Genomic DNA, 45,528 nt, shown 5'->3' with positions numbered 1-45,528 from the left:
CTCAAGTGGCCGGTGATCCTGCTGCTCGTGATCTTGGTGATCGCCATCCTCTACTACGCCACCCCGAACGTACAGCAGCCCAGGTTCCGCTGGATGAGCCTGGGATCCACCATCGCCCTGGTGATCTTCCTGCTCGCGTCCCTGGCCTTCGCCTTCTACGTGGCCAACTTCAACAGCTATGAGAAGACCTATGGGGCGATCGGCGGCGTCATCATCTCGCTGCTGTGGCTCTGGATCCTGAACATGTCGCTGCTCTTTGGTGCCGAGTTCGACGCCGAGATGGAGCGTGGACGGCAGCTTCAGGCCGGCATCGCGGCCGAAGAGACCATCCAGCTACCACCACGGGACACGAAACAGAGCGACAAGCTCCAGGCCCGCGAGGAAGAGGACATCCGCCGCGGACGGCAATTGCGGAAACGGCACGGCAGCCCCGACGAGGGCCAGCCGGATCACAGGGACAGGAACGCTCCAACCGGCGGCGCCAGAAGAATGGATCGCAGCTGATATCGAAACCCGGCCGGACGGAGTCAATGGCTATTCTCCGGCGCGCACCAACCCAATCAAGTGACACGGCCGGGATGGGCGGCTCCGATTTCCACGGATGACACTGCGGCGCCGCCTGCTCTGGCCCCTGCGTCCGTGATGGTGTGCGAGAACCCTCAGCCGAACACAACATGCCCATCCGAGCATCAGCATGATGGTTCGTCTTGTCCGAGCGCCTAGTCGTCCCGGTGAGCGATCGTGCAGCGGGCGGTCAGTCCGGGTTAGCTGCAGAATTCGAGGAATGGACGTCCTTGCGGATTGCCCAACGGCCGATGCTCGGTCGTCCCGGGAGCCCCGGCGCCCGGGACCGGCGTGGGAGCCGGACGTCTAGTGAGGCGTCGGCGTCGCTTCCTCGCGCAGTCTGAAGCGGGCACCGGGAACGCCTATCAGCGTGGCGCGCGTCCCGTCGTCTGCCTCCAGATCGAGATGGACCAGCCGGTGTCGGCGGTGTTGGGCCACGACGGCGAAGCTGGCGTCGGCCAGCCGCAGGATCTGTCCTTCCAGGACCTCACGGAGTTTGTGCTCGACGAAGGACTGCGGGAATGCGGGTTCGGTCATGGTGTTCAATTCCCTCCAAGGGGCGCGTTTCGGTGCGGCCGGCATCAGAATTTAATCAGCATGCTTAGCAGTATGCAAGGACCCGGCACCCCTGGCGCGATCGTGTGTGGATGCCCATCAGTCGCCGACTTCGGCGGGCCCGCGGAGGGAAGAGCAGCCACTTGATGGCCTTCGTCCCCACGCGAGTGCCTGTGGGTGCCGCCGTTCGTGGGTTTAGGGCTGGGTGCCGTAGATGAATTCCTTCGCGTGGCTGACGGCTTTTCTGAAGGCATCGTTGCGCAGGGTGATCTGTTCTTCGGTGCCCGTCGGGCTTGACTCGATGTAGGTTGTGTGTCCGGGGTGCAGCACCCAGATGTCCCCGGCGGGCGGTAGGTAGAAGACGCCGAAGGTGCGGTGCCGGGGGTCTTCGGCCCAGATGGGGACCACGGCGACCGCGGCGCCGGTGTCCGGGTTGATCCACTGGGCCCGGGGCCGGGGTTGTTCGTGGACTTCGGGGTCCAGGAACGGGGCCGTTCCCTTGCCCCAGCGTTGTTCAAAGCGTTCGTAAAACGCCGGCATCAGATGGGCATCGTATGGGCGCCAGGCGCTCATGGCGGTTTCCTTTCCCGAATCGGGTGGTCGGCGGACGGGAGCGGTCTCGGGCTTTTTCACAGAGATATCCACCACAGGTCCTGCGGTCCCGGGGCCGGTGGGATGGGGGTTTCCCATCGCAGCGGGCCGATGATCAGGTCAGGCCCGAATGGTCCGGGGTCCCGGTGCGGTGGCGCAGGCTCCGGCGGGGGCGTCTTCGACCGTTGCCGGTCGTATGCGGCCCGCTTGGCAGGGTCCCCGAGAATGGCGTAGGCATCCATAACCTCCTGCAGTTCCTGCCGCTCGTGCGCCGTGGCGTTCGGATCTGCGTGCCCGGCGTCGGCGGGGCGGGTATCGGGATGACGGGTGCGCACCAGGGCCCGGTAGGCGCGGGTGACCTCGGGGGCCGTCGCAGCGCGGCCCAGGTGGAGAACCTCGTATGGATCCGGCCTGTGCTCTCTCATCGTCCGAACTCCCGTCGGCTGTTCTGTTCCGGCCCGCGCGCGGAGCCCCGGAGGGCGGGGGCGCGGGGGTGTGCGGATGGTCCCCGGCCGGTTGGCCGGGGACCATCGGTGCGGGAGGCGCCGTCGGGGGCCGCTTTTTTGTTGCGCGACTGGGGCGGTGGCGTGACTGCTCTGCATCGCCCTCGACTCTCCCGGCGGCCCGTCCGGTGCTCCTGGCCCCGCGGGAATGACCTCCCGGAGGGGTGGATCAGGCGGCGTTGATTGCCTGTTGCTCGTTCTTCTCGGAGGTGATCTCGATGCGGCGCGGTTTTGCCTTCTCGGCCACGGGGATCCGCAGCGTCAGGACGCCTGCGTCGTAGCTGGCCTTCACCGCCTCGGTATCGAGCGCGTCGCCCAGGATGAGCTGGCGGCTGAAGACACCCCGGGGACGTTCGGCGGCGATCAGCTCCGTATTTTCACCCGTCGGTTCCTTGCGCTCCGCCTTGACCGTGAGGACATTGCGTTCGACGTCGATGTCCACCGAATCCACGGCGACTCCGGGCAGGTCGAGCGCGACGACGAATTCGTCCCCCTCCTGCCACGCGTCCATGGGCATGGCCGCTGGCCGGGCCGTGGTGCCAAGGACCTGCTGGGCGAGCCGGTCGAGCTCGCGGAACGGGTCGGTACGCATCAGCATGGTCTTCTCACTCCTTGAAGTCGATTCTGTCATTCCGTCCAGCCGCATATCTGTTGCGGCTGGTATAGATTTTTTATAGCACTGGTGTGAAACTGGGGCAAGGGGTTTTTGGGATTGTTGAGGAGGATCTGATGGAGCGCAACACGGGGAGAAACGTGGCGGTGTATGCCATTTCCGTGGCAGCGGAGCTGGTGGGGACCGGGCAGCAGAACCTTCGGCTGTATGAGCGAAAAGGCCTGCTGGAACCGGGCAGGACGGTCGGCGGAACCCGCCGGTACAGCGAACAGGACCTGGAGACCCTGCGCAGGATCGGCGCCCTGCTCGAGGACGGTCTGAATCTGGCCGGCATCCGTCTCGTCCTTGAACTTGAAGCGGCCAACAGGCGTCTGGAACGGGAACTCGCCGCCGCCCGGATCCGGCCCTGAGCGGCTACGTGCCTTGCCACCCCAGACGGGCGCTGCGGGACGCTGCCGGCAGACCAACCCCCGGATCCACCCATTGTCCGCCGCCGCTGCAGGCACCTTGGCCGGCTGCATATCTACCGAGCAGTACATGTGGGGACTCCGCAAAGTGCTCGACGGCATCATTGCGGGACTCAGTTCAGAGGAAAACACCCTCACGGCATTTGCCGGCTAGCGCCCTGGAGCGTTGAGCTCTGGGCCCGGGCGGCTCACAGCATTCTCTTAGCCCAGCAGGCCCGCAGATTGCGTCGAGTCTCACTGATTGAGCCGCGGGGGAGTTGAGCTTGAGCATGTTATCGCACCGGGAGGACCCGTCGGAGCTGTATGCCTCGCACCGCGCAGGTCTGTCCGATCTGTTTGTCGACAACGACCGTTGCCGCACCAGCGCTCCGCGACGTTCCGCGAGCGGAACGCGGATGGCGGCCCCCGGGGCTCCCTAAAGAGGCCGCGTCGTTCCTTCAGGGGTCCGTGCCGCCTGCCCTCAGCGCCAGCCGGACCGGGGAGCGGAAGGCCAGAGCCGATGCGTCCCGTTAGTCGTCAGAAGATTTTTCCGCTGCCGGGTGCTGTTCGACGGCCGGGTGGCGTGCCTCCTTGAGATGGCGTGCGAGCTTCTCTTCAGCGTCCGCGCGCCRTTGCCCGATGGTGCGCATCTGGTGTGTGGTCAGGTCTAGGCAGCCGGGGCAGATACCGGGCCGCTTTGTTCGGCGGGTTTCCGGGCGATTGGGGTGGTTCCGTCGTCGGCGACTGTCGTTTGGATCTCCTGGGGGAGCGATGCGAGGGGGAGCTCCCGATGGAGGATGTAGTCGCAGGCAGCGGGGCCGGTCATCGCCAGCCCGGTGCACAGGCCGCCGCGGTGGTCTGGCTGGATGTTTACCGCGCGCAGCCCGGCTCTGAAAGTTCTGGCTGGCGCGGGCGGAATTCCCCGGAGGGAGCACCAGCTGAGGTAGAGACCGTACAGCTCTTCCTGGGTGAGCCCGTCGGCGTCCTGACTCCGGGCGATGCATTCATTGACGAATTCGTATAGCGGTGACTTCAACATCTTGGCCTCCTGCGTCCGGCGGCGTTGCCGCTCAACTGGCACGGCTATCAAGGGGTGAAGCAAAACCATCCCGGCTTTGCCGGGCACATAGAAAATTTAAGATGCCCGGCTGCGCCTGTCAACGCACATACGCCTTACCCCTAGCGCGCACCATGGACCGGCCGACCAGTATCTACAGGACCTCGAGGGCGGTTCACCCTGGTGGCATCGAGCAATGCCTGGGCAATATCGTCCGCTGCTTCAAGGCCTTATCTACGCACCTGATCATGGCGCCGTCCGCTTCACCGTTCCCGGCATGTCAGGCTTCATCAGCCGCCCGTTCGAAGAGTAACCAGAGGGACGTCACACCCGCCTAATCTCGATTCAGAGGACCCTCGGAAACGTTCGTTTGCGAGAACGCCATCGTCACGGTCTCGGGACCTACGCCTCTGTCGTTCCTGTTCCGACGATCAAAACTGGAGGTGGGGGACCGAGTCCCTCAAGCTGCCTGAGCAGTTTTCGGGCACGAGTGAGCGTCCTCGGCAGCTCTGAGGACGAAATATGAAGATTTCTATCGTTGCCCCCGCCAAACCGTCGGCGGAGCACCCAGGGACCGGCCCTCGACGCCATAGTGCGGTAACAGCCGCCGATCGCTGGCTCGTCCGCCACAACTTCCGAGGAGAGAGCAATGCCCCGACTCCACCCTCCGCCCCCACTGCGCGAACACCCAGTCGTGACCAGGTTCAGGGAGAAGCGCGCCGAGCACCCGCAACTGAGGATCGCCGATGTAATCACCAGCTTTGCCGGATCGATGCCTTTCGTTTACGTCCATGTGGTCGTCTTCGCCAGCTGGATGCTCTTCGTCGAAAAGAGCCCGTGGCCGACGCTGACCCTCGTCGTTTCGCTGGAGGCAATCTTCCTGTCGACCTTCATCATGATCGGGCAGAACCGCGCATCCGCCTTCCAGCAGGAGAAGGCTGATCACGACTTCATCGAGCAGGAAACCGAACTGAAGACCAACACCGAGCTCACCCGCGAGATCCACAAGCTCACCACGGAGCTGCATCGACGCGTGATCGGCAAGGTATGACCGCCGCCTATGGCCCGGAGGGTGCTGCCCCGAGTGCCCAGAGGCTCCCGGCAGACCGCGGTGTGCCCTGGCCGTGGGTGGGGCGACACGGTGGCATACCTCACGGTTGGGTCGGTGTGTTCGTCGCCGGGACCGTGTTCGCCCTGGTGGGCATCGCCGCCATCCGCGGCATCCGCGTCCTCCGCCGGTCGGAACCTCCGGGCCGCGCCGTTTCGCCGGCGGGCCATCCCGCCTTGATCGTGAACCCCCGCAGCGGCGGCGGTAAGGCCGATCGCCTTGGCTTGGTCAACGAATGCCGGGCACGCGGCATTGAGGTGTTCATCCTGGAACCGGGGCAGGACCTGACCGGGCTGGCCGAGGCCGCCGTGGCCCGCGGCACCGATGTGCTCGGCATGGCTGGCGGGGACGGCTCGCTTGGGCTGGTCGCGGACGTGGCCGCCCGGCACGGTGTGCCCATGGTCGTGGTGCCCGCCGGCACCTTCAACCACCTAGCCATGGACCTCGGCCTCGACCGCGGCAACGTTCTCGGGGCACTCGACGCGTTCGGAGTGGCGGTGGAACGCCGCATCGACCTCGGCCAAGTCAACGGCCGGGTGTTCGTCAACAACGTCTCGCTCGGGCTGTACGCGCAGATCGTCCGTTCCCCCGAGTACCGAAATGCCAAGGTGGACACCACCCTGAGCATGCTGCCGAGCATGCTGGGGCCCGGGAGCCGACCCTTCGACCTCCGCTTCACCGGTCCGGCGGGGGAGCAGTGCACCCGCGCGCACGTCGTCCAGGTCTCGAACAACCCGTATGGCCGCACGCCCGCCACCCTCGCCAACCGGCCCCGGCTCGACGGCGGCCACCTCGGGGTGATCGCCGTCAAGCTCCCGGACGATCCAGCGGAAGCACGGCGCCAGCTGGCCGCGGCCAGCGGGCGCCCGGAGAGGTTTCCCGGCTCCGTCGTATGGGAGCCATCGACGTTTGAGGTGGATTCGGGTGGACCGATCGACGTCGGCATGGACGGGGAAGCGCTCCGCATGGCGGCCCCACTGCGGTTCACCATTCGGCCAGGCGCACTGCGGATCCGCCTTCCCCGAGAGACCCGGCTCTCACCCGCGGCTCGTCCGCTCCGGCCCCGCTCGGCTCTCCGGGACTTGCTGCGCAGCGCGCTCGGCCGGTGATGGAAACTCCGGCCACCGCGGGCGAGCGACCAAGCCGACAATGGGCGCGCTGCGCGAACCGTCGCAGTATGCGGCCGTGTCGAGCGAAGCGACGGGCGGGAACCTATACGAGCCGCACGAAGGCGGATTCAAGGGCTGCCCCGTGAAGTCCGAAATCAAGGCGGTTGCGCTTGACGAGGCCGTCGCCAAGAGGCTCTGGAACGTAGCCGAAGAAGCCACCGGAGTCGTATACCCCGCGTAGCCCCATCTACACCCGGTAGGGCGCTTCGCCTGGAGCGTACCGGCGAATGCGGGAACAACCCCGCATTCGCCGGTACGACCGTCGACGGCACGCAGACGCCTAAGTCCTCGATGTTGTCGAGCAATCCCACTCGCTACTAAGTCCCCGTCCGGCAGGTCACTTGCCCGGCTCAAAAACATACGAAAAGGAAACACACAAATGCAGAAGCGTTTTCGGTCCTGACCAGCGCCGGGTCCGCGGGGGCCTGGACGTTGTAGAGCGCCGCTGCCACCCTCACCTACTAGCGGACTACCTCCCGGCGGAAGACGAACCAGATCCCCGCCAGGAGCAGCATCCTGAGTCCAAGGTCAACACTGATTCCTGCTCCGGATGCATCGATCCCTGCCCCGGGGACCAAAACGACGTAGAGGCCCGGGGCAGCCAGCAGCGCGCATGCTGTGGGACTTAGCTGCCTGCGCCGCCGGGCCGAACGGCTGCGGTTGCGCTGCAAAGGAGCACGACCGGCTATGAACCCCAATGCCATGGCCAGTGCCAGGAGCGAGGCGCCGGACAGGACCATCAGGGCTCGCGCACGGAAATCCTCCCGGATATTCAATGAGGCCGGATCATGGTTGGCGTCCGCTTGAAAACAGCATCGGCGGAACTCCCGGGAGTGCAGTTCCCAAGGGTATTGGAGAGTCAGGTTTTCGGATTGAGTGTTCCGCGGGCGATGCTGTCGGCGGAGTGGGCGGGATTCCCGTTGTACGGCTGGTCGGAGATGTCGACGATGGGGTATTGGGCCAGGTCGATGCCGGCGGGGATGGTGAAGACGCCGGAGTCATTGGCGAGGACGCCCAGACTGACCATCTTGGATAGGTCGGCAGAGCCGACCCACACTCCCCGGAATCCGGAGATGTGGTCGTTGGAGAGCCGGATCGTGAGTTGACGGGTTCCATCGGGGAGTTGCTTGACCTGTGCGTCTCCGCTCCCGGTGTGCGCGGGCAGGGGAGTCAGGGATGTTTGGGCGAGGACGATGGCGGCGGGAACCGACTGGGTGGAGGCGGGGGCAGGGGAGCCGGGGTGTCCGAGGACTCCGGCCGCGGTCCATCCGGCAGCCGTGCCCAGGACGATGCCGGCGGCAGCGGCGGTCATCCAGAGCCCGGGACGGGCATGCCGGTTTTTGGCGCCGGGCCGTAGAGGAGTCGGTGCAGCCTCTGGTTCCTCGCCGTGACGCGGGGGCGTTTCCTCTGCAGCCGGACTGGTGGGCGGCGTCCCCGATGACTCGGGAGGCCAGTCGGTTCGTCGGGTTAGGGGGTCCGTCGCGAGGTTCGGGGAGAGCCCGAGGGTCTGATGGATGGCGGTCCAGTTCTGGCTGCCGGGTTTCTCGAGTTCGATGCCCGTGGGATCGAGGGTGGCTATGTGCACGGCGTGCTGCAGGCCTCGGAGGGTTTCGCTGCACTGGGGGCAGTTGGCGAGGTGGTCTGCGTCGGCGTCTGTGCCAAGGGGCTCGCCGAGGGCCATCAGGCTGAGAAGTTCGGCGTCAAGGTGTTCCATGTTCCACCTCCAGGCGGGTGCGCAAACGGGTGAGGCTGCGCCGGATGTGGCTTTTGACGGTGCCTAGCGGCAGGTTCAGGCGCGAGGAGATCTGGTCGTGGGTCAGGTCTTCGTAGAATGCCAGCCGCATTATTGTCTGTTGTGGATCCCCTAAGTGTTCCAGTTCTGTGTCCAGGGTCAGGCGGTCGGCGACCTCTTCGACATCGCCGGCATCCGGTCCGGAAGCCGGGTCCGCGACAAGATGAATGGCGGCTTGTTCCAGATGAAGCTGTCGGGAGCGCATTGATAGGGCGTCGGAGATGGCATTCCGTGTGATCCCGATCAGCCACGCCGGCAGCCGTGCCGCCTCGGGGCGATAGCTGGTCCGCGATTTCCAGGCCCGAATGAAGACCTCCTGTGTGACGTCGTCGGCAGCGGCACGCTCTCCCAGGGATCGTAGCGCCAGCGTGTAAACCAGCGGACCAAACCGCCGGTAGGCCTCGGCGAGGACGCGTTCGTCGCCGCCGGCAAACGCCTGATCGAGACCGGAGTCCCAATCATGCGCGGCGGCAGCCTCCATGGGGTGCTCCTTTGAGCGGCAATGGACCCTGTTGAACCACATTATGCCGCTCACCCCGGGGCTCCGCCATGGCCGAGCTGGGTCAGCCGTCCGTGTGGTCACGGTGCGCGTGCCGGTGGGGCCGCGGTCAACGCGGCCCCACCGGGGAGAGAACTTGGTGGCGGCAGGAACTGCGGAGGGCTACTTACCGTGGTGTTCGTGTCCGTGCGATGAGGAGTCCACGACCTGCACGGCGACGCCGAGGTTGTTCGCGGCCAGGCTTCCCCAGGCGTAGACGATGGTGTTCTTCCCCTCGGCGATCTTGACGTCGGCGGGGCCGATCAGCGGAGCTGTGGTTCCCGCGGCGGCGACCGAGGCGGAGACGGTTCCGGCTTTGAGGATGAGGGTCTTTTGATGCGGGTTGGTGAGGCCTTCAATGACTGCGGTCCCACCGGCCAGGACATCGACGGCGGGGGCCGCGGCGACGTGGCGGACGGTCAGCTTGCCCTTTCCGTCAGGGCTGGCTGAGGTGTCGTTGGTGAACAGAGTGGCCGTGGGGGTGCCGTCAGCGGCCAGGTGCGCGACGGCCGTGTAGTCCCGGCCGGCTTCGAGGTCCACTGTGACGGGGCCGATCACGGGGTTGTCGGCGCCGGTGGCGTCGGCACGGGTGACGGCAATCTTGTGGTCACCGTCGGGGACGTTCAGCGGCCCGGCCAGTGTGCCCGGCGTGAAGTTGTCCAGGGTGAGTTTGCCGTCGACCCAGACGTCCACGGTCAGGCCCGGGACGCCATGGAGGACGGACAGTTTCGCTGTCCCCTCGTCGCGGTCATGCCAGGTGCCGGCCTGGGCCGGGGCGGCCAGGGCCAGTGCTGCCAGCAGCGTCATCGCTCCGGCGGCTGCAGAAAGTGTTTTATGCATTTCCAACTCCTCATCGAGGCCCACATGGGGGGCTGCGGTTGTGCTTACACCTTTATTACCGGCCGAAGGCCCTGCCCGGATGCACCCGTACGGATGTTTCTTTAGCCTGCCGTGGTCTACTTGTGGATTCGGCTGTCCGGCGCAGGGCTGTGGCTCCGCTGTCAACGGCGCAGCCGGCAGGAACATCAGCGGCGGCACGGCGGAGCCGAAGCCCCCCACTCGGCTGGCCGTCCTTGAACGTCTGGGATTCGGTCTTCACGTCGCCGCTGGCCGCGGCGGTTAGCTGCGGGGAGCCGACTGCAGCCTGGGCGGAGGCGGTGAGGAGATGCTTGGCGACGGCGTCGTACTTGCCGTTTTCAAAGACCCCCTGGTCTGTGCCGTAGACCTTCACCGGCTGCGTGGCAGGCTCGGCGGGGTAGGCGAAGTACGCACCCGTCCTGCCCGTCGTCACGTCCCGCAGGGCCTGTTCCGGGTCGCCCGCCTTCCGCCCGCCCAGCCGCAGGCGAGGGAGGTCCTGTCTTTGAGTAGGATCACCCGGTCGCAGAGCCGTTCGACTTCGTCCATCTGGTGCGTGACCATGATGACGGTCGCGCCGGCGAGTTTTTGTTCCTCGATGATGTCCATCAGCAGTCGCCGGTTGACCGGGTCGAAGCCCTTTTAACCGGTGCCTCCGCCGGAGTTAGTCCCACTGCGGAATGTGTACGCAAGATTTCGTCGGTGCAATACTGCGTTGATGAACATCTTCGAGTGGTGGCCTCTGGTCGATGCGGAAACACGCGACTGGCTCATTGAGCACAACGGCGAGCCGCTGCCGCCGAATGTAATCGCCGACATCATGGCGGTTACGGACGGCACAACCGATTCTGACTGGTGGGTTGGCGAATCAGCAGTCGGTCCCCAGCTTTCCGACGAGGCTGTGGATTGGATCGAGGCTGTCGCCAACGACGAGGAGCCGACTGCCGGCTGAAATCTTCTGCCGCGTCCCGCTCAGGGTTCCGTAAACGGAACGGCAAAGCCGCCATTCAGGCTGCGATTTAACCGCTTGCCCGGGTCAATAGTCATGATCCGTGCACCGTACCGAAAGTTGCACCTGTGACTGGTGATTGTGGCGGGGATTTTGGGACAACGTACGGGACGGCCAGGTTACGCGGCGGGCTGCTTTTCGTGTGTCAGTTTCAGAAGTCGTCTGCACTGAATTTCAGAAGTCGTCTGCACCCGGAGCCGGCTACTGGGCTGTACAGATCAACGCCGGCCCAACACCTCTGACCGGTCCCATCCGACCCAGGTAGTCCCGAGGCGACGGCATCATTGAGGCGCACGCAGGCCAGACCGTCTATACACCGCCCGGTGAAGAACACTGGCACGGGGYCACCCCGAACGACTACATGGAACAACTCGCCATCCTCGAGGTCGCCGAGAACCCATCACCCGAATTCGGCTGGGGTGAGCACGTAACCGACGACGAATACCACCAGCCRTCGGTCGTCCGCCGAGGCAACCGAGCGTATCCCTGAACAGCCCAACGAAAGTGGCACCATGGAAATCCTGCCCAAGCCACCGACCGGGGTCGGCCCCGACCAACGATTCACCGGGATCTGGAACTTCGACGTCATCCGGTGGGATGACCGCATCCGTATGCTAACCCTCCGTTTCGAACCCGGGGTCCGGACAACATGGCACTCCCACGCTCTCGGGCAGACGATCCTGGTCACGGACGGCGTCGGCATGGTGCAGTCCCGCGGCCAGATGCCCGTCAAGGTCTATCCAGGGCAAATTATCTACACGCCACCGGGTGAAGTACATTGGCACGGGGCAGCTCCCGACCACTGGGCCAGCACGGTTGAGATGTGGGAAACCCCCTACGGGCCTGACCTGCCGGAAACCACATGGGGCGAGCACGTCAGCGACGAGGACGCTAATGGGCGCCTCGAAACACGGTCCCCGTAACCCAGGGGCTGCAGCGGGGAGGTGATGCGTTCTTCCCCTCCCCGCCGGGCAACCAACGCACCCCCAGCCGAGGAGAAGAAACCCAATGAACACCTGGGATGCACCCACCACTGCGGCGATCGCCAGCAGCGACGACCTGCACATCTCACCGCTGCGTGCCGACGGAACCACCTACGGGACGCATACCTGGATCTGGTCGGTAGTGCTTGAGGGCCGCCTGTTTGTCCGGGCCTACAACGGGAAGAACTCCCGTTGGTACCAGTCCGCGATGATGCAACGGGCCGGACGGATCACTGCGGCGGGGACAACACACGACGTCGCGTTCACACCCGCAGACCCGGCGCTGACTGAACGAATCGACGAAGCCCACCGGCGCAAATGCTCGGCAAGCCCTTACCTGCCCCCAATGATTTCCTCCCGCACACAGGACGCGACTGTTGAAATCAGCCCGGACGCAGGTGCATAGCCAGACCATCAGCATCCCCATTGAAGGAGGACGGCCCGGGGCATGCTCCGGATTGGACACGGGAGAAGGTACGTTCCCTGTAGGTAGTGATGATTTTCCCTAGGAGCAAGGAGCCACGATGGGTCAGAACCCAGAGCCCGAGACGCAGCACCGCCGCGAGGGGACGCAGCCCAAGCCACAGGCGGCAGCTCCTGCTACGCAGCCTTTTGGTGCAGAGTCGTTCCAGCCTTCCGATCAGACAATCCTTCGATGGCTGGGTATGGCCGGGTTCATGATCAATGTCCGGGGAACAGTTCTCATGGTCGATCCCGTCCTGGGCGGTTTTGACATGCCGCTGCTGATCGATTTGCCCATCTCACCGACGACCGTCCCGCGCTTGGACGCCGTGCTGGTCACCCACAGCGACAACGACCACTACAGTGTCCCGACCTGTCTCGACATCCTCCCGGTCACCACGGAGTACCACTCGACTCCATATGTGGCCTCGCTGATGGAGTCCGAGAAGATGCCCGCCCACGGGCACGCCATCGGCGACACATTCCAGGTCGGGTCCGCCCACGTCACGGTCACCCCGGCTGACCATGCCTGGCAAAACGCGGACCCGCAGCCGGGACAGCGCGTATTCCGGGATGAGGATGCGTGCGGTTTTTGGATCGAGACACCGGACGGGACGATCTGGGCCCCTGGAGACTCCCGTCTCATCCCGGAACACCACCTCACCATGCCGGCGCCGGACGCACTGCTCTTCGATTTCTCTGACAGCGAGTGGCATTTCGGTCTGCGCGGCGCTGTTGACATGGCCAACGCCTACCCGACCGCTGACCTGCTGCTCCATCACTGGGGATCGGTCGACGCGCCCGGCTTCCCACCCTTCAACGGGAACCCTGCAGACCTGTACCCGGTCGTTGTGAATTCCGAGCGGATCCGCGTGCTTGCCCCCGGAGAGCCCTTCCGGCTCCGATCGCACTGACCACACGAACACAACTTTTACAGGCTTTGCCCCGCCAGGGAAGGGCGAATCTGGGGTGTGTACAAAGTACACACTTTGGGCTGCGGATCGGCTCGTACTGGTACCGGACTGGCCCGTATTTCGCATGTTTCCGGGGGAGCCCAGTGTTTGCCAGGCTTGGAATGCAGTTCGAGTCCCACCTCGGGCACGTGTTTTCCCTGTTCAGGGGCTTGTGGGCCTCTGAATGTGTACAAGTCTCTTTTATGGGCCCCTGCGGGGGCCCATTTTTTGTTGGTGGCGGCTGGTCTGGCGGCTCCTTCTCCTGGCGTGGACAGCGGTGTTGCTGCGTACTCCTTCATGGCCGGGAGCGCCTGGAACTGCATGACTTGCTGAGACTTGGGATCAAGCCCTCATGATCATCCCTGTCGGCAGCCGGAACTCCTGGGAAAAATCTCGTTATGTCCCAGGTGATGTGCTCGAGCTTCGGGTAGGGGCCGAGCAAACCGTGAGGTTGGTGACGACCAGATTGTCGCCGGCCCGGACAGCCGCCAGAGCTTCGGGATTCTCTTGCAGCCAGTGCGGGCGGACGTTCGCATGGGTGGGGGACCGGCTTGTGGGCGCAGCCGTCAGAGGGGCGAGGCCGCCGTGCGCCCGGAAATGGGGGGCCGCATGCACGAATTCATAGCCTGTGCTGACCCGGGAAGGCGAACCCGCGCGGTTTGGCGTCCGGGGAGCCAGGACGGCGCGAATAGTTGAAGCTGCAAGTAATAAGTGTATCGTTGAACCAAGTGAGCTGCACGCGGCCGTGCTTGTGGCCGGTGATGGCCGTTCGTTCCATGCCGTCGTCCGATCGCCGCGGTTCACGAGCCGCACCCCGGATCCCGGATTCCCTTGACCCAAGGAGCTGACCCTTCGAATGAACACCACACTGCGCGACGTGCGCTCGCAAAGCTGGACCGCCGACGCGGTTCCCGATGCGGTCGCACTCTTACTGCATGGCTTCGGCTCGAACGAGCACGACTTGGGCTCACTGGGCTCCGCGCTTGGGTTGAACCTGCCTTGGGCATCCCTGCGGGCACCGATTGAGCTCGACAACGGCGGCGCGGCATGGTTCTCGATCACCACGCCCGGAAACCCGGCGGCCGGGGCTGTGGAGAAAGCAACCGACGCCATCTGGGCCTGGGTCGAGGCCAACGTCCACCCCGGCACCCGCATCGTTCCCATCGGATTCTCGCAGGGAGGGCTCATGGCTAGCCAGCTGCTGCGGTCGCGACCCGAACGGGTGCTGGCCCCCGTAGTGCTGGGTGGATTCGTGCTGGGCGCACCACAGCGTGGCGACGAGGCACTGCGTGGCAGCCGACCAACGCTGTTCTGGGGCCGAGGCTCAGACGACCGGGTCATCGCCCCCGCGGCGGTTATCCGCAGCAGCGAGTACTTCCCGGAGCACACCTCGCTGATTGAGCGGGTGTATCCAGGACTGGCACACGGCATCAACACACCCATGCTCGACGACGTCCGCGACTTCCTCGCCATTGAGGTCGGTTCTCCAGCGGTGGCACGCGCATGAGTGACACGGTCCCCTTCGAGATCGGCATATTCACCTTCGGCGAGCTCACGCGCAACGCTGAGGGGAAGCCGATGGATGCAGGTGCGCGCACCCGCGACATCCTTGAATGGGCGAGGGTGGCCGACGAGGCGGGGCTGGACGTCTTTGGCGTCGGCGAGCACCACCGGGAGGACTTCGCGGTGTCCTCGCCCCCGGTCCTGCTGGCCGCAGCGGCCGCGCAGACCAAGAGATCCGCCTGACCAGCACCGTCACGGTCCTCTCGAGTGCCGATCCGGTCCGGGTCTTCGAGGACTTCGCAACGCTGGATCTCATCAGTGCCGGACGCGCCGAAATCACCGCCGGACGCGGCGCTTACCTGGAGTCCTTCCCGCTCTTCGGCCAGCCGCTGGAGCGCTACGACGAGTATTTCGAGGACCGGCTTGAGCTGCTGCTGCGGATCCGCGACGAAAACCCCGTGACTTGGAACGGAACCACCCGCCCCCCGCTGACGGATGCGGGAATCTGGCCGCGCCCGGCCCAGCCCGTCCTGCCGATATGGGCTGCGGTCGGCGGGACGCCGGCCTCGGCGGCGCGTGCCGGAAGGCTTGGATTGCCCCTATACCTCGCGATCCTCGGGCGCCCGGAGGGGTTCGGACCCCTGGCCGAACTATATCGACGCTCGGCGGCACAGGCCGGCCAGATGCCGGGGCGGATCGGCGTGACGTCGCATTTTTACGTCGAGGAGACCTCGCAGGGAGCGAAGGACACGTTCTTCCCGCACTATTCCTCATACATCCACCAGAACATGCCGCGCACCGGGCGGCTCGATCGCGCAGACTTCGAGGCATGGGCTGCCCCGCGCGGTGCGCTCTTCGCTGGCAGCCCGGCCGAAATCGTCGACAAGATCCTTTGGGAGCACGAGATCCTAGGCCATACCCGCTTCCTCGCCCAGGTCGGTCTGGGCGGCTTGTCGCAGGCGGCGACCCTGCGCTCCATCGAGATGCTGGCGACCGAGGTGCTGCCCGCCGTCCGGGCGGCGCTGAAGCAATAGGGACACCTCCGCGACATCCGAACAACGACAAAGTGGGGCTTCACCTGCTCCGCTCCTTGTTACCTGTGCGGGAGGCGTGGGTCCCCGCGGGCGGAGGATCCGGACCGCCACGTGACGGGACAGAGGCCCGCGCAGGAGGCGAGGTGGCTTGCGGTAGGGAATTTCTTACCGACGACGTCGGTGACGACCCGTTCGGTTGTCCTGACGCCCACCGCCGGCATGGATGTCAGAACTGTGTGAAGCCGGGCATCCGGCGGTAGCTCACGTCCCACGGGCGGACGCGCGGCCCTCCCGACCTGTCGGTCTCGCCGCTGTGACGCTGGCCAGGCATCCTTGTAGCCCTCAGAATCGCGGACCTCACCGCGGGGTCTTTGCGTCCGGCCGACTGATACCGGCGGGTCACGCAAGCGTGGTGGCGGGCAGGTGCAGAAGATCGTCTCAACTGCCGCTGCCCTGACCACGTCCGAGTTCAACCGGCTCCGGCCGCGAGTGAACAGCGGTTGCGACTCCCAACTTCGACACTACGGAGCCCCTGGACTGAAACGGCCGGCCTTGCCCTGCAATACCAGGCTTCAGGTGCTATTCCCGGGAGTGTAGTAGTTGTGAACGTCGTGGAAGGTGAGCTTGGGAGGCCCCGCGAAACCGGCCTTCACGCTCAGGGGCATGATCTTTTCCTGAGCGAAGGCATCGAACTGCTCGCGGCTCTCCCAGACATCGGTCACTTGCAGACCCTTGTCCGTCATCGTGGCCCAATGGGAAATGGAACCGACAGGGCCCGGTCCGCCGGGAGCGAGCCCCATCAGCCTGTTGATCTCGTCGTACTGCTCGAGAGTCGTTCCGTCGAACTCCAAGATGACTGCAACCGCCATGACAAGCTCCCTGCGGGCGTGCAGGCCCGCAATGGCGGCCTGCGAACGGATGAATACGCCCCTGTCTACGCCTGGCTTGTCAGATCCGTCAACAGGTCGAACTTACGCAGCGCCGCTGACCAGCGGTCCTCCCTGTCGTGCTGTCTATTCACGGTGCGTTACATTCAAGGGTTGCTTGGCTACGGATGAATAGTTGCCTTAGGCCGCAGCTCGTGGGGACAGAATCGTTGGCATGAGTTTCCCCATGGTCGCGGCCTGAAATTTCCGCTATGGGCTCGAAGGCGTGAGTCACAGACTTCTCAGTCCTATGCCCGTCGGTCAGCTTGAAGGCTGATCGGCGACCAAGACAGGTTCGGCGACGAGGCCACCGGAGAGCTACCGCTCACCGTGGTTTCAGAGGCAGTCATCCGACACGAAGCGGGGATCTTGGTCACACGCGAACAGGTACTGGACGCTACCTTGTTCGAGCCCACCCTGCCGTTCCCTTCGGGGCAAGAGCACCCTGGAAGATCCTTTCGAGGTGCAGCGAATCTTTCAATAAGTCATCCGGCTTGTAGCTAATACGACGGTTTACGCACAGCTGAAATGCATCGAGGGCGAGACGACGCAAGCCGCTCCCCGGGTGAGCGGTTTTCGACTGTAGGGAGGATCTACGCCCAGATGTATTCTTCGGCGATCGCTCCGTCGCGCCACTTCGCGACTGTCACCATGCGGCTCCCGTCTGCGAACTCGCCGATGACGCAAGTCCATTCACCGGATCCGAAGGCGATCGGGTGGGAGGTGATCTGGGGCGGTGTGCCCCCAACGGAATCGACGAAAGCTTTCATTGCGTCAATGTGCTGTTCCACCCCACGTGTGGGTTCCTGGCCCTTCCAGTCCACGAGAACGTCATCAGTGTGGTGATGAGCGAAGACGCCGTTCCAGTCGGCCTTGTTCCAACCGTCGAAGTCCAGATCATCCATTCCCTTAAGGTTCTGGTCAACGTGTTCGTCCTGCATGGTTTTCTCCGTTCTCCAAACGCGCCGGCCGGGTGCCTGGCAGCGCTGCCATACCAACTTTGAGCTTGACCCGACCAGCGTCGAGAAGCTTGAACGACGTACAATGCTCCCTTCAACGACGGTCCAATGGAGTGTCGCCGGCCCTCACTCCGGGCGGCCGACGACGACCTGCGCGGGACTGTGGGTGATGTAGCCGGTCAGCCAGGAAAACAGCGCGCGGACCTTCTGCTGGAATCCCGACAGGAGGGCCAGATGCACCAGGAGCCAGGACACGAAAGCCAGGGGCCCTTGCAGCTGGATGCGCTTGCGGCCGATCTCGGCGACCGCGGCGCCCCGGCCGATCATCGCCATGTACCCCTTGTCGAAGTATTCGAAGGGCCTCCGGGTGCCGCCGGTGAGGTCGGCGTGGATGTTGCGGGCCGCCCACTTCCCGGCCTGCTGCGCTACGGAGCCCAGTTGCGGCAGTTTGGCCCCGGTTGAATCGGTCATGTTGGCCGCGTCGCCAAGGACATATACGCCCTCGACATTCGGGGCGGTCAGGTCGGGGCGGACATCGATGCGGCCGCCCCGGCCCTGTGTCAGGCCGGAGCCGGCGATGATCCCGCCGGCCTTCAAGCCTCCGGCCCACACCACGATTCGGCCGGGTATGGCGGTCCCGTCGGCGAGGCTCACGCCGTCGGCGCTGACTTCCGTGACGCCGACTCCCAAATGGAGCTGGACGCCGATCTTTGTCAGGCGTTGCCTGGTGTAGTCCTGCGACTTTTCCGAAAAGGCATTCAGGACGGTCGGAATCATGTCCACCAGATGGACGCGGCACCGGGCCGCGAGTTCCGGCGAAAAGTACTTCGGCACCACGAACTTGACGTTTTCCGCCAGGGCGCCGGCGGTCTCCACCCCCGTGGGACCGCTACCGACAACGACGACGTCCACGGAGCCGCCGGTCTCCCGGTCGGCTTGGTCCAGCAGATGGGTCAGCCGTGTACCCAGCCGGGTGGCGTCAGTGACCGAATACAGCGGCAATGCATGTCCTTCCGCACCTGGTGTATTGAAGAAGTTGGGTACGGCGCCTGCTGCAATGACCAGGATCCGGGCCTTGTACGTGTCGCCCTCGACGGTGGTGACGGCGTGGTTGGCGGCGTCGACTGCCGCCACTTCCACGGTGAGCACACGCACCAGCTTGAAGCGGCGGAAGATGGACCGAAGCGGCCGCGCGATAGCCGACACCCCGATCTGTGATGTCGCGACCTGGTACAGGAGCGGCTGGAACTGGTGATAGTTGTTGGAGTCGATCAGCAGCACCTTCACACCCTTGCGGCCAAGTTCCTTGGCGGCCGTCATGCCGGCGAACCCTGCCCCGACCACGATGACTTGATATGTGTCCTCCATCCGAGCAACCTACTCCGCCTGAATCCGGTGCAACAGTGCCGACGGGAATACCGCCCGCCAGGGAAGCCCAACGATGCTGCTTATTCAGCTGAATGGCGCCGGTTTTGATAGGAGTGTTGATTGCTCCGCTGGCAGGACTTCTGTGTCTGTGGTGCTGTTCAGTCTTCGAGGAAGGCCGGGGTGAACAACAGGGTCAGGCCCTCGGCCATGGTCGGGTGGGTGATGATGGCGTCGCGCACGGCGGTGTAGTCCAGCCCTGCCAGTATGGCCATCTGCACCACGGCAATCACTTCGCTGCCTTCGGTGCCCAGCAGGGCCGCGCCCACGATCCGGTTGGTCTCGCGGTCGATGACCGCCTTCCAGAAACCCTCCAGGTGTCCCACGGTCCGGGCACGGGGAATGGCCGTCACCGGCATTTTCGCGATGCGGACGTTGTAGCCGGCGTCCCGGGCCTGCCGCTCGCTCAGGCCTACCCGGCCGAGCTCCGGGGTGGTGAACACGCTGTAGGGAATCAACCGGCCGGCGGTGCTGCGCGGCCGGCCGGCGCCATTCCTCGCCGCCAGGTTGGTCTTCAGCACGCGGTAGTCATCATATGAGGCATGGGTGAACTGGGGTGTACCGGCGGCGTCACCGGCCGCCCACACGCCGTCGGTAGTTGTGCGCAGCTGATCATCGACCTTGATGAAGCCGCGCTCATCGAGCTCCACGCCGATGCCTTCGAGGTTGACCCCGCCGGTCATTGGCCTACGTCCGACCGCCACCAGGATGTCATCTGCGGTCAGGGTCTCCCCGGAGGAGAGCGTGAGCGTGACGGTGCCCTCTGCGGCGCGGGCGATCCTCTGCGCCCTGGCACCCAGCCGTACAGTGATGCCGGCGTCAGTGAAGTTTTGTTCGATGGCGGCAGCAACGTCCGCGTCCTCCCGGGCGAGCAGTTGCCCGCCACCTTGGACGAGGGTGACTTGGACCCCGATGGTGTAGAGGAGGTCCGCGAATTCGCAGCCGACGTATCCGCCGCCGAGAATAATAATGCTCTCCGGGAGGGATTCCAGCTCCAGCAGGGTGTTGCTGGTTTGCACATTCGACTCCGCCAGGCCTTCTATGGGCGGCAGGAGCGGTTCGGTGCCCAGGTTCAGCACGACGTCGGTGCCGCGCAGGGTGCGAAGGCCGCCGTCGTTCAGGTTCACCTCCACCGTCCGGGGGCCGACAAACCTCGCCTCGCCCAGGACGAAATCCATGCCCGATCCGGTGAAGGAGGCCAACTGGCCCCCGACCATGGTGTCCACGACGTCTTCCTTGCGGCGGCGCAGGAGTTTGAGGTCCATGCCCGGATCCTCGACTCCGGAAATACCGAATTCTGCGGCCCGGCGGACGGCATTCAGGACTCGTCCGCTGTTGATGAGGGTCTTGGTGGGGATGCACGCGACATTGATGCAGGTGCCCCCGATCATCGACCGTTCGATCATGGCGACCTTCCTGCCGGCCCGGGCCAGGTCCATCGCCAAGGTTTTCCCGGCCTTGCCTCCGCCGACGACCAGCAGGTCCACGTCCTCGATGTCCATGTCGTTTCGTCCCTTGCTTTCGCCTGACCGGACTGTACCCGGCGAATACCGGTGTCCCGGCCAGCCTACGTCCCGGTTCAGGTCGATATCGAGCACTTGCCTCTGGCTATGCTTCAGGGAATCCCGGACCTTGCACCGCAATCGGGGAGTACGGGCGAATACCGGGCTCGTTGCATCCAAAACCCCGGCGCCGGTCACAGTTGCGTCTTGACGAGGCCGCCGCGAACCTTCTGCTCTCGCAGTCGTCACCGCGCAGGGCCTCCCACATCCATTGTGGGCGCTGAGCCCGCTGGCCGCCGCCATCTACGTCGTCGTCGTCGTGCGATGAGCCACATGATCGAACGCCGCAACCACCCCTCAGCATTAACCCGGACATCAAGGAGGAGGCTGCCGAGGATCCGTAGATCGCCCTGCTCACGGATATCCGTGACGCCATTTTGATGTGCGGGTGTGGAAGTTTTTGTTGAGGGCTCTGCGATGGTGCATCCGGCCGTCCGTCATGATGTTCGGCGCAGTAATGCTCGCATTGATCTTCATCACCACCCTGACCCTGGCCCGCACCTACGGCCGCGGCAACTCCCTGGCCGGCCCCACGTCCGTATCCTTGAAATAGCCGATTCAAAGGAGAATGCATCATGGCTGGCTGGCAGGACACCCTCCCTCTTTGGGCCGCCGCCTGGGCAGCGGTCCGCGGACGAACCTCAGCCCCGGAGGGCTCCGGCGTCGTCACCGCACCGGCCGGGGAATACGCCCCTCGAGAGTACATCTTCGCCTGGCCCGGATCAGACGCGGACCGCGCAGCAGAGATTCTACGTCAGCGTCCGGGGGCGGTTCTGACCCTGGTGACCGTCGAACAATGGGACTCATCGAGCTACGCCGCCGCCCATGACCTGGCTCCCGTGGGGCATGCGGTGCTGCTCACTGTCCCCACGGAAGAGCTGAACGCCGCGCCGGATATGCCCGAGAACGCCGAACTTGCCCAGGCACCCCTGGAGCTGTACGACGTCGTGCAAATATCCGTTTTTGACCACCCGGTCGCCAGCGGCAGGATCAGAGTCGAGGACGGCCTGGCCGTCATCGGCAGCCTGCAGACCGACTCGCCGGAGTCCGGGAAGGGCTTCGAGCCGGCGGTTCTGGCAGCGCTGGCGGACGAGGCCTACGTGCATGGCGCGGACACCATCTACACGGTCCTCGACCCGCATGATGTGGAACCCTTCACCGCGTCGGGATGGACAGTGGCGGCCCATATCGTCAGCCTCGGCGCATCCGGATGAGGCCTGCGGCCCGCTGAACCCCCATCACACGCGCTTATCCTCAGACGCGAACCCGCCAGTTTAGTAGCGTGCCTAAATTTCCCCGGCGGTTCATCTTGTCAGCCTCGCCAACAAGGCCGGCAAGCGACACCTAATCCTCTGAGATGGCTGCCTTGGCGTGTGTACATTGTCCACACTTCGGGCTCCGGACTCGGTCGTACTGGTGCCGGATCGGGCCGGATTCCGCAAGTTTCCGGGGGAGCCCAGCGTTTGCGGGGAGGGAAATGAGTTCGAGTCCCACCTCGGGCACGTGTTTTCCTGTTCAGGGGCTTATGAGCCGCTGAGTGTGTACAAATCTCCTTTTATGGGCCCTGCGGGGCCAATTTTTGTTCGTGGCCGTTGCGGTCTGGCGGCTCCTTCTCGTGACGTGGACAGCGGTGTTGCGGCTTACTCCTCCATGGCCGGGAGCGCTTGGAACTGCATGACTTGCTGAGTCTTGGGAATCAAATCTTCGTGGTTATCCGCCGTGCGGGGAAGAGGAACGATGATGTAGGCCCACGGCGTTGTGGCTGGGCGGTAGCCGCGCGGTGGAACTGGCGCAGTTCCTCTGCCGAACATTCGAACCTGACCACGGTGCCGCTTCGTGATCAGAGCGCACAAAGGTTGTGCAAGTGGCGTCATATGGGCTGCCTGTCAATGCTCCATTTAGAAATGTCGTCCTGCGCGGTGCAACTATGGAAAGGCTTGTTTGTTGCGCCCAGTGACGGGCGCTGAGGTTTAGGGGAGTTGGAATGGACGCACGGCTTGAAGCCATCCGGGACACAGTTCTGGCACGGAATCCCGGCGAAGGGGAGTTTCACCAGGCAGTCACTGAGGTCTTTGAAAGCCTCGGACCGGTACACGACCGCCATCCGGAGTTCCTTGAAGGTGCAGTCCTCGAGCGGCTCTGCGAGCCCGAACGGCAGATCATCTTCCGCGTGCCGTGGACGGACGACGCCGGCAGCTTCCAGATCAACCGCGGCTTCCGGGTGGAGTTCAATTCAGCACTGGGACCCTACAAGGGTGGCCTGCGATTCCACCCCTCGGTAAACCTTGGAATCATTAAGTTCCTCGGCTTCGAGCAGATTTTCAAGAATGCCCTGACCGGCATGCCGATCGGCGGCGGCAAGGGCGGCTCCGACTTCGACCCGCGGGGACGCTCGGACGCCGAAATCATGCGCTTCTGCCAGTCCTTCATGACAGAGCTGTACCGTCACATCGGCGAGTACACGGACGTCCCTGCCGGGGACATCGGGGTCGGCGGCCGCGAAATCGGCTACCTCTTCGGACAGTACAAGCGGATCACCAACCGCTACGAGTCCGGCGTCCTCACCGGCAAAGGCATCTCCTGGGGCGGTTCGCTGGTGAGGCCGGAGGCCACGGGCTTCGGCACCGTGATCTTTGCCGAAGAAATGCTCAAGACCCGCGGCCAGTCCTTCGACGGCCAGCGCGTGGTGGTCTCCGGCTCCGGCAATGTCGCCATCAACGCGATCGCCAAGGCCCAAGCGCTCGGCGCCACCGTTGTGGCCTGCTCCGATTCCTCCGGCTACATCGTCGACGAGGCCGGGATCGACGTCGCGCTGCTGCGCCAGATCAAGGAGGTCGAGCGCGGACGGCTCAAGGACTACGAAGCCCGGCGCCCCGCCGTCTCCTACGTGGCGGGCGGCTCTGTCTGGGACGTTGACGCGACGGTCGCGCTGCCGTGCGCCACGCAGAACGAGCTCGACGGCGACGCCGCTGCCCGGCTGGTCCGCAACGGCCTGCTGGCGGTGGGGGAGGGCGCCAACATGCCCTCGACGCGAGACGCCGTCGCGGTCTTCCAGGAAGCCGGCATCCTGTTCGGCCCGGGCAAGGCCGCCAACGCGGGAGGCGTGACGACGTCCGCGCTGGAAATGCAACAGAACGCCAGCCGCGACTCCTGGTCATTCGCGCATACGGAGGAACGCCTCACGGAGATCATGGTCGGGATCCACGACCGCTGCGCGGCCACCGCGGACGAGTACGGGGACCCGGGGAACTACGTACTGGGCGCGAACATCGGCGGCTTCGTGAAGGTAGCCGACGCGATGCTCGCCCAGGGCCTCATCTAGTTTGCAGGGCAGAATATTGCGGTCTACCGATGTCATCTGATTCCAAACGCCGATAATGGACCTTCTGTCCGCCGCGGCAGAGGGCGCCCGATGCTGCAGCTGACCGGAATTCTGTTCCGAAAGGCTCCTCGCGCGGAATACAGAACAGCCGCACCCCGGTGTGGGTGCGTCTCGTGGGTGCAATGCCCTTGAACTGGCCAATTTGGCGTGTGTACATTGTGCACATTTTGGGCTGCGGATCGGGTCGTACTGGTGCCGAACTGGCCCGGATTCCGCATGTTTCCGCGGGAGTCCAGTGTTTGCGGGAATGGCGCGAGATCCACACTCCACCTGCGCTGACGTCGGGCGTCGTGTAGCGAGACGGTAGCCCCTGCCAATTGCAAAAGTCCGAAGTCGATCACTGTCCGATCTTTTCACCCGGTAAAGCTGCGACTCGCAATTTGACTGCCGGCGAAGACCCACGAGCACCTTAACCGAGATCGCTACGAAAACCGGCCCTACCGCATGTCGATCAGGGTGTTCCGCTCGATGCGGACACTGTGTTCGGCCCCTGTGCATCGGAGTCCCAGTACCGGACCGTGCTGGAGTACGTGGAGTCATGCCTGGCCGAAGGCGCGCGGATCACCACCGGTGGGCATGCGGCGTCGTTAGGCGGTGGCCTTGAAGGCGGCTACTTCGTGGAGCCCGCAGTCTTCGCCGTCGTCACTCCGGAGATGCGGATCTCCCGCGAGGAGATCTTCGGCCCGATCCTGTGCATCCTAAGATACGACGACCTCGACGAGACCCTCTCGCTGGCGAACAACACCGAGTTCGGGCTCGGCGGGCTGGTGGTCGGGCAGGACGCGGCCGCTGCTCTGAACGTGGCCGACCGAATGGGGCTCCGTGGGCATCAACTTCTTCAGGACTTTGGCCACGGCACTGGCGGCCCTGGTATGGTGCGCGGCATGGTCCTGGCCCGGCGCCCCGGTGACGCATCACATCCGCGGAAGCTTGCCTACCTGCAACTGGACGACGTGGCCACAATTTAACCCGCCGCAAGCTCGAACCCAACCGCGAACATGCCCTCGATGTACTGGCGCGCAGCTGGTTCCATCTGCTGTGCGACCCCGACTGAACCGACGAGGCTGAGCAGTCATGCCACACACATTGGCATGACAATTATGGCAACCGATTGCCAATCGTGATGAAAAGCAGATAAATTGATCACTCAACCGATTATTTCTTGCCGAATCTTGTCGTGCAACCAATTGCCATAGGAGGCATGCCTTGCGACCAAAAGCGCCCGCCGGACCGGATACCCAGCTTGGCGGTGCCGGAGCATGAGGGCGCCCATCGGGACGGCGATTATCGGCACCGGCGCCATTGCGGAGACACACGCCGCAGCGATTGAAGGCACTGAAGGCCTTGAACTCGTTGCCATCGGCTCACGATCAGTAGCCAGCGCCGAAGGCTTCATCGACAAGCATCGAAACGCTTGGAATGCTCCTGACGTCAAGGCCCGCACCCTCGATGAGGTCCTGCGCGACGAACGGGTCGAGCTCGTCTCCGTCGTTACCCCTACGGGAACGCACATTGACATCGGCAGCCGCGTACTCGACGCCGGCCGTCACCTCCTTCTCGAAAAGCCGCTCGATGTAGACCTCGCGCGCACGCTGGAGTTCGCACAGGTCGCCGCAAGAGCGGAAGAGCGGGGCCTTGTCTCGGCGTCCGTAAGCCAGCATCGGTTCAGTCCCGCGGCAACGACGGTGCGGAACGCATTTGACGCTGGTCGCCTTGGGCAACTCACGTCGGGAGTTGCTTCGGTGGGCTGGTGGCGCAGCCAGGCGTACTACGACCGCGCTGATTGGCGCGGAACATGGGCCCAAGACGGCGGCGGGGCGCTGATGAACCAAGGAATCCACACCCTGGATATGCTCCTCTGGTTTCTCGGCGAGCCAGTTCGCGTGAACGCCAGCAGCCGCCGCCTCGCCCACGAGCGGATCGAGGTCGAAGACACCATGGCAGCCGTCATCGAATTTGCCTCCGGCGCCCTGGCTACCATCCACGCCACCACCGCGGCGTACCCAGGTCTCGCAACCCGGCTCCAGATCATGGGCACGCGCGGTAGCGCCATCATCGAGCACGAAGGCCTCAGCTACCTTCACCTGGCCAACGGCACCCACGTTGGCGACATGGGACTGCACGGAGCCGGCAATCAAGTGATCGCTCCCAACCACGCCTGCCACCGAGACGCGACGTCGAGCGCCTCCGGCCATGCGCGGCAGTTTGCCGACCTCGTGAGCGCTATTCGCACCGGAGAGCGCCCGCTGACCACCATCGCGGATGCCGTGAGCACGCTGACCACTATTCATGCGATCTACCGCGCCGCCACGACCGGGGTTGCCGTTGAGCTGGCAGAGGTCATCGCTTCCCCCACATCAGACCCTTATCGCGTCGGGACCGCTGCGCCCCGCGTTCAACGCTGAGCAATCGAAAAGGAGCACGTCATGATCCACGAACTGAACCACATAGGGATCGTCGTCTCTGACCTGGACAGGTCGGTGGACTTCTACACGAAGCTACTCGGAGCCAAAAAGGTCTGGGGAACCAAGATCGAGGCGTCCGGGATGGAAATCGCGTACTTCCAGCTTGCCCAGGGCCTCGTGGAGCTGTTGTCCTTCGCCGATAACGCTTTGCCGATCGGCACGAATCATCTCGGTTTCTACAGTGACAATCTGGACGAAGACTTTGCGCGGATCGTGGAGCATGGTGCCGAGCCGGTGGTGGAACCCCGGCTGGCAGGTTCCGGTGCCGGACGCCAAGCAATTGTGCGCGACCCGGATGGCGTCTCGATCGAGTTGCTCCAACGGGACCTCCCGGTCCGCAGTGGCACGGTGCCGCACCCTCACATTCAAGCCATCGATCACTTCGCGCTTCAATCGTCAGACCACGATCGTACGTTCGCCTTTTACACCGGCGAACTAGGGATGGCGGTGGCGAAACAAATCCCCATCTCCGCCTTGGACACGATGCTCACCTATCTTCACCACGGCGAGGATGTGGTGGAGATCCTTCCTGATGTTCATGGCGGACCACGCCTGCATCACATCGCCCTGGCCGTTGACGACGTCGAGGCTACTCTTGCGTATTTGGTCTCGATCGGAGGCACACCAGACGGCCCGGCAAAGCCAGCCGCTGGCGGCGTGGGCAGCATCGGTTCGGTGACCGACCCGGACGGTATCGTCATCGAATTCATCGATCGGCCTCGGGTCCTCGAGGCGTGACACAGGAGAAGGTGGGCAGGACAGCGTCCGGCCCTCCTTCTCCTGCTGATCTGTTCTAGGGCCCCGTTGACCACGATTTTGGCCACGGCCGTGACTGTTAGCCGAGAATGGCGGTTAAATGTCAGTTCATAGTGGCGGTTTGCTTGGGAGTTAAAGCAGTCAAGAGACGGCCGGTCACCCCAATGGTGTCCGGCCGTCTCTGCACTGTTGCAACCCTGCTTGAACGATGATCCTGCTTGTGTTGACCAAGGGGTGGCCGCGTAGCGCGGCCACCCCTTGGTCGTCAGGAGCTTAGGGCGCGGTGTTCACCACGGCCGTCCGTACGGAGGTCCAGGTCGTGACAGTTCCGGCGGGGAAGCCCGGATAGTCCTTCAGCATGACGTTCCGTTCTCCGATCATCAGTCCGGTGGTCGGATCGATGATGGTTTCTTGCCGGGATCCTCCGTCCGGGGACGGGATGCCGATGGCGATGTCTGTCCTTCCGTCGATTGTTGCCTGCTTATCCACGACGGTGACGCCGGGGATAAGCGCGACCGCCTTGTAGAAGCGGCGCGCAGGTCGGCGGGGATAACTCCGGTGCGCGGGGCAGCCGTGATGTACCCAGGGCCTTTCTTTCCGGGGACTTTCCGGCGCCTTTTGTCCGCTCATGGATGACGTCCAGGGGAGCCTGCGGATCCCGGGGCAAGTTCGCTGCTTCGTCCAGGGGCATGACCGCGTTTCAGCCGGGGCAGCAGGATCGAAATGCCGGGTCTCCATCCGGTGAGCTCGAGGGTCCGGTCGCCCCGGGGCCGTGCCGGGAGCGAATGGCACCAGAACGGCGAGCCAGTAGAAGGCTTCGCTGGGCTTGGTGCCGATCCCGGCGGGGTGATTCCGCCCGGATCCGAGGGTCTCTGACGGTGAGGGTTTGCGGTTTCAGTCGTAGTCGGTGTCCGTGTCATCGTCCGTGATGCGGCGGAAGTCCCGGGAGAGGTACAGGGCCATCGCAGCTGGGTTGTTCTCGTGAACGGTGACCGTCACCGTGGTGCGGCCGAGGGTGTGCAGGAGGTGCATGCAGTGTCGGAGGAGCTCTTCGGCCAGGCCCTGGCGGCGGTGGTCCGGGTGGGTGAAAAGTTCATCGATGACTGCTTCACCGTCGCGGTCCGTGATGATGATGGCGGCCGTGATTTGACCCTCCGGTCCGGAAGCTACCAGGGACGCCGCCTCGGGGGTCCGGCCGCGGCCCCCGTTCATGGATGGAACGATCCAAGCGGGGACTCCGGCATGCAGACCGGGATGGTCGGCGTAGGCGCGCCGGTGCAGGCTGGCGAGCTCGGGAAGATCATCGGGTTCCAGGGGCCGGACGGGGATGCGGGCCGGGGTAGTGTTCTGGTGTCCGGTCGCGGCAACCAAGGTGATCAAAGCGTTCATGACGACAATGCCTTCCCCGGTGCGAGGTCGACACCGTTGAACATAGTGTCCGGTATTGATCCCGGCCGCGGAAGACACAGGACCGCAACAATCTCCGGCGGAACTGGCGAGGCTGAACCGCGATGCCCGGGCCGCCCCGATGACCGTACCGAACGCCACGCTGCTCGCTGAACCTATCCTCCGGCGCACGGCTTCGGCCCGATTTCACTGTGCTGTGCGGGGACTGTGACACCTGTCGGGAGTCGCCAAGAGAAGTCCCTCCGGGGCCCCGGCCACGATGAGCCCGGCGCCCCGGCACCGGGAGCGAAGCGGTTCTCCGGCCTTTTGCTGCGAGAGATAGCTCTCAGCCTTTTCTCTGCGCGAGGCGGGACATTGGTAGAAGGTCCCGAAAAGCCGACCCCGCCTCGGCCGTCGATCCGCAGGCTCCGGCMGCACGCTCCCTCAACAGGCGTGCGGCCGGACATCTCGTGTCCCTCGTGCAATCCCGCCGGCGGCGGGGGCGGGGGCGGGCTGAGGAGGCCGGCCCGGATGCATGGTCATGGATTCCAACCTTCTACTTGAGGCGCCGCCGCGGGTAGGGGCCCACACCTCCGACGCTGGTATTACCGGCGTGTTTGAGGGCGCGGCCCGGTCCGCAAGGTCCATAACGGACGGTTTCTGAGCGCCCCATTGGACAGCTCGTGGCTTCTTAGCCGAAGGATGGTGTTGCCGGGACCTCCGGCCGTTTGACGGGCCGCTCGTCTGGCACCGTGACCATGATGGCGATGATGGCGACAACCACCATGAACAGGTTGAACAGGACTCCGACGGCGCCGCCGAACCGCAGGGCCACGTTCTCCTGGTTCCCGGCGAACAGGCCCCAGGACCGGATGATGTTCGGGTCCATGGACTGCGCGGCCACGTACACGGCGGCCGAGATGGCGACGCCGATCGCGTTGCCGAGCGATGAGGCCATCTTGTAGATGCCGGCGGCTGCCCCGGCCTCATCGTCCGGCACGTTTGACAGTGCGGCATCCGTGGACGGCGTTGCATAGAAGCCGAGTCCGATGCCGAACAAGGTGAAGCCGATCACGGCGAGGACGATGTATTGCCCGATCAGGGTGAACGTCATCGATGTCAAGAGGATGCCGACGCCGGCGATCGCGCTGCCCCAGATCATGGGCCGCTTCGGCCCGAAGCGCTGGAGCAGTTTCTCCCCGACACGGATGGTGGAAAGGATGGCAATAAGGTATCCGAGGGTCAGCAGACCAGACTGCAGCGAGGACATGCCCGCGGCGACCTGGACCAGGCCCAAGGCAACGATCAGCGTCCCGGCTGCGCCGTTGAGCAGGAAATTCGACAGCGTGGCACCGGCAAAAGTTGAGTTGCGGAACAGCGTGACGTTCAGGACCGGGTTGTGACGGGTCGTCTCGATCCAGAAGAACACCAGCGCCGCGATCACGGTGGCGGCGATGAGTCCGATGCCGGTCCAGCTGAGCCAGCCGATCAGCGGGCCTTGGGAGATGTACACATTCAGTGCCAGGAGCGCAACGATGAGGCTCACGAGGCCGCCCCAGTCGAAGGTGCCCCCGGCTTTCGCTGCCGCCCTGGACTCAGGAGTGCCTCGCAGTAGGAACAGGGCAAGGAGCGAGAGCACAATCGAGATCCAGAAGATCGACCGCCAGCCGAGGGCCGACGTCGCCATCAGGCCGCCGAAGAGGGCGCAGAAGCCCGATCCGCCCCACGAGCCGATCGACCAGAACGACAGCGCCCGCTGGCGGTCCTTCCCCTCGTAGTAGGTCTTCACCAGGGCCATCGTGGAGGGCATGATGCATGCCGCGGAGAGCCCCTGGACGACGCGGCCGCCGAGCAGGGCGGCGGCCGTCAGTGCGCCGGCGTTCTCGGGGGTCAGGGCGATCAGGAGGGATCCGAGGATGCTCAGGTAGATGCCGATGTTCATGATCCTGACGCGGCCCAGCCGGTCCGCTAAACCTCCGGCGACGACGATGAAGATCCCGGAGAACAGCGAGGTGATGGACACCGCGAGATTCCCGAGTGTCCGTTCGATCCCGAGTGATCCCTGGATACCCGGGATGACGTTGAGGAGGGTCTGCGCGAACAGCCAGAAGTTGATGACGGCCAGGACGATGCCGATCAGCCAGGCATCGTTCGGTTTCCACTGGGTTTCGGTCGTGGCCGTGGACTGGGCGGTGCTCATAGTCTTAGTCCTTATGGGCGAGGTAGGACAGTGCGGCAACGACGTGGGTCTGGACGCCCATGGACAGGGTCGGGTCGATCACGGGGGCGAAGAACGGGGAGTGGTTCCCCGGGATGTCCCGGGAAACGGTCCCGTTGGCGACGGCGGTCTGGTAGGTTTCCGGGTCCACCCCGCCCAGGAGCCAGAACGTGTAGGGCACGCCGAAGGCGTCCGGTATGCGGCTGAAGTCTTCCGACGCGGTTTGCGGCGTGGCACGGCTTACGGCGTCGGGCCCAAAATGGGCGGAGAACCCGGTCCGGACCTGCTTAGTCACGGCTGCGTCGTTGCTGGTGAGCGGGAACTGGTCGTAATACTCGAAGTCGGGTTCCCGGGGCGCTCCTGCGGCAGCGCACTCGCCTCTGACGATTCGCTCAATCGCGGCGAGCACAGCGGTCCGGACCTGGTTGTCGTAAGTGCGGATGTTCAACAGTAGGGTGGCGCGGTCTGGGATGATGTTCGATTTTGTCCCGGTGTTGAGCGCCCCGACGGTGACGACGGCGAAGTCCCCTGGCTTCGTTTCCCGCGAGATGATGGTCTGCAGCCTGAGCACGATCGAGGAGGCCAGCACCACGGGGTCAACGGACATGTGCGGCATCGAGCCGTGCGCGCCCTTCCCGTACACGGTGATCTTGAGCGAATCTCCGGCGGAAAGGACTGGCCCGTCCGTGGTGGCGACCGTCCCTGCCGGCATCGGCATCACGTGCTGGGCGAGCGCGACGTCGGGCCGTGGCACTTTGGTGACCAGTCCGTCGTCGACCATTGCCTTGGACCCTGCCCCGATTTCTTCGGCCGGCTGGAACACTGCGATGTAGGTGCCGGACCACGCTCCGCGGCTGTCCGCCAGGAGTTTGGCGGCTCCGAGCAGCGCACTGACATGCAGGTCATGCCCGCATGCGTGCATGACCCCATCCACTGCCGACGCATAGGACAGCCCCGTGGCCTCGGTGACGGGTAAGGCGTCCATGTCGGCGCGCGCCAGCACGGCTGGGCCCTCCCCGTTCTGGAGGATGCCGACGACGCCGGTGCCGCCGATGCGCGTCACCGAATAGCCGAAGTCAGTGAGTTTTTCCTCTACAAGCTTCGAAGTTTCATGCTCCTCGAGGCTCAGTTCGGGATGCCGGTGCAGTTCGGTGTAGGTTTCCCGGAGCCAGCCGAGCTCGGAGTCAAGGCCTGCCAGGACGGCGTCGGAACTGTCCATGCGTGTCACGCTCTCGGAGCCCGGGCGCCCGAGTGAGCCGGGCGCAACTAACGGAAACCTCAGCTTAGTCCCGGCAAGATGACCCGGGCCGTCAGGGTGCGAAAGCCCGGGACCCCTGCAAGGGGTCCAAGCCTCGGTTCGTGCAGCGTGGAATGTTTCCGCGCCCGACCCGGTTGCCGCGAGGGAGCGGCTCAATTAGTGCTCACCACGGAAATCTGCGGGACCGATCCCGCGTAAGAGGAGGAATCATGGGTAGCTTCGAAGGCAAGACCGCGCTCGTCACCGGCGGAGGCTCCGGGCTCGGGGAAGCGATCAGCAAAGACCTGGCAAGGAACGGTGTCAACATCGTTGTCGTTGACCTTAACCTCGAGGGTGCCACGCGCGTCGCCAGCGAGATCACGGCCGCAGGCGGCACCGCGGTTCCATTCCAGGCCAACACGGCGGTGGCCGGGGACAGCAAGAAGGCCGTCGAATTTGCGGTCGCGACTTATGGTGCCCTCAACTATGCCGTCAACAACGCGGGGATCGGCGGCGCCAACGCTCCTGTCGGGGACGTCGACATTGACGACTGGGACCGGGTCATCTCCATCAACTTGAGCGGAGTCCTCTACGGGATGCGCTACCAGGTCCCGGCCATCCTCGCCGCCGGCGCCGCGAACGGTGCCATCGTGAACATGGCGTCGATCCACGGCACCGTCGCCGCTCCCGGCAACGCCGCATACACCGCGGCCAAGCACGGCGTCGTGGGCCTGACCAAGAACGCTGCGGCTGAATATGGGGCCCAGGGGCTGCGCGTCAACGCGATCGGTCCCGGCTATATCGACACGCCGCTGCTGGCCGCTGCACCGAAGGAAATTGTCGATGGGCTTGAGGCAAAGCATCCGCTCGGCCGCCTGGGACAACCCGATGAGATCGCGAACGTCACCACGTTCCTCCTTTCCGACAAGGCCAGTTTCATGACCGGCTCCTACGTCCTCGTCGACGGCGGCTACACGGCCGTCTGAGCCTCGCCGCTGCGAGCGGGCAGCTTGAGCAGAACGGCTGACTCTACAGAGACCGGGGGCGCTGGTCGGTGTGACGATTACAATCGCCGAAGCTACCATTCCGTCTTTTCTTGCGTCATTCCATACGGTACGTCCGGGCTCAAACTGGCGACGAAGGTCGTCGGCGAGACACGTGTGACAAGGACACCGTGCCGACGGACAATTGCACTTTCGGAAAGGGTACGAACAGCCTCGTCGAGCGTGCTTTCCATCTGGGCTCGTCGTTCGATGTTCAATGTCAGTGATTCACATGCGATGAACGTCAATTTTTGTTCCTTCTTCCTTGAAACAGTCGGGCGGCGTTGTCCGGAGGCTTGGCCATCCCGTGCGTCATCAGTGATGCCGGTCGATCTTGCTGGAGCGGCAGCAGCCGCCCATGTGGCCGGCGACGTGGGCCTGAGGTCGGTCCACGAGCGAATCGCGTCGATCGACAGAGCGGTGCCTGAATCGCTATAGGTGTCTGGGGCGGTAGTCGTTTGATGGCTCCGAGGGTTTGAGCCGTCGTGGCCCGGAGGTCGGTCCTTCTTCCTGGAAGCGTCGGCCTTTGGGTGTCTTCGCGGCAGGAATTTGAAGCAGGGATCAATCAGAGCCGTGGGTTGCATGGTGCCCTTGGCGCCAAGGGCGCAAAGGGCACCATGGAACGAAACTGGCCTGGGTATCATCACGACAGGAAACGGAATACCCCCCAACTTGAGGTGGTCACCACGCACCCTGGACAGTGGATGGCGCCGAACGCGGGTCGACGGCCGGCGGAGGAAACGCGAAAGAACGCGGGGGAGTCGCACCCGATGCATCTCAAAGAGGTTCGCAGCTCGCGCAGCCTGTTCGGTTCCTGACGTTCGAACTCCGCGGCCTCCCACTCCTGGCCGTCAAGGTCACTTATTGCCCATCTCATCGGGGTTCCTTAGTCCAACTGCGGGCCATGCGATGTTTCGAGCCATTGCATCCTTGGAAGTACGGGTGAAGAGGGTGAGCCAGGCCCACCGAGCATTCGGTGGCCCTGGCCCAGCACGGCTTGCTACCCAGCGGCAGGAGCTGCGATACCGATGTATTGGGTTGTGAGGTATTCCTCTATGCCCTCAGCTCCGCCTTCGCGTCCAAGGCCGGACTGTTTCACGCCGCCGAATGGAGCTGCCGCGTTGGAGATGACTCCTGCATTCAGGCCCAGCATCCCGGTTTCAAGCTTCTCGCCCATCCGCAGCCCGCGGTTCAGGTCCTGGGTAAAGACGTAGGCGGCCAGCCCGAACTCGGTATTGTTTGCCAATCGGATTGCTTCCTTCTCCGTGGAGAAAGTGACGATGGGTGCCACGGGACCGAAGATTTCTTCGGAGAGGATGGGCGATCCCTCGGTGACACCGGTGAGGATTGTGGGTTCGTAGAAGTAACCCGGCCCATCAATCAGGGCCCCGCCGGTAACGACTGTGGCGCCAGCGGACACCGCGTCCTTGACCAATGAGTGAACCTTGTCCCGACTCTTGGCGTCAATCATTGGCCCGACTTTCGATTCAGGTGCCGTGCCGCGGGCTGTGGTCATTGTGGTCATTCGTGCAGCGAACTTTGTAGTGAATTCGTCAGCCACTGATTCCTGAACGATAAAGCGATTCGCGGCGGTGCACGCTTCGCCCATGTTGCGCAGCTTTGCCAGCATGGCGCCGTCCACAGCCGCATCGAGGTCCGCGTCGTCAAAAACAACGAACGGTGCGTTCCCGCCCAGCTCCATGGACGTGCGAAGCACCGTTTCCGAGGCGTCGGCGAGCAGGCGCCGACCGACCTCCGTGGAGCCGGTGAACGACAGCTTGCGCAGCCGAGAGTCCCTGATCAGTGGTCCTGTGGTGGCGCCCGCGCTTGTAGAAGGGATGACGTTGAGAACTCCGGCGGGAAGTCCGGCCTCCTGCATGACTGCCGCGAATAGCTGGGATGTCAGTGGTGTCAGTCTTGCGGGTTTGAGGACCATGGTGCAGCCGGCGGCGACTGCGGGGGCGACTTTCCGTGTGGCCATTGCCAGCGGGAAGTTCCACGGAGTAATCAGAAGGCACGGACCAACCGGCTTCTTCTGAACCAATAGCCGGGACTTCCCGTCGGGCGAGACCGAATAGCGGCCGGAAATGCGCACGGCTTCCTCGGAGAACCAACGCAGGAATTCGGCGCCGTACGATACCTCGCCCCTGGCCTCGGCCAGAGGCTTTCCCATCTCAAGGGTCATGAGCAGGGCAAAGTCTTCGGCACGGGCAGTGACCAGCGCGAAGGCGCGCCGCAGGATCTCACCACGCTCCCGGGCTGGCACCGCTGCCCAGGACTCCTGGGCGGCGGCGGCCGCGTCGAGTGCTGCTGTGCCGTCCTCCGGAGCAGCATCTGCGATGCTCAGCAAGACTTTGCCCGTGGCGGGATCCTCGACGTCGAATGTCGCGCCGGATCCGGCCGCCCGCCACTGGCCACCAATCAGCAGCCCTGTCGGTATTGAGGAAAGCAGTTCGCTCTCGCGCCTTGCAGATGTCATCTCGTTCTCCTTGCTGGTGCTGTGTGCCGGGTTTACGGGAATCCGCATTCCTTCCGATCCGCACGGCGGATGGCACGTTTTGAAGCCGCGGTCCGGTGGCACTGGATGACGGTGGCCGGCGTCGGCGGCGTATTATGTGATGCTACCGCCTTGTGGACATTTTGTCTGCCTCATGAAAATATCTGCCTTCTTGCTTGCGTGGCGTCCTCCGCGTATCGTCGTTGTGCAAGGGTTGTCCGTGGGGTGAGAGAAGCAACATGACTGAGAGCGCCGAAGCTTCTGCCAGCGGCATGGGCCTGATAACAAAGTCGGCATCCGTTCTTCAGGTGCTTGCGGCGTCCGGTGAGCTCACGGTTGGGCAATTGTCTACGGCGACAGGCGAGCCTGTGAGTTCGCTTTACCGGCTGCTCTCCTCGCTGGATGCCATCGGCTGGGTCGAGCAGGGCAGCAGGCGCGGCAAGTTCCGCCTCGGTCTGGACTTCCTCCGGCTGGGGGCCCGCCTGGAAGCCCAGTTAGACCTGCGCCGGGTTGCCCTCCCGGAACTGACCCGCCTCCACGAGATTACCGGTGAGACGGTGTTCCTCTGCATACGTCGCGGGATGTCGGCCGTGTGCATCGAGAGAATCGACGGACGCGACGTCCAGATTCACAGCCTTCGGCTGGGGGAGTCACTGCCCTTGGGAGAGGGAGTTGCGCCGAGGGCCATCCTCGCCTTTGAGAATCCGGAGTTTATAGCCCGATACCTTCGGGAGGCAGCTTCGCTCGCTCCCGTCAGTGCGATCGCACCGAGCCGGGAGCAACTGGTGCAGCTGCTGGATGAAACGGCCGCAAGGGGCGTTGCCGTGGCAGAGGCCGATTGGGTTGACGGGATAGGTGGCGTTGGTGCCCCTATCTTCGACCACTGGGGCAATGTCGTGGCGGCCCTATCAATCAGCGGGCTGTCCGGTCGCCTCTTTTCCGGAGCGTTTGACGCCGTAGTCATGGTGACGCAGGCTGCGCAGGCCGTGAGCCAAAAGCTCGGTTCAGACCTATCAGGAGGAAAGGCGGACCGTGGCCAAGCCAATTCAGCTGCTAGCCAAGAGTAGTAAGCTGCTTCACTCCCTCGCCGACAGGGGGCCCCTGCCCATCGGTGAATTGGCCGAAGAGTTGGATATGCCGCGGCCCAGCGTCTACCGCCTGACGGACGCGCTGGCGGTGGTGGGGCTCGTCTCTGTCACGGAGGACGGGCGCAGCCAACTTGGCCTCGAAGTGCTCCATCTTGCCCGCGCGGTCCTCGACGCGCTCCCGGAGGTGCAAGCGGCACGGGATGAACTCAGGCGACTCAATCGAGTCACCGGCCAAACTGTGTATCTCTGTGCGCCTAGGGAAAGCGGCGCGGCCTGCCTTGACTGGGTCAGGGGAACGCGCGTCTCACTTCTGGCACTCAGCCCTGGCGGCGTCCTCCCGGTCAATGCCGGCGCGACCAGCAGGGCCATCCTTGCGTACTCTCCCGGCCTGCTTGAACGGCTTTCCGGAATGCGTCTCGAAGAGCTGACGCCCAAAACCCTGACCTCACAGGAGGATCTCCAGCGTGACGGCAGCGAGATCCGCAGGCGGGGATACAGCGTGTCGAATGAGGATGTCACCCTAGGTGTTTCCGCTCTGGGAGTTCCGGTATTCAGCCCATCCAATGAGGTTAGTTGCGCCATTTCGCTCGCCGGATTAAGCGCTGACATTTTGGGCAATGAAGCGGCGTACGCAGCCGAGCTTCTGACGTCAGCCAGCAGGATCCAGGAAAAACTCAGGGCCACTCAATAACGCCCCGGGTGCGGCGCGCGTGCACAAGGGGCGCCGGACCTGCCCGCCACCCGGCGACGCCGCTTCGCCGGCAATGGCCCTGCCTTTCCGCGCCCACGACGACGCCAATTCGGCCGCACGACGCCGCCCTCCTCCCCCTCAACGGCTGAGCCTAGCCGGCCCTCGGAAGGACAGGGACTTCTTCACATCCAAGTTTTCTTCTCACTCCATAGACAAGGTGTCCGCTTAGCGGTAAATTTGTTCTTACTTCGTTGAGAGAGGATTCCCATGAACACGAACACTGAGCCCCTCACCGACTCGGATTTAAGCAGCATCATCCAAGAGGCCCGATGGCGGGTCATTGACACTGTTGCTTCCAGCCGGGCCGGACACATAGGCGGGCCCCTGTCTGCCATGGACGTGCTGGTCTCGCTTTACTTCAAGCATTTGCGCATAGATCCCAGCAACCCGAACGATCCTGACCGCGACCGCTTCATCCTGTCGAAGGGCCACTGCGCAATCGGCCTCTACACCGTGCTCGCCCTGCGCGGATACTTTCCCACAGAAGAGCTGGCCACGTTCGACCACGGCAACTCACGCCTTCAGGGCCATCCGGATATGCTCCTGACGCCGGGCGTGGATGCCTCCACGGGTTCACTCGGGCAAGGGCTCTCCAGCGGTGCCGGCATGGCGCTCGGTGCAAAGAAGCTGGGTAAGGATTTCCATACCTGGGTCATGCTGGGCGACGGTGAGATCGAAGAAGGCATGGTGTGGGAAACGGTACTTTCCGCACCGAGGTTTGGTCTGGACAACCTGACGGCAATCGTGGACGTCAACGGGCTCCAGCAGTATGGATGGCCGGCCGGACCGGGGGACCGGTTCGACCGCAGCGAACCAGTGGGCCACGTGGATCTGGAAGCGGTGTTCACCGGCTTTGGCTGGAACACCATCAGCATCAACGGGCACGATCTCAGAGAGATTTCGGACGCCCTTACCTTTGCGCAGGCGTTCCGGGGACTGTCGGGCAAGCCGACTGCCATCATTTCGAACACCACCAAGGGGTTTGGAGTCTCATTCACCCAAGGAACCTACAAGTGGCACAACGGCATCGCCACGGAGGAACAACTGCGGACCGCCAGTGAAGAACTCGGCCAGAACATGGAGGCAATCAAGTGAGCACCACAGCACAGCGCCAGGTTTGGGGAGAGACGCTCTCTGAACTCGCCGACGCGGACGAGCGGATCCTGGTTCTGGACGGGGACCTGGCAACGTCAACCAGGGCGGACATCCTCGCCGAGTCCCACCCCGACAGGTTCATTCAGGTGGGCATCGCCGAGCAAAACATTGTTGGGATGGCCTTCGGCCTCAGCACCCTCGGCTACCGGCCGTGGCTGTCCTCTTTTGGCGTCTTCTTTACCAACCGCGCCCTGGATCAGGTACGGATGCTGGTTTCCCAGACCAAGGCGCCGGTTCGCATCGCTGCAGCCTACTCCGGCTTGTTGAACGGTTCGAGTGGCAAAACTCACCAGGACCTCGAAGACTTCGCCATCATGCGGGCCCTGCCGAACATGACGGTCATCGCACCCGCCGACGCTGTCGAGGCCCGGGCGGCGATCAAATGGGTGGCCGAGCACGATGGCCCCGTTTACATTCGCTTCGCGCGGGATGCCGTTCAGGATGTCTTTGACCAGGACTATGTCTTCACCCCGGAGAAGCCTGTGATCCTGCGGGATGGCCCCGATCTCACCGTCGTTTCAACCGGTGTGCAGACCTCCAGGGTGGTGCAGGCACTGGACTCCCTCGAAGCGGAAGGCATTCGGGCGAAGCACGTTCACCTCCCAATGCTTAAGCCCCTCGACGAACAGGAACTGCTGCATGAACTCCGTGCCACACCACTGATTGTCACGGTGGAAGAGCACAGCGTCCTAGGCGGACTTGGCGGCCTCGTTTGCGAGCTTACCTCCGGCTCCGACGAGCCTGCGCGTGTGGCCCGGATCGGACTCGCCGACCGTTGGTCCGAATCTGCGCCAAACGATTTCCTTTTGGATAAGTACGGGTTGTCTCCGGCCAAGGTCGCCCAGCAGATCAAGGCCAGCCTGAAGTCGCGGAAGTGAATGAAGTCCACCATGTCCAAGCCACTGCAGACATTGAGCCCGCTGGCCACCGATAATCGATCCGTGTCCTCCGCGCTCTCGCGCATCGTCACCCTCACTCCCGCCCCGGCGATTGACAGGGTCTACTTCCTTGATCGAATGGTGGAGGGCCACGTCAACAGGGCCACCAAGGTGGAAACGTATCTAGCCGGCAAGGGCATCAATGTTGCACGTGCCCTGTGCCTGGCTGGACACCTCGCAACCGCGGTGGTGCCCATTAACGCCGAGGACCTGGAACTGGCCGAAGGCAGCGAGAGCGTGCGCAACAAGATCTTCAAGACCGTGGATGTCATCGCGCCTACCCGTGTCAACGCCATCATCGTGGACACGGAGGGCGCTACAACCAACTTCAACGAGAGTGCCACCCCGCTGTCGGGGGAAAAGTGGCATGAACTGTGCGTGTCCACACTCCATGAAGTCCAGAGGGTCCAAGCCGATTGGCTGGTTCTGGGCGGCTCACTTCCCGAAGACTTAAGCACAGGCAGGGGAGTCGATCCCGGCGATCTTTTCAGGGCGGTACACCGGGCAGGCGTTTCAACCTGCCTGGACACTTCAGGCGAGGCCCTCAGGGCCTGGGCGTCCGCGGCAACTCCAGTGGACCTGGTGAAGCCAAATAGGGAAGAACTCGCGGACATCACCGGTACTCAGTTGCGGACCATGCGAGATGTGGTGTTTGCCGCGAACATGCTCCAGAACAGGGGAGTCAGGACCGTTCTGGCCAGCCTGGGCAGTGACGGACTCGTGGAAGTGAACCAACACGAGGTTTTGTGGGCGCGGGGTCCGTCCGCCAAAGTCCTGAACACCACAGGCGCAGGAGACGCTGCCTTGGCCGGCTATCTCAGCGCCCTGCCTCACGGATCGGCTGCCCCGTACACCCGAGATGTGGTTTCTGAGGCGCTCGCCCGTGCTGTGGCCTGGGGAGCCCTTGCGGTCCAGGAGCCCACCACCATCCTCCCTCGGGTCGTCTTTTCTCCCGCGGGCGTATCGGTGTCCGCGCCGGACCCTGATTACGTACTTTCGCGATGATCCCGACGGCTGGTGGCGCTGCCGTCAACCCGGGAGCCTGTCTGCGGCAGCGCTTTCTGCGGTCCACAGTCTGCCAGGGCCCGCATCTCGCAACTGCGGGCCCTGGCTCTCCGCGCCAGAGCCTGATCCTTAGGGGATGTAGCGGTTACTGCGAAGGTAGCGCAGATGCGCCAAGAGGCTCTCATGGGAATCCACGCAGTCATGGAACCCTGCCTGCCGGATCTTCACTGTGCTTTGCACCATGTCCCAATCGGCCGCCATCCATCCGTCTACAAAGGGCCACGAAGCAATGGTGTCCCAGGGTGTTGGACGCAGCCCATTCTTAGCCACCATGCCGTGCCAGAGATCTTCCTTATCGCCCATTTGCTCGACGAGTGACATTGGTTGAGGTTCCGCTGTAGGCATGTTGAAAAACCCTGCTAGGACTTCCCAGAGCTGGTTCCAACGGAAGTTGTCTCCGTTGGTGATGTTGAACGCTTCTGCGTGCGCTGTTTCTGCAGTCAATGCCCACGAAATCGCTCGGGCAAGAAGCGCTGAATCGGTGGCCTGGTGCAAGGCCTTCCACGTCCCGGGGAGGCCGGGGAAACGCAGCGGCACCCCCTGCTCCTTGCTGACAGCGGCAAAAACTGCCAATCCGTTGACGATATTCATGGGGGACCCGGCGCTGAAGCCGAAGACACCGTCGGGACGCAATACGGTCCATGAAAAGTCACGCTCCTGGGCGCGCTGCTTTAGTGCGTCCTCCTGGTCGTTGTAGAAGATCGGCCCGAGGAAGCGAGGATCCGATTCCTTCGCCGGGGTCTTGTAGGAGCCGAGGTGTTCCCCATAGGACTTTCCGCCGCCAACCATGACCACTCTCACCAGGTTGGCCCCGGCGGTCGACAGGCTATCGAGCATGTTGACGAGCATGGCGGTGTTGGGTGCCACCGCGGCTTTCATGGTGGGCATCTCAACGTAGGCGGCGTAGACCACATGGGTAATGTCGGCCAACGCCGAGAAGGCATCATTTACTGACCCCGGATCAAGGAGGTCCGCGCTCACATGCCGAACGTTTTTCCGGCCGCTCAAGGCATCGACTGGCCCCCGCCGGGCGACCGTCACCACATCCCATCCCGTGTCGGCGAGCTGAACCGCTGCGGCGCGTCCGATTACTCCGTGGGCGCCAACAACCAGGACCTTCCCTTTGCCCGCACTCTGAACTACTTCCATCACAATTCCATCCCGGCTTTTCGTTTATTGTCCGAACGGGTATGGGCCGGGCCTTCTGGCCCGGCCCATACCGCAATTGCACGCGGTTGCGCGCCTTTTGTCACGCCCGACGGCGGTCCCGCCGTCTAGTGGGGGTCGGCGGCCTGGAGCTGATCGTCGCTGTGAACGGCCTGGACGTGGTCGTGCGGATCTCCCTTGTATGCCCAGATCCTCTTGTAGGAGCCCGATCCAAGATCGTCCAGCAGGTCAGGCCCGGCGGGGTTCCATCCCAGCTCGGCACGCGCTTTCGCAGAGTCAACGCGGCTGTTGCTCGAAATAGCGACGTCCACCCAGCGCTGGCCAAGAGCCGCGTAGGCGACTTCCGGAGCGCATGACTCAGCAGCCTTCAACCCGACCAACCGGGCAATCGCCTGAGCGATGTCACCCATGCGCGCTTCTCCGGCAGCCAGGTTGTAGACGCTTCCCGCCGGAGCCTTGTCCAAGGCCAAGAGGTAGGCTTCGGCCAAGTCGGCGATGTATACGTTTGCCCATCGGTTCTCACCGCGGCCAACGTACAGGCTCCGGCCAGAGGTGATCGCCTGGCGGATGAGCAGCGGCAGCTGTTCACTGGCGCCGTCGCCAAAAATCATGGAGGGGCGCAGGACCACGGTGTGGATGCCGCTGTTGGCAGCGTCGATGACGGCCAGGTCAGTGGCGTACCGCGTGGCCACGATCTCCGCGGGGATGTGGTTGATGCTCTCGGTGAAGACGGTCGGGTTCAGTTCACCCTGGGCCAGGTCGGTGTACACACCGGTTCCGCTGGTACGAATGTACTTCTTCCCGGTTCCTGCCAAAACTGACAGGAAAACCTGGGTGGATTCAGCGTGATCCGCCGTTGCCGTATCAACCACCGCGTCTGCAGCAAGTGCGGCTGTCTGGAGGACTTCCATGTCATCAAGCCCTCCCCGTATGGGAGCGATGCCCCGTGAAAGCAGTGCCTTTGCACCGCTCTCGCTCCGGACGAGGCCGCTGACCGAGTGGCCTGCCTGAAGCAGCCGCTGCGATACGGCCTGTCCGATGTATCCGGTGGCACCAGTTACGAAGATATGCATTGTTTTCCTTTTTCTTTTCGTGGCTGCTCAGGCCGAGTGGCTAGGCTGTTCGTCCTGCTGCCTTGGGGCAAGGACACTGGGACGGTCGTCGTCCAGGAGCAGGCGGCGAATCTGTGAACAGACCCGCTCTGCCAAGGTTCCGATAGGGCCGTGCTCCGGGTGATCTAAGTAGCTCTGGTAGTCCGCTTCAGAGCCGAAGACCGACACATACCCCGTGACGTTGGCGTCGTCAGAAGCGCGAATAACGCGGGCGTCTTCCAAATTCGGAATCTTTCCGGGAAGGCTCCGGAGTGCATCTTCGAAGGCACTCCTGGTTTCATGCGGGATGTCATCGGGAAAGGTGAAGCTGACAAGTTGGTAGAACATCGTGGTTGTGCCTATCTGCTTTGATGTTTCATTTGTTCGGCGTTGGTCTTGTGTTCAACGGTTACGAAGATGAGTTGTGACTGCCCGGTATTTTCAAGGTCGTGGAGCAGGTATTCTCCGGAAGCGAAACGGAAATGCCGCGTATCACCTACCGCGTATTCGACTTCCCGCGTGGTCCCATCGTCTTCATGCTGCCGGCCGCGTCCGGCGCTGACGGCCGTCCAAAAGTAGTCCAATACATGCCGGTGGGCGTTGAGCCGGTGTCCGGGGTCAAGCCGGATTTCCCACACCCTTACTTGGTCCGTTTCGGACACTATGCGTTGCCCGACGTTGAAGTTGTAGGCATTCTCGTGAAAGTCCCGGAGGACGTCCTCGGGCCATCCCTTGAAGTTCCGGGCTACAACGGTTCCCGCTCGTTGAACGCTGCGCGCGCCTGACGCTTGGTCTTTCTGGATTGTCACGATGCTGTCCTCTTGATAGCAGGCGGGAAGGCATCAAACGAACGTTGTGACGCCTCCGTTGACTGTGTATTCAGCCCCGGTGATGAAGCTCGCCGCCGGTGAGGCGAGGAACAGGATCACCGGGGCGACGTCGTCGGCCGTTCCTAGCCTCCCCACCGGGAGTCCTGAATGGTCCACAAAAGCCTGGACCGCTTCTTCCCGCGGTACATCGAACTTGATGGCCTGTGAGTCGAGGAATCCGCCGGGCCGGTCCCACATGGGTGTGTAGACGTGGGCTGGGGCAACAACGTTGGAGCGTATCCCCTTCGGTCCGAATTCCCGCGACAGCATCTTGGACAGCGAGAGAATGGCGGCCTTGGATACGCTGTAGTCCGGTGCGTCCACAAGGGGAGTTCTACCGGCTTCCGATCCCAGATGAATTATGGATCCTGAACCGGCTTCCACCATGTGCGGAAGCACCTCCCGGCACATCCTGACGTAACTCATGAAATTGAGTTCCATGGTGGATTGCCACATCTCATCGGTGACATCAAGAAAGCCGTCGCGGACGGCTACCGCCCCGGCGTTATTGACCAGGACGTCGATCCGACGGAAGTGTTGCATAGCCCCTTGCACGACGATCCTTGGAGACTCGGGGAGTGCGAGGTCCGCCGCAATGTGCAGGTAGCGGTTGGCGCTGTTTGCGCCGGCCAATTCCGATGACTGGCGGCTGACTCCAACAACGTTGGCTCCTTCCTGGAGGAAATGTTCCGCGGCCGCGAGTCCTATTCCCTGGCTCGCACCAGTTACGAGGACAGTTTTGCCGCTGAAGATTTGATTCATGGTCCGTGCGCCTTCCTCTGTTCATGCGAATCAAGTGTTCGCAGAGGACACTGAGCCTAGACGCCGAGTGGCGCCGGGGTCTCGAACTTCGAGGGGCAGGAGAAGGGAGAAAAATTCACTGTGTTGGCTGGCTAAATGCCCTGGCTCCCTCGACGGTGGCTGCTATCAATGCTTCCATGAAGGCAGGTGGGGAGTCCAAGACCAAAATGCAATGCGGAGCCAAAGTCCTGCTTATGGCTCTTCCGCAATGATGACCCGAAGGTCAGGACCACATGTGCGCGTACGATCCCTCGCGAAGTTCATCCTGGAGGTCGGGTCCCTTGGGTTTCCATCCCAGTTCGATTCTTGCTTTGGTGGCATCCACCCGGCAGTTGCTGGCGAGCACGCCGTCGACAAACTGCACGCCGTAGGCAGCGTAGGCGGCGTCCATGGTGCATGATTGGGCGCCCTGATATCCGAGCATTCCCGCGATATCCTGGGCGATCTCCAGAAGGGACGATTCCCCGGCAGCGATGTTGTACAAGCTCCCGGAAGGCGCCTTCTCCAACGCCAGGGCAAACGCCTCCGCGACGTCTGCCAGATAGACGTGTGATTGCCTGTTGGCACCTGTCCCAACGTACAGGCTTCGTCCTGCGGTTATGGCGCGCTTGATCAGGCCTCCGATTACCGGTCCGCCGGCCTCGCCGTAAGGGATTGAAGGCCGCAGGACGGTGGTGTGGATGTTTCTCTCGGCGGCTTGTTGCACCTGCACATCCGTCTCGAGGATTTCCGCGAGGCCGCGAACCGGGGAGACTGCCCTCCCTTCTTTGTGGACGATTCGATTCAGTGAGCCGGCGGATGCATCCACATAGACGCGTGAGGTGCTGTTTCGGATGTATCGTTTGCCGGTTCCCTCCAGGGTGGCAAGGAATAGTTTCGCGGCCGGAAGGTGCCCTGAGACGTCCACGACGGCGTCCACCAGTTGTGTGACATTCCGGATGGTTTCGCCATCGTCCAAGGTGGCCAGGATCGGAGTAATCCCCCTGGCCTCCAGGACTTTTGTTCCCGTCAC

At 63.7% G+C, this 45,528-nt stretch carries 50 protein-coding genes and 3 pseudogenes (1 of these 53 cut by a window edge); 25 read left to right on the top strand and 28 right to left on the bottom strand.

What is annotated here, in order from left to right; translation table 11 throughout:
* The coding region (locus AB4089_RS19110) for a YihY/virulence factor BrkB family protein (protein ID WP_441410847.1) at window positions 1-504 on the top strand (504 nt) is incomplete at its 5' end.
* A 366-nt stretch (window positions 505-870) separates the two neighbouring features.
* Here the strand turns inward: AB4089_RS19110 and AB4089_RS19105 are convergent.
* The 4 genes from AB4089_RS19105 to AB4089_RS19090 form a co-directional block, all read right to left on the bottom strand.
* Window positions 871-1,101 (bottom strand): hypothetical protein, encoded by a 231-nt coding sequence (locus AB4089_RS19105; RefSeq protein ID WP_441410846.1) that lies wholly within the window; start codon window positions 1,099-1,101, stop codon window positions 871-873.
* Window positions 1,102-1,314: 213 nt separating this feature from the next.
* Entirely contained in the window at window positions 1,315-1,692 is a 378-nt protein-coding gene (locus AB4089_RS19100; protein ID WP_441410845.1) for a hypothetical protein, read from the bottom strand.
* Window positions 1,693-1,748: 56 nt separating this feature from the next.
* Window positions 1,749-2,135, bottom strand: a complete 387-nt coding sequence (locus AB4089_RS19095) for a J domain-containing protein (protein WP_441410844.1) — start codon at window positions 2,133-2,135, stop codon at window positions 1,749-1,751.
* A 247-nt stretch (window positions 2,136-2,382) separates the two neighbouring features.
* Window positions 2,383-2,811, bottom strand: coding sequence for an Hsp20/alpha crystallin family protein (locus AB4089_RS19090; protein WP_441410843.1), 429 nt, complete (start codon window positions 2,809-2,811; stop codon window positions 2,383-2,385).
* Between the two features lie 131 nt (window positions 2,812-2,942).
* Between AB4089_RS19090 and AB4089_RS19085 the strand changes: the two genes are divergently transcribed.
* Both AB4089_RS19085 and AB4089_RS19080 read left to right on the top strand, forming a co-directional pair.
* Window positions 2,943-3,236 (top strand): MerR family transcriptional regulator, encoded by a 294-nt coding sequence (locus AB4089_RS19085; RefSeq protein ID WP_441410842.1) that lies wholly within the window; start codon window positions 2,943-2,945, stop codon window positions 3,234-3,236.
* 13 nt (window positions 3,237-3,249) lie between these two features.
* On the top strand, window positions 3,250-3,447 hold the full coding sequence (locus AB4089_RS19080; protein ID WP_441410841.1) for a hypothetical protein: 198 nt from the start codon (window positions 3,250-3,252) through the stop codon (window positions 3,445-3,447).
* A gap of 492 nt (window positions 3,448-3,939) precedes the next feature.
* Here AB4089_RS19080 and AB4089_RS19075 read toward each other — a convergent pair whose 3' ends face one another.
* On the bottom strand, window positions 3,940-4,311 hold the full coding sequence (locus tag AB4089_RS19075; RefSeq protein ID WP_441410840.1) for a primase-like DNA-binding domain-containing protein: 372 nt from the start codon (window positions 4,309-4,311) through the stop codon (window positions 3,940-3,942).
* A gap of 712 nt (window positions 4,312-5,023) precedes the next feature.
* Here AB4089_RS19075 and AB4089_RS19070 point away from each other — a divergent pair.
* The 3 genes from AB4089_RS19070 (at window position 5,024) to AB4089_RS19060 (ending at window position 6,787) form a co-directional block, all read left to right on the top strand.
* Window positions 5,024-5,380: a DUF1003 domain-containing protein gene (locus AB4089_RS19070; protein WP_441410839.1), complete on the top strand. Its 357-nt coding sequence runs from the start codon at window positions 5,024-5,026 to the stop codon at window positions 5,378-5,380.
* Between the two features lie 116 nt (window positions 5,381-5,496).
* Window positions 5,497-6,546 (top strand): diacylglycerol/lipid kinase family protein, encoded by a 1,050-nt coding sequence (locus AB4089_RS19065; protein WP_441410838.1) that lies wholly within the window; start codon window positions 5,497-5,499, stop codon window positions 6,544-6,546.
* 76 nt (window positions 6,547-6,622) lie between these two features.
* The gene (locus AB4089_RS19060) at window positions 6,623-6,787 is read left to right on the top strand and encodes a hypothetical protein (protein WP_441410837.1); all 165 of its coding nucleotides are present in this window, start codon (window positions 6,623-6,625) and stop codon (window positions 6,785-6,787) included.
* A 280-nt stretch (window positions 6,788-7,067) separates the two neighbouring features.
* Here the strand turns inward: AB4089_RS19060 and AB4089_RS19055 are convergent, their stop codons facing one another.
* The 6 genes and pseudogenes from AB4089_RS19055 to AB4089_RS19030 all read right to left on the bottom strand — a co-directional run.
* Window positions 7,068-7,382, bottom strand: a complete 315-nt coding sequence (locus AB4089_RS19055; protein ID WP_441410836.1) for a hypothetical protein — start codon at window positions 7,380-7,382, stop codon at window positions 7,068-7,070.
* A gap of 83 nt (window positions 7,383-7,465) precedes the next feature.
* Window positions 7,466-8,320: an anti-sigma factor gene (locus tag AB4089_RS19050; protein ID WP_441410835.1), complete on the bottom strand. Its 855-nt coding sequence runs from the start codon at window positions 8,318-8,320 to the stop codon at window positions 7,466-7,468.
* Window positions 8,307-8,879, bottom strand: coding sequence for an RNA polymerase sigma factor (locus AB4089_RS19045; RefSeq protein ID WP_441410834.1), 573 nt, complete (start codon window positions 8,877-8,879; stop codon window positions 8,307-8,309). The genes AB4089_RS19050 and AB4089_RS19045 overlap by 14 nt, the downstream gene beginning before the upstream one ends.
* 180 nt (window positions 8,880-9,059) lie before the next feature.
* A complete protein-coding gene (locus tag AB4089_RS19040) occupies window positions 9,060-9,776 on the bottom strand; it encodes a DUF4397 domain-containing protein (RefSeq protein ID WP_441410833.1) in 717 nt (238 codons plus the stop codon).
* 55 nt (window positions 9,777-9,831) lie between these two features.
* The gene (locus tag AB4089_RS19035; RefSeq protein ID WP_441410832.1) at window positions 9,832-10,227 is read right to left on the bottom strand and encodes a hypothetical protein; all 396 of its coding nucleotides are present in this window, start codon (window positions 10,225-10,227) and stop codon (window positions 9,832-9,834) included.
* A gap of 44 nt (window positions 10,228-10,271) precedes the next feature.
* Window positions 10,272-10,433 (bottom strand): annotated as a pseudogene (locus tag AB4089_RS19030) (ABC transporter ATP-binding protein); the annotation flags it as partial.
* A gap of 76 nt (window positions 10,434-10,509) precedes the next feature.
* On the opposite strand from AB4089_RS19030, the gene AB4089_RS19025 reads away from it, so the two are divergent.
* The 6 genes and pseudogenes from AB4089_RS19025 (at window position 10,510) to AB4089_RS19000 (ending at window position 15,735) form a co-directional block, all read left to right on the top strand.
* Complete coding sequence (locus tag AB4089_RS19025; RefSeq protein WP_441410831.1) at window positions 10,510-10,743, top strand: hypothetical protein; 234 nt, start codon at window positions 10,510-10,512, stop codon at window positions 10,741-10,743.
* 569 nt (window positions 10,744-11,312) lie between these two features.
* On the top strand, window positions 11,313-11,723 hold the full coding sequence (locus tag AB4089_RS19020; RefSeq protein WP_441410830.1) for a cupin domain-containing protein: 411 nt from the start codon (window positions 11,313-11,315) through the stop codon (window positions 11,721-11,723).
* Between the two features lie 85 nt (window positions 11,724-11,808).
* Window positions 11,809-12,189 carry a DUF2255 family protein gene (locus AB4089_RS19015; protein WP_441410829.1) on the top strand — a complete coding sequence of 127 codons (381 nt, stop codon included), beginning with the start codon at window positions 11,809-11,811 and terminating at the stop codon, window positions 12,187-12,189.
* A gap of 118 nt (window positions 12,190-12,307) precedes the next feature.
* Complete coding sequence (locus tag AB4089_RS19010) at window positions 12,308-13,159, top strand: MBL fold metallo-hydrolase (protein ID WP_441410828.1); 852 nt, start codon at window positions 12,308-12,310, stop codon at window positions 13,157-13,159.
* Between the two features lie 895 nt (window positions 13,160-14,054).
* Entirely contained in the window at window positions 14,055-14,705 is a 651-nt protein-coding gene (locus AB4089_RS19005; RefSeq protein WP_441410827.1) for an alpha/beta hydrolase, read from the top strand.
* Window positions 14,702-15,735: pseudogene (locus tag AB4089_RS19000) on the top strand (LLM class flavin-dependent oxidoreductase). Before AB4089_RS19005 ends, AB4089_RS19000 begins: the two are co-directional and overlap by 4 nt.
* Window positions 15,736-15,790: 55 nt before the next feature.
* Here AB4089_RS19000 and AB4089_RS18995 read toward each other — a convergent pair.
* From AB4089_RS18995 to AB4089_RS18975, 5 genes and pseudogenes are all read right to left on the bottom strand, one after another.
* Window positions 15,791-15,977: pseudogene (locus AB4089_RS18995) on the bottom strand (transposase); the annotation flags it as partial.
* A gap of 330 nt (window positions 15,978-16,307) precedes the next feature.
* Window positions 16,308-16,604, bottom strand: coding sequence for a hypothetical protein (locus AB4089_RS18990; protein ID WP_441410826.1), 297 nt, complete (start codon window positions 16,602-16,604; stop codon window positions 16,308-16,310).
* A gap of 650 nt (window positions 16,605-17,254) precedes the next feature.
* Window positions 17,255-17,602: a hypothetical protein gene (locus tag AB4089_RS18985; protein ID WP_441410825.1), complete on the bottom strand. Its 348-nt coding sequence runs from the start codon at window positions 17,600-17,602 to the stop codon at window positions 17,255-17,257.
* A 144-nt stretch (window positions 17,603-17,746) separates the two neighbouring features.
* On the bottom strand, window positions 17,747-18,988 hold the full coding sequence (locus AB4089_RS18980; protein WP_441410824.1) for an NAD(P)/FAD-dependent oxidoreductase: 1,242 nt from the start codon (window positions 18,986-18,988) through the stop codon (window positions 17,747-17,749).
* Window positions 18,989-19,146: 158 nt separating this feature from the next.
* The gene (locus AB4089_RS18975; RefSeq protein WP_441410823.1) at window positions 19,147-20,547 is read right to left on the bottom strand and encodes a dihydrolipoyl dehydrogenase family protein; all 1,401 of its coding nucleotides are present in this window, start codon (window positions 20,545-20,547) and stop codon (window positions 19,147-19,149) included.
* Between the two features lie 463 nt (window positions 20,548-21,010).
* Between AB4089_RS18975 and AB4089_RS18970 the strand changes: the two genes are divergently transcribed.
* The 6 genes from AB4089_RS18970 (at window position 21,011) to AB4089_RS18945 (ending at window position 27,192) form a co-directional block, all read left to right on the top strand.
* The gene (locus tag AB4089_RS18970) at window positions 21,011-21,160 is read left to right on the top strand and encodes a hypothetical protein (protein ID WP_441410822.1); all 150 of its coding nucleotides are present in this window, start codon (window positions 21,011-21,013) and stop codon (window positions 21,158-21,160) included.
* Window positions 21,161-21,182: 22 nt separating this feature from the next.
* Window positions 21,183-21,821: a hypothetical protein gene (locus AB4089_RS18965; RefSeq protein ID WP_441410821.1), complete on the top strand. Its 639-nt coding sequence runs from the start codon at window positions 21,183-21,185 to the stop codon at window positions 21,819-21,821.
* Window positions 21,822-22,591: 770 nt separating this feature from the next.
* Entirely contained in the window at window positions 22,592-23,929 is a 1,338-nt protein-coding gene (gdhA, locus tag AB4089_RS18960) for an NADP-specific glutamate dehydrogenase (protein WP_441410820.1), read from the top strand.
* A gap of 539 nt (window positions 23,930-24,468) precedes the next feature.
* Entirely contained in the window at window positions 24,469-24,957 is a 489-nt protein-coding gene (locus AB4089_RS18955; protein ID WP_441410819.1) for an aldehyde dehydrogenase family protein, read from the top strand.
* A 291-nt stretch (window positions 24,958-25,248) separates the two neighbouring features.
* Window positions 25,249-26,394, top strand: coding sequence for a Gfo/Idh/MocA family protein (locus AB4089_RS18950; protein ID WP_441410818.1), 1,146 nt, complete (start codon window positions 25,249-25,251; stop codon window positions 26,392-26,394).
* A gap of 21 nt (window positions 26,395-26,415) precedes the next feature.
* Window positions 26,416-27,192, top strand: coding sequence for a VOC family protein (locus AB4089_RS18945; protein WP_441410817.1), 777 nt, complete (start codon window positions 26,416-26,418; stop codon window positions 27,190-27,192).
* A gap of 291 nt (window positions 27,193-27,483) precedes the next feature.
* On the opposite strand, the gene AB4089_RS18940 is transcribed toward AB4089_RS18945, so the two are convergent.
* The 4 genes from AB4089_RS18940 to AB4089_RS18925 form a co-directional block, all read right to left on the bottom strand.
* Window positions 27,484-27,699 carry a hypothetical protein gene (locus AB4089_RS18940; protein ID WP_441410816.1) on the bottom strand — a complete coding sequence of 72 codons (216 nt, stop codon included), beginning with the start codon at window positions 27,697-27,699 and terminating at the stop codon, window positions 27,484-27,486.
* A gap of 405 nt (window positions 27,700-28,104) precedes the next feature.
* Window positions 28,105-28,599, bottom strand: a complete 495-nt coding sequence (locus AB4089_RS18935) for a GNAT family N-acetyltransferase (RefSeq protein WP_441410815.1) — start codon at window positions 28,597-28,599, stop codon at window positions 28,105-28,107.
* A gap of 688 nt (window positions 28,600-29,287) precedes the next feature.
* Entirely contained in the window at window positions 29,288-30,796 is a 1,509-nt protein-coding gene (locus AB4089_RS18930; RefSeq protein WP_441410814.1) for an MFS transporter, read from the bottom strand.
* Window positions 30,797-30,800: 4 nt separating this feature from the next.
* Window positions 30,801-32,033 (bottom strand): amidohydrolase, encoded by a 1,233-nt coding sequence (locus tag AB4089_RS18925; protein ID WP_441410813.1) that lies wholly within the window; start codon window positions 32,031-32,033, stop codon window positions 30,801-30,803.
* 248 nt (window positions 32,034-32,281) lie between these two features.
* Between AB4089_RS18925 and AB4089_RS18920 the strand changes: the two genes are divergently transcribed.
* Complete coding sequence (locus tag AB4089_RS18920) at window positions 32,282-33,037, top strand: SDR family NAD(P)-dependent oxidoreductase (protein ID WP_441410812.1); 756 nt, start codon at window positions 32,282-32,284, stop codon at window positions 33,035-33,037.
* Window positions 33,038-33,129: 92 nt separating this feature from the next.
* On the opposite strand, the gene AB4089_RS18915 is transcribed toward AB4089_RS18920, so the two are convergent.
* Window positions 33,130-33,342 carry a hypothetical protein gene (locus AB4089_RS18915; RefSeq protein WP_441410811.1) on the bottom strand — a complete coding sequence of 71 codons (213 nt, stop codon included), beginning with the start codon at window positions 33,340-33,342 and terminating at the stop codon, window positions 33,130-33,132.
* Window positions 33,343-34,094: 752 nt separating this feature from the next.
* Window positions 34,095-35,573: an NAD-dependent succinate-semialdehyde dehydrogenase gene (locus AB4089_RS18910; RefSeq protein WP_441410810.1), complete on the bottom strand. Its 1,479-nt coding sequence runs from the start codon at window positions 35,571-35,573 to the stop codon at window positions 34,095-34,097.
* A gap of 257 nt (window positions 35,574-35,830) precedes the next feature.
* Between AB4089_RS18910 and AB4089_RS18905 the strand changes: the two genes are divergently transcribed.
* The 5 genes from AB4089_RS18905 to AB4089_RS18885 all read left to right on the top strand — a co-directional run bounded on the left by AB4089_RS18905 (window position 35,831) and on the right by AB4089_RS18885 (window position 40,528).
* Window positions 35,831-36,658, top strand: coding sequence for an IclR family transcriptional regulator (locus tag AB4089_RS18905; protein WP_441410809.1), 828 nt, complete (start codon window positions 35,831-35,833; stop codon window positions 36,656-36,658).
* Window positions 36,624-37,370 carry an IclR family transcriptional regulator gene (locus AB4089_RS18900; protein WP_441410808.1) on the top strand — a complete coding sequence of 249 codons (747 nt, stop codon included), beginning with the start codon at window positions 36,624-36,626 and terminating at the stop codon, window positions 37,368-37,370. The genes AB4089_RS18905 and AB4089_RS18900 overlap by 35 nt, the downstream gene beginning before the upstream one ends.
* A gap of 267 nt (window positions 37,371-37,637) precedes the next feature.
* A complete protein-coding gene (locus AB4089_RS18895; protein ID WP_441410807.1) occupies window positions 37,638-38,525 on the top strand; it encodes a transketolase in 888 nt (295 codons plus the stop codon).
* Window positions 38,522-39,463: a transketolase family protein gene (locus AB4089_RS18890; protein WP_441410806.1), complete on the top strand. Its 942-nt coding sequence runs from the start codon at window positions 38,522-38,524 to the stop codon at window positions 39,461-39,463. Before AB4089_RS18895 ends, AB4089_RS18890 begins: the two co-directional genes overlap by 4 nt.
* Window positions 39,464-39,475: 12 nt before the next feature.
* On the top strand, window positions 39,476-40,528 hold the full coding sequence (locus tag AB4089_RS18885) for a 1-phosphofructokinase family hexose kinase (protein ID WP_441410805.1): 1,053 nt from the start codon (window positions 39,476-39,478) through the stop codon (window positions 40,526-40,528).
* Between the two features lie 129 nt (window positions 40,529-40,657).
* On the opposite strand, the gene AB4089_RS18880 is transcribed toward AB4089_RS18885, so the two are convergent.
* A complete protein-coding gene (locus AB4089_RS18880; protein ID WP_441410850.1) occupies window positions 40,658-41,677 on the bottom strand; it encodes an SDR family oxidoreductase in 1,020 nt (339 codons plus the stop codon).
* On the opposite strand from AB4089_RS18880, the gene AB4089_RS18875 reads away from it, so the two are divergent.
* Entirely contained in the window at window positions 41,570-41,866 is a 297-nt protein-coding gene (locus tag AB4089_RS18875) for a hypothetical protein (RefSeq protein ID WP_441410851.1), read from the top strand. The genes AB4089_RS18880 and AB4089_RS18875 overlap by 108 nt on opposite strands.
* Here the strand turns inward: AB4089_RS18875 and AB4089_RS18870 are convergent.
* The 5 genes from AB4089_RS18870 to AB4089_RS18850 form a co-directional block, all read right to left on the bottom strand.
* Window positions 41,863-42,828, bottom strand: coding sequence for an NAD-dependent epimerase/dehydratase family protein (locus AB4089_RS18870; RefSeq protein WP_441410804.1), 966 nt, complete (start codon window positions 42,826-42,828; stop codon window positions 41,863-41,865). The two genes, AB4089_RS18875 and AB4089_RS18870, sit on opposite strands and share 4 nt — an antisense overlap.
* A 27-nt stretch (window positions 42,829-42,855) precedes the next feature.
* A complete protein-coding gene (locus tag AB4089_RS18865; protein ID WP_441410803.1) occupies window positions 42,856-43,194 on the bottom strand; it encodes a Dabb family protein in 339 nt (112 codons plus the stop codon).
* Between the two features lie 11 nt (window positions 43,195-43,205).
* Window positions 43,206-43,655: a hypothetical protein gene (locus AB4089_RS18860; RefSeq protein WP_441410802.1), complete on the bottom strand. Its 450-nt coding sequence runs from the start codon at window positions 43,653-43,655 to the stop codon at window positions 43,206-43,208.
* Between the two features lie 33 nt (window positions 43,656-43,688).
* Entirely contained in the window at window positions 43,689-44,477 is a 789-nt protein-coding gene (locus AB4089_RS18855; protein ID WP_441410801.1) for an SDR family NAD(P)-dependent oxidoreductase, read from the bottom strand.
* Window positions 44,478-44,739: 262 nt separating this feature from the next.
* Window positions 44,740-45,528, bottom strand: the 3' portion of a protein-coding gene (locus AB4089_RS18850; protein WP_441410800.1) for an NAD-dependent epimerase/dehydratase family protein. The gene runs 99 nt beyond the window's last position; the window shows 789 of its 888 coding nt (coding positions 100-888); the start codon falls outside the window, past its right edge; it ends in the stop codon at window positions 44,740-44,742.

It is taken from the genome of Arthrobacter sp. 2MCAF15 (assembly GCF_052115605.1).
In the GTDB taxonomy this organism is placed as follows: domain Bacteria; phylum Actinomycetota; class Actinomycetes; order Actinomycetales; family Micrococcaceae; genus Arthrobacter.
Note: the sequence above shows the minus strand (reverse complement) of the source record. Positions and strands in the feature narration are given on the sequence as shown.

Bases quoted from the DNA above. Each gene is read 5' to 3' on its own strand.
- AB4089_RS19105 (WP_441410846.1), bottom strand. From the start codon at position 1,101: ATGACCGAACCCGCATTCCCGCAGTCCTTCGTCGAGCACAAACTCCGT.
- AB4089_RS19100 (WP_441410845.1), bottom strand. From the start codon at position 1,692: ATGAGCGCCTGGCGCCCATACGATGCCCATCTGATGCCGGCGTTTTAC.
- AB4089_RS19095 (WP_441410844.1), bottom strand. From the start codon at position 2,135: ATGAGAGAGCACAGGCCGGATCCATACGAGGTTCTCCACCTGGGCCGC.
- AB4089_RS19090 (WP_441410843.1), bottom strand. From the start codon at position 2,811: ATGCTGATGCGTACCGACCCGTTCCGCGAGCTCGACCGGCTCGCCCAG.
- AB4089_RS19085 (WP_441410842.1), top strand. From the start codon at position 2,943: ATGGAGCGCAACACGGGGAGAAACGTGGCGGTGTATGCCATTTCCGTG.
- AB4089_RS19075 (WP_441410840.1), bottom strand. From the start codon at position 4,311: ATGTTGAAGTCACCGCTATACGAATTCGTCAATGAATGCATCGCCCGG.
- AB4089_RS19050 (WP_441410835.1), bottom strand. From the start codon at position 8,320: ATGGAACACCTTGACGCCGAACTTCTCAGCCTGATGGCCCTCGGCGAG.
- AB4089_RS19045 (WP_441410834.1), bottom strand. From the start codon at position 8,879: ATGGAGGCTGCCGCCGCGCATGATTGGGACTCCGGTCTCGATCAGGCG.
- AB4089_RS19040 (WP_441410833.1), bottom strand. From the start codon at position 9,776: ATGCATAAAACACTTTCTGCAGCCGCCGGAGCGATGACGCTGCTGGCA.
- AB4089_RS19025 (WP_441410831.1), top strand. From the start codon at position 10,510: ATGAACATCTTCGAGTGGTGGCCTCTGGTCGATGCGGAAACACGCGAC.
- AB4089_RS19020 (WP_441410830.1), top strand. From the start codon at position 11,313: ATGGAAATCCTGCCCAAGCCACCGACCGGGGTCGGCCCCGACCAACGA.
- AB4089_RS19015 (WP_441410829.1), top strand. From the start codon at position 11,809: ATGAACACCTGGGATGCACCCACCACTGCGGCGATCGCCAGCAGCGAC.
- AB4089_RS19010 (WP_441410828.1), top strand. From the start codon at position 12,308: ATGGGTCAGAACCCAGAGCCCGAGACGCAGCACCGCCGCGAGGGGACG.
- AB4089_RS19005 (WP_441410827.1), top strand. From the start codon at position 14,055: ATGAACACCACACTGCGCGACGTGCGCTCGCAAAGCTGGACCGCCGAC.
- AB4089_RS18990 (WP_441410826.1), bottom strand. From the start codon at position 16,604: ATGGCGGTTGCAGTCATCTTGGAGTTCGACGGAACGACTCTCGAGCAG.
- AB4089_RS18985 (WP_441410825.1), bottom strand. From the start codon at position 17,602: ATGCAGGACGAACACGTTGACCAGAACCTTAAGGGAATGGATGATCTG.
- AB4089_RS18980 (WP_441410824.1), bottom strand. From the start codon at position 18,988: ATGGAGGACACATATCAAGTCATCGTGGTCGGGGCAGGGTTCGCCGGC.
- AB4089_RS18975 (WP_441410823.1), bottom strand. From the start codon at position 20,547: ATGGACATCGAGGACGTGGACCTGCTGGTCGTCGGCGGAGGCAAGGCC.
- AB4089_RS18965 (WP_441410821.1), top strand. From the start codon at position 21,183: ATGGCTGGCTGGCAGGACACCCTCCCTCTTTGGGCCGCCGCCTGGGCA.
- gdhA (WP_441410820.1), top strand. From the start codon at position 22,592: ATGGACGCACGGCTTGAAGCCATCCGGGACACAGTTCTGGCACGGAAT.
- AB4089_RS18950 (WP_441410818.1), top strand. From the start codon at position 25,249: ATGAGGGCGCCCATCGGGACGGCGATTATCGGCACCGGCGCCATTGCG.
- AB4089_RS18945 (WP_441410817.1), top strand. From the start codon at position 26,416: ATGATCCACGAACTGAACCACATAGGGATCGTCGTCTCTGACCTGGAC.
- AB4089_RS18935 (WP_441410815.1), bottom strand. From the start codon at position 28,599: ATGAACGCTTTGATCACCTTGGTTGCCGCGACCGGACACCAGAACACT.
- AB4089_RS18930 (WP_441410814.1), bottom strand. From the start codon at position 30,796: ATGAGCACCGCCCAGTCCACGGCCACGACCGAAACCCAGTGGAAACCG.
- AB4089_RS18925 (WP_441410813.1), bottom strand. From the start codon at position 32,033: ATGGACAGTTCCGACGCCGTCCTGGCAGGCCTTGACTCCGAGCTCGGC.
- AB4089_RS18920 (WP_441410812.1), top strand. From the start codon at position 32,282: ATGGGTAGCTTCGAAGGCAAGACCGCGCTCGTCACCGGCGGAGGCTCC.
- AB4089_RS18910 (WP_441410810.1), bottom strand. From the start codon at position 35,573: ATGACATCTGCAAGGCGCGAGAGCGAACTGCTTTCCTCAATACCGACA.
- AB4089_RS18905 (WP_441410809.1), top strand. From the start codon at position 35,831: ATGACTGAGAGCGCCGAAGCTTCTGCCAGCGGCATGGGCCTGATAACA.
- AB4089_RS18895 (WP_441410807.1), top strand. From the start codon at position 37,638: ATGAACACGAACACTGAGCCCCTCACCGACTCGGATTTAAGCAGCATC.
- AB4089_RS18885 (WP_441410805.1), top strand. From the start codon at position 39,476: ATGTCCAAGCCACTGCAGACATTGAGCCCGCTGGCCACCGATAATCGA.
- AB4089_RS18875 (WP_441410851.1), top strand. From the start codon at position 41,570: ATGCCGAACGTTTTTCCGGCCGCTCAAGGCATCGACTGGCCCCCGCCG.
- AB4089_RS18870 (WP_441410804.1), bottom strand. From the start codon at position 42,828: ATGCATATCTTCGTAACTGGTGCCACCGGATACATCGGACAGGCCGTA.
- AB4089_RS18865 (WP_441410803.1), bottom strand. From the start codon at position 43,194: ATGTTCTACCAACTTGTCAGCTTCACCTTTCCCGATGACATCCCGCAT.
- AB4089_RS18855 (WP_441410801.1), bottom strand. From the start codon at position 44,477: ATGAATCAAATCTTCAGCGGCAAAACTGTCCTCGTAACTGGTGCGAGC.